This window comes from Mariniphaga sp. (genome assembly GCF_041687215.1).
Lineage (GTDB): Bacteria > Bacteroidota > Bacteroidia > Bacteroidales > Prolixibacteraceae > Mariniphaga.
Map to the genome: position 1 here is coordinate 1 of NZ_JAWLCI010000021.1, position 57,671 is coordinate 57,671.

Sequence of the window (57,671 nt, forward strand, 5' to 3'; positions counted from 1 at the left end):
GAAAAGCGTGCAAACAATACAAAAAGCACAAAAACCGCCAATGTAAACCTAAAAGTTGTTACTTTTCAAACCAAATTTTTTACTTGCGGATTTGAGGGAATATAGAATTCCTACACATAACAGCCGAATTCTTACTGCTTGGGACAGGGCATACAAAGGAATTTCTATTTGTAACAATATTTTATATCAATTGGAAAATACTGAGATTGAAATAAATAGTACTGCATTAAATGAAATGAAAGGGCAAGCAATTTTAATTCGGTCATTAATTTACTTTAATTTGGTTCGTGCTTTTGGAGCTATTCCATATATTGATAAAAAAATTGCACCTTTAGATGCCTATGAATATCTTCGTGTCGAGCCTGCAACAATATATGAGAATGTTATTGAAGATTTGAATTATGCAAAAACAATTCTCCCTGAAAAATGGACAGGGAATAATATTGGCCGAGTCACAAAATTTGGTGCTTCAGCTATTCTATCAAAAGTACATCTTACTATTGGGGATAAAGGTAGTGCTAAGGTTGAATTAGAAAATATAATTAATAGTAATTTGTTTTCGTTAGATGCAAATCAAGATGGAAATAGTGATATAAACGATTTAGAATTTTTATTTGACGCTGATACAAAAAATTGCAAATCGTCAGTTTTAGAAGTCCAATATATGGCAGGTCCAAATGCCATAAATTCAGGACATCAAGCTTCATATTCACCATTCTACTATAGTTTTTCATTGCCAGGAGATACGAGGCTTGATTATCGAGGGAATGGTCATAATTCACCTTCTGATGATTTAATTGAAGAATTTGAAAATGGTGATCCAAGAAAAGATATGTTTTTAAGAACTGGTTATATTGATCAAGAATCGGGTGAATTTGTTTATTTTCCATTTACTATGAAATTTTATGATCTCAATTGGGATAATCCTGGACAAAATGTTGAAATTATTCGTTATGCAGACATCTTATTAATGTATTCAGAAGTAACTGATGATCCACTTTATTTAAACATGGTTAGAGCTCGAGCCGGGATGTCTCTCTATGGAACGGATGACTATCCTTCAGATAAATATCCCACTCTTGCCCTGGCAATTGAGCATGAAAGAAGGATTGAATTATGTCATGAGTTTCACAGACTTTTTGATCTAGTAAGAACAAATCGGGCACTAGAGAAAATTCCTTCTTTAAATACTAATAAATTATTATTTCCAATTCCACAGTATGCTATTGATGTAAATAATGAATTGACTCAAAATCCAGGCTACTAAATTTAAAGGGTGCTTATATATTTTATTGTATAGACACCCTTTAAAAAACCTTTTTACAATAAATTTTTATTTAAATTATAAATAAGTAATCATGAAAACCAAATTCTTTTTATTATTATTGATAAGTTTTGTTCTGCTTTGTTTCGGGGAAAATTTAGATGCACAAATTAGAATAGGAGAAAAATTACCTGTTTGGTCAGAGGGGAATTTAGATATACATCATATTAATACTGGTAAAGGGGATGCAACTTTTATTATTTTCCCTGATGGTACTACTATGTTAATCGATGCCGGTGAATCACATCGTCCCCCAAGTCCTAGAGAGGCTGTAGCTAAACCAAACAATAGTAGGACACCAGGTGAATGGATATCTAGATATATTTCAAACATCCTATACGAAACTAAAATGGAGTTAAAATTAGATTACATTCTTTTAACGCACTTTCATGGTGATCATATGGGAGGTGTGCATTCAGACAATAAACAATCTCAAAAGGGTAATTATGAATTATCTGGGATTACTGAAGTAGGCGAAAATATCCGTTTTAAAAAAATTATAGATCGTGATTATCCTTTTTATAATTGGCCTTCTCCAATGAATAATGCCACAATGCAGAATTATAAGAATTTTATTGAATGGCATATAATTAATAAAGAAATGCAGGCAGAAAAATTTAATGTTGGAAGGAATGATCAAATTATACTTGTAAATAATCCTAATAATTATCGAAACTTTGAAATTCGTAATATTGCAGCAAACGGATATGTATGGACTGGTGTAGGTGAGAATGTAAGAAATCACTTCCCGCCAATTGAATCAATAGATAAAGACGATTTTCCAGATGAAAATATGTTGTGTACAGCAATAAGGTTATCTTATGGACGATTTGACTATTTTACTGGAGGAGATTTACTGGGAATTCCAGCCCCAGGAGATCCTGTTTGGCATGATATTGAAACACCCATCGGATATGTTGTTGGTCCAGTGGAAGTTAATGTTACAAATCATCACGCACATTTCAATGCTCAAAATGAAAATTTTATTCGTTCTTTACGACCAAGAGTTCATATTATCCAGAGTTGGGTTGTAAATCATCCAGCACCGAGTACTTTAGGACGATTAGTTTCATCTAAATTATATCCTGGGCCTCGGGATATTTTTACAACCAATATGATGGAAGAAACAAAAATATTTATAGGAACAAGCATTGAAAAAATTATAGGTCAACAAGGGCATATTGTAATTCGTGTTGAACCCAAAGGAGAATTATTCAATATTTTTATGTTGGATGATTCTAATGAAGATTTTAAAATTAAATCTGTCCATGGACCTTATGTATGTGATTAATTTTCAGGAGGATTTACAAAATTAAAAATGCAGTTCATTACGAAAAAATTTTTATTAAAGTAATTCAAGATGATAAAAATTTAAAAACCTGGTCTGAAATACATTTTGCAGCCGTTAAATTGAAACAAGCTTTGCGGAATGATTTTAAAAAAATAGGAAGATCCGCGCGTTGTGGGTCCCGATAAAGAAGTTTTTGATTCCTACATTCGATACAGCCCGATGCGGGATTTTCCAAAACCTGATTAAATACTTCAATAAAAATAAATTTGAGTTGCCTCATTAATTAAGCTAAAACTATAGATATGATTAAAATTAAATCAATTACTAAAGAATCGACAATCATGCTCATTGCATTGTCAGTAACATGTTCCAACAGTTTTGGGCAAAAACAACAGGATGAATTACCAAATATTCTGTGGATTACAAGTGAGGACAATAGTGAATATTTTATTGAGTGTTATGGAAATTCTTTTGCCACAACGCCCAACATCGATAAGCTGGCCAGTGAGGGATTTATGTATACACATGCTTATGCGACTCATCCAGTATGTTCTCCAACACGAAATAGTATAATCACAGGTGTTTATGCCAATTCAAACGGGAACCATCCGATGAGAAGTGATTATGCTACATCAGACTTGGTTCATACTTATCCTGAATATTTGCGCCAGGCAGGATATTACTGTACGAATAATAGCAAAACCGATTATAATTCGGGCTCGATTGATGATAAAGGGATTTGGAATGAATGCAGCAATACGGCGCATTATAAAAATCGTCCGGATGGAAAACCATTCTTTGCTTTATTCAACCTAATGGAAAGTCATGAAAGTCAGGTTAACAGGAGGCAGGGAACTTCGGTCGGGAATCTAAAACATAACCCGGCCAAAGTGCCATTGCCACCATACCATCCGGATACAAAACAAATCCGTTACGACTGGGCAGTATATTATGACGCTGTTCAGCATATGGATAGTCTTTTAGGCGTCTTACTTTTAGAACTTGAAGAATGTGGACTTGCCGATAATACCATAGTTTTTTATTACAGTGATCATGGTGGTGTGCTGCCACGCAGCAAGCGCTTCTTGTATGAAACAGGAACACATGTTCCTTTCATTGTAAGAATCCCTGAAAAATACGATTATTTGTATCCTTCTGAAAAACCAGGAGATAAGATAGATCGTTTAATTTCTTTCATTGATCTTCCTCCTACATTGTTTAGTTTGGTAGATATTCCTGTCCCTGATTATATGCAAGGAAAACCCTTCCTGGGAAAACAAAAGGCAAAAGAAAACAGGTACGTATATTCAGCCCGGGGAAGAATGGATGAGCGTTATGATAATTCGATTGCAGTAGCAGACCACAAATATAGGTATATTCATAATTATATGCCATTTCGACCGGCAATGCAGTTTCTACGAACATTATATAGCATGCCGGCAACACAATCTTGGTATAATGAATATAAAGCAGGAAGAACAAATATCATTCAAAGTATATTTTTCGAGGAAAGACCCGTAGAAGAGCTTTATGATATTGAGAATGACCCCTGGAATGTCAATAATCTGGCAGGAGTTCCTGCCTATCAGGAAGTATTGAAACAGATGCGTCAGGCAGAAAAGGACTGGAAGAGAGAAATACACGATGTGTTGTTAATTCCAGAAGATGAATATACTTATTATTCAGGAAAAAATACGAAATATAAATCGATGTATGATTACATGCGTTCTGATGATTGCCCGTTTGATGAATTGTTGCAGGCAGCTGAACTTGCTACTTTGGGAGAGATTGGAGACATAAAAACCTATATTCAGTATTTGCAAAATGAGCATAGTGGAATACGTTATTGGGGAGTGACAGGGTTATTACTGTTGAAGGAGCATGCCAGACCAGCCATTCCTGCATTGAAAAAAGCAGCAAAAGACAGGTCTGGATCCGTAGCTGCGCTTGCTGCTGAAGCGTTGTATTGGCTTGGAGAAAAAGATGAAGCAATTGAAGCATACATCAATATTATAAATGACAAAGTCACTTATGATTATTCTGACAGGAATTGGGCATTAAATAGTATTGACATCATTAATGAATCAGATCATACAATCGCAAATCCTAATTTAAAAAAAGTAATTAAGAAATTGGTAGAATTCAGGAATGAAAATCCAATTTCAGGCTCCGTTGCTGGATACGAAATGCGCACTGCTCCATATATATTACAAAGTTGGGAATAGAGTAAACTGTACCTCTATATTATAAAAATCAACAATAAAAACAATTATAACATACGTTACGTTTATGAACAATTTTAACAGACTAATCATTGTATTGTTGCTTTTAAAGAGTTCTGCTTTAATAGCACAGGGAACCTATAGTTTACAGCCCGAAATCGATGCCAGGGCAACTAATATCCTTCATGTTGATGAATTGAAATTTAAAGATTTGAATAAAAACGGAAAATTAGATATTTACGAAGATTGGCGTCAACCGGTGGTCAACCGAATTGATAATTTAATAGCTCAATTGACTTTGGAGGAAAAAGTTGGTTTTCTGTTGATCAACACGCTTAACGCAGAAGCTTTTGGAAAAGTTTCTGAAAATGGCGTTCGTTACATCGAAAATGAAAAGATGTCCCGGTTTATTTTCAGAAATCCTGTCGTTGAGAGTCCTGAACGTTACGGTGAAGGTGGTTTTGGCGGAAGTCAGATATCTCCATATGAAGCTGCTCAATTTACAAATTCTGTTCAGGAAATTGCAGAAAATACTCGCCTTGGCATTCCAGTAGTTTTTAAATCGAATGCGAGAAATCATGTGGCATACGATCCCAGAGCAGGTATAAATGTAGAGTCCGGAGCTTTTTCCGCCTGGCCGAAAGAAGCTGGTCTCGCAGCAACACAGGATATAGAACTTATAGCTGAATTCGCAGATATTATGAGAAAGGAATGGACATCAATTGGCCTTAGATCAATGTACGGATATATGGCCGATTTAGCTACTGAACCAAGATGGTATCGTATTCATGAAACGTTTACTGAAGATAGTGAATGGGCTACCGAAATTATAGCTGCACTCGTTAAAAATTTGCAGGGAGAATCATTAAACTCAAAAAGTGTTGCCCTGACAATGAAACATTTCCCCGGGGGTGGCCCTCAAGAAGGCGGAGGCGATCCACACTTCGATTATGGGAAAAACCAGGTTTATCCGGCAGGCATGTTCGATAACCATGTCGCTCCGTTTAAAGCCGCGATTGAGGCTGGCGTATCATCAATAATGCCCTATTATGGAATTCCTATTGGGCAGCAGTACCTGCCAAATGATGTTGGGATGGCGTTTTCTAAAGGAATTGTTACCGATTTACTAAGAAATGAACTTGGATTTAAAGGATATGTAAATTCAGACACTGGGATTATTGGTGAAAGAGCTTGGGGATTGGAAGATAAAACCAAGGAAGAACAAATAGTTATTGCTGTTGAGGCAGGAACAGATGTGCTTTCTGGTTTTAGTGATAATAAAATGATAATAGACCTGGTAAAAACGGGAAAAATATCAGAAAGCAGGATCGAACAATCGGTCAGGAGGCTATTGACAGAACAATTTGAGTTAGGCTTGTTCGAAAATCCTTATGTAGATCCAGATCGTGCTGCTTATATTGTAGGAAATTCATCATTTCAAAGAAAAGCGAACGTCGCTCAACGAAAATCAATTGTGCTGTTGCAAAACAATATGAAGCTTCCCCTGACAATGCCGGAAGGTAACGATTCGCTTGTTTTATTTACAATGGGGGTGGATACTGAAATTTTTAATAACAGGTCTTGGGCAGGTATTAAGGTAATTACTGGCGACTACGATCGCATAAACGGTCAACGGCCAGCAATTGGAGATGACATTAATTATGCAATTATACGGATAAATGTATTAAATACTGGAGGCAGATTTGGTGGGGCTTTACCTGAAGAACTTGATTTTTTGGCTTTTTCCGATATGGTTGGTTCACAATCGTGGCACATTTCTCCATCGCTGGCGGATATAAAGAATATTATGAACATAGTTGGATCCGAAAACACAATTTTGTCCATTGACTTTCGTAATCCCTATGTTTTAGATCAGCAGAGTGGTTTTCTTGAGTCTGGTGCCATTCTGGCTACATTTGGTGTCAGAAGCGAAGCCGTAATGGATATTATTATGGGGAATTTCAAGCCAGTAGGAAAACTTCCGTTTGCTTTGCCAAAAAGCCGCGAAGCTGTTATAAATCAAGATTCTGATGCACCGGGTTATTCTAAAGAAGATACGTTGTTTCCTTTTGGCTTTGGATTGACGTATGACTAGTATGTTATTATCAAAAAGCTCCAAACTGGAAGACAGGAAGGAATCCAAAATAGGTTATAGTGATTTTCTGTATCACTTCTACCAATTTCGTCATGCCAGATGACCTGTTGGCTCCTAACTTCGTTTCATGCGAAAAAACAGAAATAGAGAAAAAGAGGAAACTTGCCCGGCATGGAGTTTTGACTGTAAGCAGTCGGTGAACCCCGTATTGTTTCATTAAAGTTATAAACTCTGCGTATCCCTTCTACCAACCCCGTCTTGTTAGATGACTACAGGGCATCTAACTTCGCGCCATGCGAAAGAATCAGAAATATAGTAAAGAGGGAATGTACTTGGCCATAGAATTGTGTCAGGAAAGCGGATTATCTCAGGGTAAGTTTTATTCCCGTGAAACCACGCGTGGTTTTTGCTCAATACAAATCAGCCGGTAATTTTCTTAAAACCGGCATCTTTCAACACCAACTAAATCTGGTTTTCATTTTATTTCGGATTGAAAAGTATTCAAGGCACATGGCGAAACCAATGTATACATTTGAATATTGCAATGTAGGCACATCACAAAGCCGATGAAGGCATATTACACTTTCAATGTGTACTTATTATGAAATGAATTTATTTACATTTAAAAGTGGCTGATTAATAAGTATTTGGATACATTGGATCCGTTGGTGAAAATTTATTTTTACGGGTTCCGGTTGTTAAACATTGTAATTTTACCGGGATTGTTGTAACTTCAACCGTCGAAAAAAATAAAGGTCCCGGAATGTGCGGGTACACAAACCAGGACCTCATGCAGAGCTTGAGAAATTAATTTGCGATAGTGACGTCAATCATCCGCAGTTTTTTCTTAAGCTCTTTTGTTGGGCGGTAAACGATTTTCACTCCTTTTACCATCGAAGGGGATAGTTCATCCTCAGTTTCTACCCCGTCACTTTTTACATTTACGCAAAAAGTTCCGAGGTCGCCCAAAGCAATAGAACTACCTTCGATAAGCTTTTCGGGAATGATATCCATTAAAGCGACCAACACTCCGTGCACATCGGCACGTCTTAAAGAGCAGCGATTAGCCACCGAAATGGCCAAATCATTGAGATCAGTCTGCACATCATGCACTGCTGATGCATAGAACCGTGGTGCCGCTTCGGGCTCCATCGGATTTTTTTTGTTAATTGCCTTAACTTTCATCGGCAAAAAATTTAAAGTTATGGCGCTCACTATGATACGCCTAACCAAAAATATAAGTAAAATTTAAAATTTCTTTCATTTTGTTCATAACGTTTTTGAAAAGTTGTTAACAAGTAAATGTTATTGATTTAATTTACAGAATTTTAACCTGTTATTTTCTTGCGATTATTTACAGAAAAATAATTGTTGATAAACTATTCTAATTTTTTTTTGTATGTAGCTTGGTTAAAATCTCGACTACAATATTTATGCAATACACTCATTTTTGTTTATAACTTTTTTCTGTACACACTGGAAACTTTCTCAGGGAGCGCGGTGAATTAATTAAGGTGAATAGGGTATTGACCGAATGGGGTAACCCGTTTTACTGAGGTTTGGGGAAGTTAGGATAAGGTTTTTATTTGTTAGAAACGGGAGCGGAAAATCAGGTTTTATCTGGTTTGACTACCCCGTCCGCCAGCTGGCGGACACCCCCATCTGATAAATCATGCCGGCGGGCCTCCTTTTTACAACTAACCATTCCATAGCTGCATCCGTTAAAGGAGGGGAAATTTCGTGCCGGGATTTTTTAAATTCAAAATTCTTACAGGATTAAACAGCACGCCGGCCAACCTGTTTCCTCCCATTAAAAACCTTATTTCCCGTCTTCCACCTTCGTAGCACTTCGACCACCCTTGAACCCCAACCTTATTAATCTTCTCCACTGGCCTTTGGATTGAATAAGGTGAATAAGGTTTTGAGGTGGGTGGGACAGGTTTTTTGATAGGTTTTTATAATTTGTTCAGATGCGGATTTTTTAAATTTTAATTTGTTAAAGTAGTTGCTTTGTATCAATCATAAGATCAAAACCTTTCTTTTTTAGCCCCTCCATTAATTTTTTATCACCTGTCCAAAGTTTAAATCCTGTTTGAATCGAAAGCGCAATAAACAAGAGGTCTTTTTTGTCAATATCTTTAACCAAATCGTATGCTTGCTTTTGGTATTTGAACTCGATTAAATCATTGTCGATAAAATCAATTCGTTTAATAAACCTAAAAATTAATTCGTCAATTTGATTGTCATTCAGTTTTGTTATCCCTTTTATTTTTCCCAACTTACTTAAAACTTCATCAAGTAAAAAATCGGGACAAATCAAAGTACTGTCTTTTAAGTCTCTTAAAATTAGTTTGGATATTGTGCCGTCTGGTGTAATTAGTCCGGAAATAAAAATATTTGAATCAAGAACTAAATTCATTATTCAAATTTGTGCTTGTTTATATCCCACCAGCTTTGATTAATTTCTTCTGCAAGTTTATTTGCATCCTCCTGCGTTGCCTTGCTTAAAGCACTAATTTCTCTAAATTTTACATAATCAATAAAACTTTGGATTTCAGTGATATCCAGTGCATTCTTTGAGAAGGTCAGTTTTATTTCATTATTTACACTTTCTACTCTCATTTTTCTGTTTATTTGATACAAACTTAAAAAAAACAATTGAATGGAATTTCACCAGATGTCTGGTTTTTCCATTCCTGTTTTTTACATTATACCATCATACTAATAAATTTGTTGGCGTTATTTGACTTTTTTATATTCAAAATTATGAAAATAAGGGGATTACAGGGTTGTATTTTTGTCTTAATCCCAATGATGATAAATTTGTTTCTGATCTTCAAAAACCTTATTTCCCCTCTTCAACCTTCGCAACACTTTGACCCCCTCTTGAACCCCAATCCTTAATCCTTCATGCAGGAGATGAAAGATTTATTGAGCGAATTAAGGTTCCCGTACAAAAACAAATCGGTTTTTGATTAAATTTGTGGGAAACCTGAAATAATAACAAGAAAACTATTGCGATAAAAAGGAATCCGTTAACCATTCAGTTATGAAGAATAAAATTGTTTTGCTGCTGTTTTTTATGGGTGTTTGTTCCCCTTTTTTAGTGAAAAGTCAGGGTTACGAGGTAATAAAAAGCAGTGCGGTTTACAAGAATATTGATGACGCCAGGCTTTCAATGGACATATATCAGCCACAGTCTCCCGAAGGAATAAAATTGCCTGCCATTGTTTTCTTTTTTGGTGGAGGCTGGGTGGGTGGCACGCCCGACCATTTTAAACTGCAGGCGGAATATTTTGCCTCGCGCGGAATGGTGGCCGTTTGCCCCGATTACCGTACCCAAAACAGGCATGGTACCACGCCATTTGAAAGTGTAAAAGATGCCCGTTCTGCCATGCGTTTCCTGAAAAAGAACGGCCACAAATTCGGCATCGATACCTCCCGGATTGTGGCTTCCGGCGGATCGGCCGGGGGGCACCTGGCTGCCTGCACTGCCCTCATCGATGATGTAAATGAATCCACCGACGATTTATTCTTTTCACCTGTTCCCTATGCCCTGGTTTTGTTCAATCCGGTAGTCGATACGGGGAAATTGGGTTATGGTTATGAAAAAGTGAAAGGCCGCGAATTTGAAATCTCACCGGTTCATCATATTACCAAAGGTGTGCCTCCAACGCTAATCATGCACGGAAAAGATGATAAAACAGTGCCTTACGAAAATGTAGTTCGGTTCAGTCATGCCATGAAACAGCAGGAAAACAGGTGTATTTTAAAAGGATATAAAAAACAGGAGCATGGTTTTTTCAATTATTCCAGAAATCCGGAATATTTTAAAAAGACCTTGCGCGAAACCGAATCATTTTTAGATGAAATGAATTTGCTGAAGGGAAAAAGCTGGGTGAACCAGTTTATACAGGCTATTCCGGAGTAAACCCTTTTAGGCTGATTTTTAAAAGAATATGAATCCATTTAAATAATTTAAACCGATGAAACGATTTAACATCTCACAAAAATTAATCCTCCTGATCAATTTTGTTCTGGCTTTTACCCTCATCTCGTGCAACTCGTCTGAGAAGGCCAACTCACCTGAGCCTGTCAAAGACGAATATTATGTTGCCGCCTACGTCTGGCCGTCGTGCCACCACGATGAGCGGTTTGGCGACATGCTGTGGCCTGAAGGAACCGGCGAGTGGGAAGTGATTAAAAAAGGTGATCGTCGCTTCGAAGGGCATTACCAGCCGCGGCTGCCGTTATGGGGCTATGAGTTGGACAACGATCCGCAGGTGATGGAACGTTGGATTGATGTGGCCACCGACCACGGCGTGAATATTTTTGTGTTCGACTGGTACTGGTTCGATGGCGGTCCGTTTCTGGAAAGTGCCATAAACGATGGGTTTCTGAAAGCTGAAAACTGTGATAAAATGCAATTTTACCTCATGTGGGCCAATCACGATGTACGCCGGAATTACTGGAATGTGCATAAATTTACCGACGACACGTCCATTATGTGGGACGGCGCCGTGGATTGGGACAACTTTAAAATTATCGTGGACAGGGTAATCACCCAATATTTCAACCAACCCAATTATTTCAAAATCGATGGTAAACCGGTATTTTCCATATTCAGCATTGAAAATTTGCTGGAAGGATTTGGCGGAAGTGTGGAAGAAGCACGGAAAGCACTGGATTATTTCAGGGAAGAGGTGAAAAATGCCGGTTTCCCGGGATTGCATATTCAGTGGAACCAGGGAGGAGGCTCGATTATGTCGCAGACCGCTGCTGCGCGGTTTAAAGAACGGGTTGACGGAATGGGATTCAACAGTGTGGCGCTGTACAATATGGGAGGAATGAACGAAGACTACCTGGTTTACGGCGATAACTCCGTGAAAATTCGTACACAAATGGACTCCATTCTGGATGTGCCGCTGTTTCCGTGTGTTTCCATCGGCTGGGACGACACACCGCGGTTTCCCGCAAAAGGGATTCACGATGTGGTGCACTACCACAATACGCCCGAAAGTTTCGCCGCTTTGCTGTCGAAAGCCAAAAAATATGCCGACAGTCATCCCGAACAACCTAAGCTGATTACCATTAATGCCTGGAATGAGTGGGTGGAAGGCAGTTATCTCCTGCCCGATATGCTTAATGGATTTGGCTACCTCGAATCGGTCAAAAAAGTGATAAAAGAGGATTATGATCCGTATTTCAAAAAATAACAGTTTTAAAAGGTTACCCATGAAGTTTAAACAAATTAATGTTTGGGTTTTTGTCCTCTCATTTGGATTTTTATCACTGCCTGAAACCGCCGGAGGTCAGAATGCAGATGTATCCACGAAAAAGACTCAATCCTATGATGTGTCCGCATTTGTATGGCCGTCCTATCACCCGGATGACCGGGCAAAAATATTCTGGCCCGATGGAATTGGGGAATGGCAAACGGTAAAATCCAACAAACCAAAGTTTGAAGGGCACGAACAACCCCGTTATCCTTTGTGGGGTTACATCAATGAGGCAGATCCTTATGTGGCGGAAATGGAAATTAATGCAGCCGCCGACCACGGAGTGAATGTATTCATTTTCGACTGGTACTGGTACGACGGAATGCCTTTCCTTGAAGGGCATTTGAACGACGGATACCTGAAAGCCCGGAATAACGACCGCGTAAAATTTTACCTGATGTGGGCCAATCACGATGTTCCCATGTTGTGGGACAAACGAAACGCCGGAAAACCAAATGATGCCCTGATTTGGAAAGCAGGCGTTGACAGAGAGGAGTTTGAGGTAATATGCCGGAGAGTGATTGAAAAATATTTTCCCCATCCTTCTTATTATACAGTGGATGGGAAACCCAGTTTTATGATTTATGAACTAGGTACCTTAATCAATGGGCTTGGTGGAATTGAAGAAACGAAAGAAGCGTTACAATGGTTCCGCAAAGTGGTGAAGAATGCGGGTTTCAAAGGTCTCGATCTTCAGGTCACGCTGCGAAAAGGAGGAGTTAACATAACAGGTGTTGACGGTGAAGTTTTAGGCAATCATACTGAACTTATTAAAGAACTGGAATTCGATGGAGTAAGTCATTATCAGTTTGTGCATTTCACAAATATCGACAGGGACTACAACGCAATTATGAAGGATGTGGAAAAAGAATGGGAATCTTTGGATGAAACATTTGATATCCCCTATTATCCGCATGTTTCGGTGGGCTGGGACAATAATCCGCGGTTTGAGATGTTCCGGCCGGGTGTGGTAAAAAACAATACACCTGAAAATTTTGAAAAAGCGCTGGTGAAAGCACGGAATTATGTGGATAAACATCCCGGACAGGTTCCTTTGATTACCGTAAACAGTTGGAATGAATGGACGGAAACGAGTTACCTTCAGCCCTGCACCATGTACGGCTACGGCTACCTCGAGGCAGTGAAAAGGGCGATAAAAGAACATTCCGGTTCCAATACAGAATGAAAAAAACTTCAGCGTTTTCAACGATGCCGAAAAATTGAATGCCACTTTAAAATAATATAAAAATGAAACTTTTACCTGTTTTCCTAGCGGTCATTTTTCTGGCAAGCGGATGCAAACAAACCAGTGATTCTTCTGAACCTCAGGCCCGGCCCAACATCGTTTTTATTTTGGCCGATGATTTGGGCTGGTCCGATCTGCCAGCCTACGGTAATACGTTTAACGAAGCACCACATATTGATAAGCTGGCTGCCGAAGGTGTCAGGTTTACCAATGCTTATGCGGCCTGTCCGGTTTGTTCGCCTACACGAGCAAGCATTCAGTCGGGGCAGTACCCGGCCCGGGTGGGAGTCACCGATTTTATCACCGGCCACTGGCGCCCATACGAAGAGGTGATTGTGCCTAAAAACCGCACCCAATATCTGCCGGAGGAAATTGTGACCATTGGAGAGGCACTGAAAAATGCCGGATACGCAACCGGCTATTTCGGGAAATGGCACCTGGGCGGCAACCGCGAACACCACCCGCTTAATCAGGGTTACGACGAGGCCAACGTGGGGCAAGGGTATTACCATGTAAGTTTTAATCCGCCCCGGGAAACGAATTCACCGAAACGGCTTTCGGAATTGCTCACCGATTTTGGCGAAAGTTTTATTGAAAACAATAAAGATAACCCGTTTTTTCTTTTTGTCGCCCATTACGATGTGCATGTGCAACTGGACGCTGACCAGGAGTTAATTGACAAGTACCTGAACAAGGAACGAAAAGACAGTTACCCGGGGAATGCAGTTTATGCCGCAATGATTGAGCATCTGGACCTTAGTGTGGGACGCCTTGTAGCCAAACTGGAAGAAACCGGACTGGAGGAGAATACCATCGTTATTTTTTATTCGGATAACGGCGGGTTAATCGGGCGTTTCGACAAAATTCCGCTGCTTGCCCAAGACAAGTTGAGTGTTTATGAAAACAATCCGCTGCAATACATTGCTTCTTCCAACGCGCCGCTTCGGGCTGAAAAGGGAACGGTTTACGAGGGCGGAATCCGCGAGCCGCTGATTGTAAAGTGGCCGGCTAAAATTAAAAAGGGAAGGATTAGCGAGGCTTTGGTGACGAGTGTTGATTTTTATCCCACGTTGCTTGAAATTGCCGAAGCTGAAACACCGCAGGAGCAGATTCTGGACGGCAAATCACTGCTCCCTGAATTGCTTGAAAACAAATTTGACCCGGAACGCGCCATTTTCTGGCACTACCCGGTATATCATCACGATGTGCCGGCAGGGGCAGTGCGCATGGGCGACTGGAAACTCATTGAAAATCAGGTTTCGGGAAAGGTAAGTTTGTTCAACCTACGCGCAGATATCAGCGAAGCTATGGATTTATCTGAACTTTACCCAGATAAAACTGCTGAACTGAAAGCGCTCCTGCAAAACTGGCAAAAAGAGGTTAACGCAGAATTTCCGGTTCCAAATCCCGAATTTGACGCAACCCGAAGATACGAATGGGGAGTGCACCCCGACAGAAGGCAGTAAATAAGTTGAATCTTAATTTTTAAACCAATGCATTTTCAAATCAGTAATTTCAATACATCGGCCCGAACCGGCATCCTGTTACTTGTTTTCTTTTTGTTTGGTAGCTGCGGACAGATTTCCGAAAAAACAGCGCCAACTGAACCTGACCTGTACACCGGCTTTCAAAATCCTCCTGCCGAAGCGCGTCCTTTTGTGCGTTGGTGGTGGAACGGCAACCGGCTTCAAAAAGAGGAAATTGTCAGGCAACTCGATGTGTTGCACAAAACCGGAATTGGCGGCGTGGAAATCAATCCGATTGCCATGCCCGAGGAAGCAGATGACATGGGAATTGAACCGCTCACCTGGAGAAGTAAAGAGTGGAACGAAATGCTCCGGTTTGCTTCGCTCGAAGTACAAAAACGTGGAATGCTGGCCGATTTGATTGTAGGCTCGGGCTGGCCGTTTGGGGGCGAGTTTCTGGAAAAAGATGAAACCATTCAGCGGATTATCATTCACAAAATACCTGTTTCGGGTGGAGAAAAACTGAACGAGGATTTGGAAAGTTTGTACCGGAAGTCAGTGGCGGCACTCTCACGAAGTTATGAAGCAGCCAAAAGTTACGAACTGATTTTTATCCGGCTGGTTCCTTCGGGAATTCAGGCAACATCAGAAATTACCGACCTGACTGCTGATTTTAAAAAAGAAAACCGGCTTGAACTCCAGGTTCCGGCAGGAAATTATGAATTGATTTACGGTATTCTCCAACGCAGCAACCGCGAAGTGATGCACGGGGCGCCTGGCGCTGCCGGTCCGGTAATGAACCACTACGAACGTGAAATTACCCGCGCCTACCTCAACCGGCTGAATAAAATCAGCGATGATACCGGAACGCCGCTTTCGAAACTCCTCCGCGCCCTGTTCTGCGACAGCATTGAACTCGACGGCGCCAACTGGACAGACGGTTTTGAAGAACTATTTTTCGAAACATACAATTACAATCTTGAGCCGTGGTTTCCTTTCATTTTTTATGATCCCTACACCGGCTACCCCGAAGAAAATTATAATCCGGAATTTGCCGATCAGTTAAAACGTGTTCGTTACGATTACAACAAATTACTCGTGAAAACCTTCCTAGAAAATTTCACACAGGAATTTCAGGATTTTTGTACCGAACGCGGTTTACACTGCCGTTACCAGGCATACGGAACACCCTTTTTGATGGGGATGATGGAAGGAAATATGATTGCCGACATTCCCGAAAGCAACAACTGGATTTATTCTGCTGAAATGGACACCGATGAATGGGAATGGAACCAGGGGCACGGGTACATGATTTGGAACATGTACACCGCATCGGGCGGACACCTCACGGGGAAAAAGATTATCAGCAATGAGGCCATGACCAACACCCGCGGCGTTTTTAAAGCCTCGCTGGAAGAGGTTAAACAACACGACGACATGAACTTTATAACCGGTATGAATCACGCGGTTTTGCACGGATATAATTATTCGCCGGAAAAGGCGGAATTTCCGGGCTGGATTCGTTACGGAAGTTATTTCAGCGAGCGAAATCCCTGGTGGCCGTATTTTTCCAACTGGGTGGATTACAACGCCCGGCTTTCTTATATTTTTCAAAATTCAGCACCGGTAAAAAGTATTGCCATTTTGGCGCCGGAAGGTGATATCTGGGCTGACCACGGTCTGACGCGGAATCAGTTTCACACGGAGCCCTGGTATTGTTACCGGTTGTGGGAACCCATAAGTCAGGCAGGCAGTTCTTGCGATTACATCGGACAAAATATTATTCGCGAAGGAAAAAAAGAAGATGGAAGTTTAAACTACGGTCCCATGTCGTACCAAACCATTTTGCTGAGCAATGTGCAATCGCTCGAAAGTGAAACCGCACTGGCCTTGCTGGATTTTGTGAAAAATGGCGGCAAACTGGTGGCCATTGGCGAAGTGCCCACACGCTCGCTTTCATTTCAAAATTCTTCTGAAAACGACGCGGTTGTTCAAAGTGTTTTTGCGCAGCTAAAAGCAAATTTCCCAAACCGGTTTTTTGAGGTTCATGTCCCTGAATCGGAAGAGAATCTGCTTCCCTGGACTTTGGAACTGTTCGAAAAAATCAACATTCAAAAAAACGTGGAAATTGACTTTCCCGACAAAGCTGTTTTTCAAATTCACAAAAAAGCAGGTGAAAAGGATATCTGGTTTTTTACGAACTCGAGCCGGGTGAAATCTTCGGCATTTAAAGCTGTTTTTCCAACCGGAGAAAAAACATCCTGGATTTGGAATCCGGAGGATGGAACCCGTTCAGTTTTTACCTTCGGAAAAAATAAAAATGAGTTGGATATAGAACTGGAACCGCTCCAGTCGTTGTTGTTGGTTTTTGAACTCGGTACAGAAGAACCCGGAAAACTTTTTGAAAAGCCCGCCGAAAAAATATTCACTGTTGAAGGCCCGTGGGAAGTTACGTTTGAGCATGTTAACGGACAATCTTTTACCCGAAATTTTGATAAGCTGAACCAGTTTGGTACTTCACCGGATGAGCAACTGAACACGTTTGCCGGAACAGTGACCTACAAAACCACGTTCAGTTTAGACGAAAATGCAAAATGGTTTCAATTGGACAAGGTGAATAAAGGCGTTACAGAAGTTTATCTGAATGGCGAAAAAGTGGGGTTAAACTGGTACGGGAAACCTGTTTTCAATATTGAAAATGCAGTTAAATCAGGTGAAAACCTGTTGGAAATAAAAGTTATTACTGTGCTGAGCAATTATGTCATGAGTTTGGAAAATAACCCGACTGCCGAACGCTGGACACGAGGGTATACAAAAATTCCGACCGGACTGGAAGGTGAAGTGACTCTTTTTTCTGAATAGGTTTTTGAAGATTAACTTTTAAAAAATCTGGGTAAAGTTATTTGCGGAAAGCTGTTTCCGGTAATCAAAAGTTGAAGTAGGTAGCCAAATTGTTTAGGCTTTTCTGTATTTTTCTTTACTTTTACACACAGACCAGAGTAAAATAAAATACCTGAAAAAATGAATGCTGTTTTAAAGTGCTTTTTTGCTTCGTTAATCCTTTTCCCGCTCATTTTTATTTCCTGCGAAACCAAAAAAGAATCCAAAGGACCGTATTTCGGGAACGGTTTTCACAACGGGTGTGCCTACCAAAATTCCATCGTTATCTGGACCAGGCTGACAAAAAATCCGGAAGGAAATTCCGAAGGTGTGAAGTTTTTGGAACCTTCGGCTGAAGAACACCGGCAACTGGACCGGGAGGCCGATCCGGAAAAAATCAGGAAGGCCCAGATTCCTGAAGGAATTCTGCTGGAAGAAATGGACGGCGCCTGTCCCGGTGTTTCGGGAGAAGTGCGGTTGACATACTATCCGCTAACCAACCAGGATAACAAAGTGACCATCGATTGGGTTGCCGTTGACCCGGAAAAAAATTTCACCCACCAGTGGAAACTGGAAAGTTTAAACCCCGGAACAAAATATGTTGTGGAACTGGAAGCCCGGCTCAACGAAGATTCGGATATTTCGGATCGAAGCGAAGGAGCATTCCGCACTCCGCCGGCTGCTGAAACTCAAGAGGAAATCGGGTTTTGTGTGGTGACCTGCCACGACTACTGGAGGCGTGACACCACCGGAGGGCACAAAATTTACGATGTCATGCTGAAACTTTTTCCCGATTTTTATGTGCACACCGGCGACATTGAATATTACGACAAACCTGAACCTTATGCCCTTACCGAAGAGTTGATGCGATTCAAATGGGACAGGCTTTATGCTTTGCCGCTTCAAAGAGAATTTTGGGGACAGGTAACCAGCTATTTTATGAAAGACGACCACGATGTGCTTACTGATGATGCCTATCCGGGAATGACTTACGGAACGGTTTCATGGGAGCGTGGCCTGGAAATTTTCGAGGAGCAAAATCCGGCTTGCGAAAAACCTTACCAAACCGTTCGCTGGGGAAAAGACCTCCAAATCTGGCTCACCGAAGGCCGGAATTATCGCAGCAAAAACAGCGACCCGGACGGGCCTGAAAAAACCATTTTCGGAAAGGAACAGAAAGAGTGGCTATTCCGAACACTGGAAGAATCGGACGCCACGTTTAAGGTGGTTATCAATGCAAATCCGATACTCGGGCCTGATCGCGAAAGAAAAAATGACAACTATTCCAATTCAGGATTTAAACATGAAGGTGATGAAATTCGCGAGTTTCTGAATCAGTTCGATAATGTTTATCTCTGCAACGGCGACCGGCACTGGCAATATGTGACCCATTTTGAAGGAACCAATCATTGGGAGTTCAGTTGCGGTGCCGGGGCAGATATTCATGCCGGAGGGTGGAGCCAGGAAGATGTAAGGCAGGAACACCGCTTTTTGCGTGTGAAGGGCGGATTCCTGTACGGAAAAGTTTCCCGCGAAAATGAAAAAGCAACACTCACATTTCAGCACTGTGATGTGGATGGAAATGTGGTAAACGAAGAAGTTTTTTCGCGTTAAACAAAACATAATTAAAATCAAAAAGTATGAAGTTTTTTATTTTTTCAACCATAGCATTTGGAGCAATATCCCTCACCGGCTGCACTTCACAACAGCAACCGGAGCAACCCCCACGTCCGAACATTCTGTTTGCCATTAGCGACGACCAGTCGTTTGCCCATACCAGCTTTGCGGGAAGTAAATTTGTAAACACACCTGCTTTCGACCGGGTGGCAAACGAAGGTGTTTATTTCACCAGTTGCATGGCCGGATCGCCCGGATGTGCGCCATCGCGCAGCAGCATAGTTACCGGCCGCTACCACTGGCAAAACGAACAGTCGGGGCAACATGCCTCTTCCTGGCTGAAAAAGCACGTTCCGTTTATCGACCTGCTCGATGCCAACGGATATATAACCGGAAGAACGGGAAAAGGCGTTTCTCCGTTTCGTTATGCGCGGGATGAAAATGATTCGCTTTGGCGGGCCACCGATGCAGCCGGCATTGCACACAGCAACATCCGGTACGAAGAGGACGCTCCCGGCGACGAGCGGACAGCCGGAGGGATTGGTCCGGTGAACTATTTTGAGAATTTTAAATATTTTATGGAAAACGTGCGTGGCGATAAACCATTTTTCTTTTGGTATGGCGCCAGCGAGCCCCATCGCGCTTTTGAGCAGGATTCATGGAAAAGAAACAATAAAAAGCTTGAGGATGCCGAGGTTCCTGCGTTTTTTCCGGATGATGAGGTGGTGCGAGGTGACCTGCTCGACTATGCTGTGGAAATTGAGTGGTTCGACCTTCATTTGCAACGAATGCTGGAGTACCTGGAAAAAACCGGCGAACTGGAAAATACCATTGTGATGGTGACCTCAGATAACGGCATGGCTTTTCCGAGGGCAAAGGCCAATGCTTATGAATACGGCATTCATGTTCCGTTTGCAGTGCGTTATCCAAAAGAATTTCCGGGAGGAAGGATTGTGGACGACCTGTTGAGTTTTGCCGATTTGGCGCCAACCATTCTGGAAATAACCGGAACAAGCAGTGACGGAATGTTACCCATTTCAGGGAAGAGTGTTCTGCATATTTTGAAATCAAAAAATGAAGGTTTGGTGGACGAATCAAAAGAATATGTTTTTGCAGGCCGCGAGCGGCACTCATCGTCGCGTTATCTGAACTGGGGCTACCCGCAACGTGCCATCCGAAGTCACGATTATCTGCTCGTTTGGAACATGAAACCCAACCGTTGGCCGGCAGGCGATCCGCAGCGCATCAAGCCGGAAACTGAGAATGAACTGTTTCCCATGCACGGCATCGACGAAAGCGGGGTTCACCATTCTGACCAGGCTTTTACCGATATTGACGCAGCTCCAACAAAATCGTTTATTATTGAAAACTGGCAGGATGAAACTATCCGTACATACTTCGACTGGGCGCACGGCAAACGTCCGGAGTTTGAACTGTTCAACATTAAAAACGATCCGTATAATCTCACAAACCTGGCCGGAAATCCTGATTATGCTTCTGTGGAACAGGAATTAAAACAGGCTTTACTTGCAGAACTGCAAAAATCTGAAGACCCGCGCATTGTGGGTCCAGATAAAGAAGTGTTTGATTCCTATGTTCGTTACAGTCCAATGCGGGAGTTTCCGAAACCGGAAGAATAATTGATCAATTCAAATACAATGATTGAAAATCACAGGAATTGATCCTTGAAAACCAAGGCAACAGGTTGCACGAATTGTTGCTCCGGAATTTAGCGTTCTAAAATAAAAGGGGTTTCCCGGATTGGTAAAAAATAGCCTGAACAGTTGTTTGTTTACTTTTTCTGGTGTTAATTAATCTGATTTTTTCGTTCAACTTTTTTCATAAATTCTGAGATGAGTTCCGATGCATCGGCTCCATAAGAGTCTGCGAGAGTGCCTTTTAATCCTGAGCTGGTTTCAAGCGCATATAAAATAGTGCTGTCTCCCGGGTCAGTCATTCCTTCAAACCGGTGAAACTCGGCCAGTTTAACTTCAGAAGCACCGAACGTTTTTTCACTGTTTGCTTCCAGTAGCCCGTTATCGTTTACCCGAAAATTGGTGGTATATCCCTCTTTTTTCAATGCTTCAATGGCTTCCGAAAGTGTACTGTATTGATTGTTCATAGCTGTATTTGTTTTAAGTGAAACAAAAGACTGTCATTTATTAATAAGGGAAAATCCTGCCATAAGGTTCAGTAAAATAAATAGAACCTTAAAAATACTTTTGTTTTAAGCTTTTAATGAAAACCGAAAAAGAAGCAGAAGATTTCATTCTTTCTTTAGCAAAAATCTAAAATGCTTTCTACCATTCTGCTGATTTCGAAAATGTAACGGATAATGATGTTGAAAAATATCCTTGGATTATTCAGTACCAAAATTTAGAACCTACTTCCAACCAGAAATAGAAAAGAGAATTAAAATTTCTTACGATAAAACTCTTGAAATAGTGCCGGAAGTTTACACAACTCCGGAAGAAATTTTGAGACAATTCACTTCTGTGTTTATAGATATTCAACTTCCGAGTTATGACGGCTATAAATATATTTTCGAATTGTTTAAAGATAAATGGAAGCCTGATAATGATATAATAATTCCAATATTGTAACCTTATAAAATAAACAGGAAATATCAAATAAACGATAAACATGAACAGGAATAGGAACAAAGAAAGATTTTCAGAGTGGAGTCGGTGCGGCAATCAAGAGCGGATTCCCGCATCGCCGTTTAGTCCTCGCGGACAGGAACACTCTCCGAAATCCGCTCTGCAACATTTACCAACCGCCAGAGAGATTAACTGTAATAATTTCTTTTTTAGGTTTTGAATTACTAAGCTGACAGGAGTGTTTTGATGATGGGCAGGGCAAAACGCCATACGGTAATATAAACGCTAATTGATTTTAAGAAAAATTTGTAATTTTGAGTGAAAGTTAAAATTAGAAATTTATGCAAACAATACAGATAAAAATAAGCAATACCGATTTTAAAAAGTACAATTTTGGAAATAAGGAAATCAAATTTACTGATTTGGTGGATTTGATAAGTCAGGAATATGCAAGAAAAGCACTCTTGGAATGCAATGCCATTGCAGAACAAAAAGGATTATCAAAAATGACAATGGACGAGATAAATGCTGAAATTCAGGCTGTAAGAGATGCAAAAACTAATTCTTGATACAAATATTATTGTTTCAGCTCTGGTTTCAAATTCTATTCCGACAAAAATTTTATATGATTTAGTGCTAACTCAAAAAGTTAAAACTTGTTTAACTGAAGAAATATTCACGGAGTATATTGAAGTTTTAAACAGGGAAAAGTTCACCAAATACACAAACTTTAAAACAAAAGCAGACATTGTATTGAATAAGCTTCATGAAATATCGACATATTACGAAACGAACCGAAAAATTGATATTATATCTGATGCAAGTGACAACAAATTTTTAGAATTGGCTGCAGTAAGTTCCGCAGATTATTTAATCACAGGAAATACGCTTGATTTTCAGTTAACAGAATTTGAATATACCAGAATCCTGACACCAAGAGAATATTGGAATTTATTTGAACCGAAAAAATAATCAAACAAAAAAACAACCCTTAGCACACAATATAAAACAGTTGTTTTTCAGCGATTTGCGGACATTTGATTCCCATTTCAGTAATCTTGTCTGCGGACAAGTATGCAGCTCGAAAACTCAATCGTTTTATAGAGCCACCCGTCCAGAAGATTAATTCTAATAGTTTCTTTTTTCATGTTTTGAAAAATAAAGCTCGTTGACGCGTTTCGATAGATTAATTTTTTCCCGGAGGGGAGAATAAGTTGTTATCAATGTCCCGGTTTGCTGCAATTTCCGAAAACGAGATTTTCCGGGTTTGCCCGGGCATTTCAATGGTTTGTGCAAACGAAAATTTTACTCCGTTTACGTTTCGGTAATCAGAAAAAGTTGTGGTGGCAGTTGCAAGGCCTTCAGGCAAATCCAGTGGCTCCTCCATTCGAACAAGAAGATGGTCATGCGCATTGAAATACCAGCTTTCTTTAGCGCCGTATATGGTTTTTACGTCGATTCTATGCAAGGGTATTCCGGCAACATTTGTTTTACCGGCGTATTGATATGCGGCCAGGGTTTGCTCCCAATTCGCAAATCGCAAAAATGCAGAGTTGTTTAAAAAGCTTTGTTTTTCCTGGCCAACAATTTCCCGGAGTTGTGCCTGCCTTTTTTCCCAGCATTGTTTTCCGTCGTAGCCCCTGTAAATGTCGCCGGTTTGAGGCGAATTCACCTTAATGAAGCATTGGTTTGCGCGCGTTTCAAAAATTTCCCTTTTGAGGATGAGGCCCGACTCCACAAATTCAAGTTGCGATTTGCTTATCAGGCTTTCGATGTTTGCGATGGCTTTTTCGCCTCCGGTTGCTTCCACAAATTCGTGCAGTATTTTTTCAGCTTTCCGGTCTTTTTCACCTTCCTTTTTAGGGGCAAAACCTGAAGCTACAATAATCAGCAACATTGCAAGGATGATTTTGATTGTGTTTTCTGTTTTCATGATTTCTTTGTTTAAAATAATACTTTTTGAGTTTGACTTTTTATCTGCTTTTTATGTTGCAAAACTAATCCCATTGCAGGTTTCTTCGAAATTAAAAAAGACCAAAGTGCTTAAAAACCGGATGAAAGTGCCAGGTGAACAAACGGATGTGCCGGAAGAATTAGCTACAATTTCACAATCACGAAATATTAACTTCATGCGAAAAAAAAACGAATTTTTTCACCGGTGCTTTTCCCAAGGGGATCCCAATGGGGAGCCCGTTGGTTAACTTTCTATGTGTTTAAAGAAGCTTTAGCATTTAATCCTTTTAATGGCTGAAGTCTTTTTGTTTTCAGGCGTCTGTTCACCGGGCTCAAGCTCCGGTGTAATAATGAATGAGCTTCCCTCTTCCATCTTCCATCTTCCCACTTCCTGCTTCCCACTTCTCCCTAACTATTCAGCCACTTTTTAAAATCAGACGAGCGGTCGATGCTGACAATGGTTTCGAATTCTTCGTCGGCTTTGGGTTTCAGTTCCAGTTTTACCCGCCCGCGCGAGTAAGCTACCATATTGGCAATGGATGAAATGTTAACCAGGTACTTTCTGTTGATTCTGAAAAATTTGGCAGGATTGAGCATCTCTTCGAGCTTATCCAGTGTAAAATCGACATTGTACGTGTTTCCCTGGCTGGTGCGAAGGTAAACCCCTTTGTCCATCACAAAAAAGTAAGCAATGTCGGTCACTTCCACCATTTTTATTTTTGTGCCCACCGAAATGGAAAAACGTTCTCTGTATTTTTTGTCGGGGTTCGTCAGCAAATTGTAAAGCGACTGCAAATCAACGGAGTTGTGATGCAATCCGCTAAACTGCTCATACTTTTTTAGAGCTGCCGCCAATTCCTCATGTACAATCGGTTTCAGCAGGTAGTCGATGCTTTTCAACTTAAATGCTTTAATGGCATACTCATCGAAAGCTGTAGTGAAAATGACGGGGCTTGAAATGTTTACCTGATCGAAAATGGCGAAGCTCAGATCATCTTCCAGGTGAATATCCAGAAATATCAGATCGGGTTCCGGGTTCGATTTAAACCATTTCACCGATTCGGCAACCGACTCCAGTTCGGAAAGAATTTTAATATCGGGGTTAAATTCCTGAATCATTTTTTTTAACCGCAATGCGGCAAATGCTTCGTCTTCTATAATTACAACGTTCATCTTTTTTAGTTTTTTATTCTGTTTCAATTTTTTCCGATTTCAGCAAAGGAAGTTTTGCAATAAAATGTTCCGTGGTTTTTATGAACTTGGGTTTTTGGTCCGACACAAGCGCATAGCGGCGATTGATGTTTTCGAGTCCAACTCCCGTAGAAACAAGTTTGGTTTCCCTCACATTAAGATTGTTAATAATATTCAACCGCTGCTGTTCATCCACAAATATTTCAATTTTCAGAGGCAGAGCTTTCGAAAAAGTATTGTGTTTAATGGCATTCTCAATAATCAACTGAATGGCAATGGGTAGAATCTGATAATCGGAGTAAGACTTGTCAATGTTTATGTTGATAATCAGTTTTTTCATAAACCGGATTTCCAACAGGAACAGATAGGCATTTAAAAACTCCAGTTCGGTGCTCAGGCTTACCAGGTCTTTCTCCTTGTTTTCGAGCACATAACGATACACTTTCGAAAGTCTTTCTGTAAAAGATTCGGCCAAATCGGGGTCAATTTTAATGAGCGAGGTCAGCACATTCAAACTGTTGAAAAGGAAGTGCGGGTTAACCTGCTGTTTCAACACTTCAAACTGCGACTGCAAATTCTCCTTTTGAACTTTCAACAACTGCGTATTTGCTTCGGTTAGCTGTTTTGTGCGCTCGGCAACGCTTTGTTCCAACGTGTTGTTAATCCGTTCCAGTTCTTCCTTTGCTTTTAATAATTTAAGCTCTTGTTTTTTTCTCTCTGAAATGTCGATGATTATTCCGCGTCTTCCAACAACTTTTTCGTCTCGGATTATGGGTGAACCATAAATTAGCACCGGGCAATGTGTGCCGTCGGGTCTTTTTACAGTGTATTCGTTTGGCGTAGATGGATTTGTTTCGTCAGGTTTTTTTATAACATTCTGAACCCTGGGCACATCCTCCTTCACCATAAATTGAAGCGCCGAAATTTTTTCTTCGGAATTTTCAGGCATAACTATTCCGAAAAACTCTTTGCCCGAGTCGTTTACAAACAGAATATTTCCTTCGATATCGAGTTCAAAAATGGGCTGCGGCAGAAGATCCATCAGCTCTTTATAATTGCGTTCGCTTTCGGCAGCGGCAAATTCAGCCTTTTTCCTTTTTGTAATATCAATAATAATTCCGTCCAAAAAGGTAAGATCTTCCCTGGCGTTATAAATTCCCTTTCCGTTTTCGCTTACCCAAACTACCTGTCCGCTTTTATGAATAATCCTGTATTCAAATTCATATTGAGATTTTTTAGAAACGGCTTCCTGAATATTTTGCCTGCAAAAGTCCTGATCGTCGGGATGAATAATTGCGGCGAATGATTGTTCAGCATTTTCAATAAATTCGGATGCGTGATACCCTGAAATATCGAAAATCTTTTCACTGATATATTTCATGGTGTATTGCTCGTCGAAATGACAACGGTAGGCTGCGCCGGCCAGGTTTGTAAGGATACTGTTCAACTGCCCGCGGCTTTCGTTTAGTTGTTTGGTAATTATCTCCCGTTTTTCTATTTCTTCTCCAAGATGATGGTTCAGGTTTTTCTCCTGTTCGATTAGTTTTTGGGCATATTTATTTTTCTCTTCCTCAATTTGAATCTGAGCTTCGTACTTAGCCCGGCTTGCCGCCTCCTGTATAAGTTCCTGCTGAAGTTTTTCAGCCTTAACCTTTTCAGTCATACTTTCATCCAGGTAAATCCAGGCCTCCAGAATTGACATAAAAAAGGCATTTACAACCGTGTAAATAAGCATGTTATTGAACAAAACGTTTTGTAATCCTTGCGGATAGTTATTTACCCAATGGGCAAATGTTGTTAATAGTGAAGAAACCGTAACGGCAATTACAAACATTAACGCAAATTGTATGACTGCCCTTTTCAGTGCACCCCTACTCCACTGTAAATTCCTATTCAGGTATCGAATCACCAAAAGGTCGGGGTATGAAAGCGCATATCCCGCAATCATACTGTAAATAATCCCTCTGATTACCCTGAGTATAAACTCGGTGAAATTGTGCAGCTCGTGATATCCGCTAAAATGGTTGTAGGTAATAACAGTTAGCTGCAAAACCAAAGCCATGCCCAGCACCAGCTTTAAAAGTTTGCTGAAGGGAATGAGTTTATGTATTTGTTTAAATGTCATATTTTATTTTTTGCTGAAAACCGGACTAAAAGTAGTTAGGGTAATTCATAAAAAAAAGAAGTTTGTGTTGAAGGTGAAAAAATATGAGTTGAACGTGTTAAAATTTGGGCTAATCAAGCTTTTCGATTTAATGCCCGGTTACTTGTTCGGTCGTATTAGAATCAGCTAAACTTATATCAGTCTTTAGCATGCCTTTCACCAAAATCTCCATGAACCGCTCGGGTTCTTCAAACAACGGGCCGTGTGCCGAATTTTCGAACGTGTAAAATCCTTTCAGGGGGGCATCAAGACGATTATAATAATCTTTGGTCAAATCAATATTCACCGTTAAATCGTGTTTGCCGCACATGAAATAAACAGGCACTTTAATTTCGGGATAAGTTTCGGAAAAATCAGTTTTGAGGGCCTGGATTTTCAGGTTGGTTTTAGGCAGAAAAATGAGCTTCGATTTCCAGATGATATATTTCTCTTTGAGTGTGTAAGCCCTGCATGTCCAAACGGGCAGAAAGATGTCTATGAAAACCGATTTCATACTTCGCATGGTGCCAATGCCAAGCTTGTGCATCAGCTTGTCGCGGGTGCCCGAGTTGTAAAAAGAGATTAAGTCTGATTCCGTTTCCAAATGGTTAAACCGGAGCAAGTCCTTCACTGCCCTTTGATCGTTCATTTCAGTGTAATGTTTTAACATAAATTGGTATGCAATTTTTTCCGATTCCCGTTGCCGGGTTATTTGTGCCATGGCAATGTATGCGTGAAAAAGTTGTGGCGCCTCTGCTACTGCAGGCAACGCAATGCCCGTTCCGCCCGACCAGGCCATGATGTAAATTTTATCCTTCCCGAACCGCTCCCGCAGGTAGTTGGTTACTTCAATGGCATCGGAAGTAAGCTGTTCCAATGTCATACTTTCTATGGTTACTTCGGACGTGTAAGAAAGTCCGCCGCCACGTTGTTCCCAGTAGCAGACGGTAAAGTAATCCTCGAGGCCGGGTTTGAATTTTTCAAAAAGGAAGTAATTCGGGAAGCCTGGTCCGCCATGAACGAAAAGCAAAACAGGATTGTCCGTATTTTTACTTCTGATAAACATTCCTTGCTTCACTCCGCCAATGGGAACAAATATTTTTTCGGAGATGCTGCTTTCCAGGATATTCCCGTCTTCATCTTTGAATACATCAGGTTTTCCGGGGCTAATCAGCACCAGATAAAGAATCACAGAAATTATCAGACTCAAAATTATCAGAATAAAAGTGACCATATTGATTGATATAACCTTCAGATTTTTATTCATTGTGGTTATGCCCTGGAGGAGAAAAATGAGGTTTTTCCAATCCCCCCCGCACAGCAAAAACGATTAAAATCAGTGCAAACACGCAGTCAAAACTACTGCTTTCTATTTTCCTGCATCCTGGCCTGGCACAAAAAGTTCCGTCAACCGAAAATGTGTCGATGGAATGAAACCGGATGGCATAAAACGCCCTGTTTTCATTTAGCAACCTGAATTCAATTTCATTATCCGACAGTGTAATTTCCCCTGTGAAATCAATGAATTTACTGGTTCTGTTAACCTGAAGAATGGTTATACTTTTTGAATTTTTCTCCATGAACCGAAAGCATCTTTTTTGATCGGCCATTTTCATTTCGCAGACCGCCAAAAGAAGGAAAAGGGTTCCGATGAGCATGAAATAATTTCGTTTCATTTTTTTTAGATTAAAGATTATAGTGTAAAAGTAGGTTGAGTCAAAATCCTGCACAATTCTAATTGGCTGACGGTGTTGTTTTTGATGCTGAATTGGTGTTTTTACCTCTTAAAAGGGGGATGGGGAATTTCAACAACCTTTATTTTAATCCATTGTAACTTAAAAGTGAATGAAACGTCAAACCATAAAATCCAACTTAATGAATTATGAAGTTTGTTTCTGTTTTACTTTTCCTGATGATTTTAGTTTTTTCGGTTCATTCACAAGAGCAATACATTACAACTTCCGACAGCGTAAAATTATATGTTAATATGAAAGGGTCCGGCCCCGCTTGTATCTATCTTCACGGAGGCCCAGGTTCAGGAAGTTACTGGCTGGAAGCGTTTTCAGGCGATTTTCTGGAACAACATTTTCAAATGATTTATCTGGATCAACGGGGAGTTGGCCGTTCTTCAAGTCCGGCAGACAATAATTATTCATTGCAACGGATGATAATGGATTTTGAAGAGGTTCGCGAATCGCTGGGTATTCAGAGCTGGTTAACACTGGGACATTCTTTTGGTGGTATTCTTCAGATGGCGTACGCAAACGGTCATCCCGGGGTCATTTCAGGAATGATTTTCATTAACTGCACCCTTTCAATGAACGATAGTTTTAAAAACAGCTGGCTGCCAAAGGCATTTGAACTGACGGGTGACGATACACCTGCTTTTAGCAGGGATACAACCGTTTCGGTTTATGAAAGGATGCTGGCAATAATGCCGGTTCTTGGCGAAAAGGGCGAAATGTGGAAGATATTTTTTGATGCACAGGGAAACAGCCGGCGGATGAATGGAACGTACAGCGGTTTTGACACCTGGAACAGCGACCAAAGTGAAAAAATTTTGGAAATACCTGAATATTGGGATGATTTTCGCAAATTTACTCCGGAATTCAAACAACCGGTACTTTTTTATTATGGCAAAAACGATTGGGCCATTGGCGCTGAACACTACAAGGGCGTGGCATTTCCAAATATGCAGTTGTGGGGTTCCGATGTCAGGCACTTTCCTTTTTTGGAAAATAAAAATGATTTAATGAATGCAATAAACAGCTTTATGAATACCCATCAATTTTAACGTGCAACATGCGAACTCATGTCAGAATATAAAATCCATAAATTCCCAAAATCAAGAATCGCTACCATTGATGTTTGCGAAATGGGAAAGAAAAAGCATCATGTTGCAGCCTTTCTGGAGATTGATGTGACTTCAGCCAAAGAAAAAATCAAAAAATACAAAAAAGATGTCGGAAAAATTTCATTTATAGCCTGGCTGATAAAAGTTATCGGACAAACCGTTGCAGATAAAAAAGCTATTGCTGCCAACCTGGCTGGAAAACAGAAAACCATTGTTTTCGACGATGTAAATATTTCTTTCCTCATTGAAAAAGAAATAAACGGAGAGAAAGTTCCTTTGCCGGTTGTAATAGAAAAAGCGAATACACTTGAAATTGAAAAGATTACCAAACTTTTAAGCGAAACGAAACAGGAAACTTTATCAGATAATCAGATTGTTATTCAAAAAAGAGCAACCCGGGCAGAACGATTTTACTACCATTTGCCGGGTTTTATCCGGCGGACAATCTGGAAATTCATGTTAAAACGGCCCAAAATGCTGTTTGCAAAAATGGGCAATGTTGCCGTAACATCGTTGGGCATGTACGGGAAAATAAACGGCTGGTTTGTTCCTATTTCCATTCACCCAATTTGTTTTGGAATTGGCTCGGTAATAAAAAAGCCGGTTGTAAAAAACGACAAAATTGAGATTAGGGAAATAATGAACATGACGGTGCTGATAGACCATGATGTTATTGACGGTGGTTCAATGGCTCGTTTTATCAGTGCATTGAATAAAAATATAGAAGCAGGTATTTTTTTATGAAGAGAAATAATCGCTACACTATTTAATACCGGATTATCAAATATGGAAAAACAAATCCTTTGGCTGTTTTTATTCACCTTATTAATGAATCCGTTTATTTCCAAAGCCGATGAAACTGAAACAATTTCCGACACAACTAAAACTGAAAAAAGGACAGCTCTTAAGGCCTCGGTTTTTACCGGCATTTATACCGTTACATCATTTTATACATTAGGGCAAACCTGGTATAAAGGCCAGGAAAAAGTTCCGTTTCATTTTTACAACGATAATGCGGGGTATTTGCAGGTTGACAAGTTTGGCCACATGTTCGGAGGTTACGTGTACAGCTATATCGGTTATTTCGGGTTATTAAAACTGGGCACCACCCGGAAAGAGGCGCTCATTTTTGGTTCAACATTGGGATTTGTACTGCAGTTTCCCATTGAAATTATGGACGGAATACACGAAGGATATGGTTTTTCGTGGGGCGATATTGCTGCCAATACAATGGGTTCTGTTCTTGTTTTTGGCCAGGAACTTTTGTTTAACGAGCAGTTGGTAAAGTATAAATTCAGCTATTGGGAATCGAAATATTCAAAAAACTCGAACGGGTACTTTGGCCAGACAACCATGAACCGCTTACTAAAAGACTATAACGGCCATACCTATTGGTTTTCATTGCCATTGAACAGGATTGCCGGAAAGAACCGGTTACCGGACTGGCTGAATATTGCTGTTGGGTACGGCGCCAACGGAATGTATGGCGAATTTGAGAATATTTTAGCTTACAATGGGGTTGCGATTCCAGAAACGGAACGTTACCGGCAGTACTTGTTTTCGCTCGATGTGGACTGGACTAAAATAAAAACCAACTCCGGGTTTCTGAAAGTTTTATTCAAAGGAATGACCTTTGTGAAACTGCCCTTCCCCGCTCTGGAATACAACTCAAAAGGTGAATTTAAGGGGTACTGGATGTACTATTAAACTGTAAACGAATCGTTTACGAATTTTTTATTTTTTCAGGAAGAAACAACTCACGCATTTTCAATCCGCCCCGGAAAGCAAAAACAATATACAGCATGGTGAACAGACTGTCAATGATTCCGGTAAACCAAAATGTTGCGGGGAAATCCGGTACAAATAGCATATTTGCATAGAGTTGAAATATGTAAAACAACCTTCCGATAATCAGGCAGCCCACATTGAGCGCATACCGCCTAATGTTGAAAGAAGATAAAAACTGGAGGAAAGCGAAGCACAAAAAAAACGACCCCAGAAAAACGGCGTAGAACGGATGTGTTGGAGGATTCTCAATTGGCCGGCCTGTTCCAATAACAAAAATGTAAAGCAGCCCTGCGATGGTGTCCCAAACTCCACTCAGGGCGAAGGTTGCTGCAAGCGGTTTCAGTGATTTTGATTTCATGATTTTGAAAAGGAAACCGGGAAGAGAATCAGTTTCCTTCCCGGCATTAAGTTTTAATTCTAAAACCGTTTGAGAAATCCAACTCGTAAGGAAACATAGTTGTGATTTAATTCTCTTGTAACTCCGTCGAATTCCGAATCTCTGGAGAGCGAATTGAATTTTACGCCTGGTGTAAAACTCCAGTTTTTGCCCATGGGTACATCAATACCTCCTGCCAGTTGCCAGCCCAAACCATGACCTGTGTCGTTGAAAACATCTCCGTCGCTGTTTTCGGTTTCAATGTGGTTGTATAATCCACCGGCCCTCAGGTAGTATTGTACCGGAGAATTACCGAACGAATGCTTGAACTGCAATCCCAAAACATAACCGGTTTCCTCAAAACAGACATCATTTCCGGCAAATGATTCTTCGGCTCCCAAACGGTTCCATCCCCAACCACCGTAAACTCCAAGATGTGGCATAAACTGGTAATGGAAAATTCCTTCGAAACCAAAACCGGGGTTCAGGGTTGATTCACTTAATTTGTTGGTGGCCATGGATACCCCACTGCTGAGTTCAAACCCAAATCGTTTTTCGTTTTCCTGCGCCAGTGTGGTTGCAGAAATTAGAATAACCAAAACGATACTTAAAAATACTTTTGTTTTCATGACTTTAATTTTAAAAATGATTGTTTAATTGTTTTCACTAACCAAAAGTACATGGGCTAAACCGGGCTTAAAACTTAATCTTGATGAGCAGGTATTTTTTAATGCTGAATGTGTTTCTGTAGTACATAAACGTGTTTTTTCATTCTTCTAATTAAAAGTTCAAACGTTTATTTCGGCCGGCACGGTTGTAGATATTTGAAAGTTTGGTTAGTTTTATACACCGTAATTAAAAAATGAACGAACAGCAAAAAATATCCATACGTTTTTTTGGCGACCGCGAGGTACGGGCCTTATGAGACGAGATTTGATGAAACGCAAGTAGTTATACATAGGGAACCTTTCTCCCATGAGGATACCTTCGGTGTTTTTGGAGAGACCCTATGTTTGTAAAGCATAAGTATCGGAGCTACTGTTTTAACTTAGTAGTTTCATAATTTTAAAATAAAAACTTATGCCAAAACAAATTAATAAAATGGATTTCAAGGGTCAAAATATTTATTGTGGAATTGATGTTCACAATAAAAGTTGGAAAACCACTATTTTAGTTGAAGACATTTTTCACAAAACTTTTAGTCATGATCCTGAACCTAAACAATTATCCAATTATCTTCATGAGTACTTTCCAGGAGGTATTTACCATGCTGCATATGAAGCTGGTTTTTGTGGGTTTTGGATACAGAAAAAACTTCAGCAATTAGGGATTAATACAATTGTTACCCATGCTGCAGACATACCGACTACCGACAAGGAAAAACGACAAAAAGAAGACAAACGGGATAGCCAGAAAATTGCCCGGGCTTTGAAAAACGGGGATATTGAAGCTATTTATGTTCCTTCTGATATTGCATTAGAGAATCGGCTTTTAGTTCGGGCAAGATTTACAATAGCGAAAGACCTTCGCCGGAACAAGCATCGTATTAAAGCATTTCTGTTTTTTTACGGGATACGTTTTCCTGAGGAATTCTCTGATGCTAAACGGCACTGGAGTAAAAAGTTTATTTGCTGGCTTGAATCAATTGAACTCAAAGACCAAAGTGGAAAAGAAGCCCTGGGTGTATTAATAAGGCAAATCAAATCATTGCGTTCTGAATTACTGGTTATTACCAGGCAAATAAGAGCATTGTCAAAAACGGAAAGGTTTAAAGAAGATTGTGATTTATTAAGAAGTATTCCCGGTATCGGAGAAAATACCACAATGAGGTTTTTGACAGAAATAGTTGACATCAAACGCTTCAGTAGTTTAGATAAATTGGCTTCCTATATTGGCTTTATACCTTCTACTAACTCATCCGGGGAAAAGCAGCGCCATGGGGATATCACCCCTCGTGGGCACAAAGCTTTACGGACGCTATTGGTTGAAGATGCATGGATTGCCATTGGTAAAGACCCCTCACTAATGGCAAGCTATTATAAATTATGCAAAAGGATGGACGGCAACAAAGCAATTGTCCGGATTGCAAAAAAACTTCTTGCCAGAATGGCTTTTGTATTAAGAGAACGAAAGAAATATGAGATATACATCGGATAAATTTAAATCTGCTATAAAAACAAAAATACCAGGCATAGTCCGTTAGAACCGTTCTGCAACCAAAGGTTTGCAACTGAGAGAGTGCGGCTGCCAACTATAATAGATTAAACAAGGTATTGCAACTAGTTTGCTAATAGAAGATTGTTTTTATAGTCAGTAAACGATGTTGAAATATTGACAACTTTTTAATCAATTATTTTTTAAGGTAAAAGTTCTCAACATTCCAACATTGCATTAATATCAGCATGTCTGATTTTATAGAATAATTAGGGAAAATATGAAAAAACTTAATTAAAAGCTTGCTTTACAACATAGAAGAACGGTTCCTTGTGGTGCAGATAAACCTTATTTTTAGGAGTTTAACCTTAGTTGTTTGTGGATTCCCGGAAAACCCAACCTTATTTAACCTTATTACGGGAAATAAGGTGAATAAGGTTTGTGGCGGGGTGTGGTGGGCTGCTACTGAGGTTGAGGACGAGGAAAATAAGGTTTATTTTGGAACGGACGGTTCCTTTGGCGCTGAGCTGGTGATTTTGAATCACCTGCTCAATTGTTGTTTTATCACCCAGTCCTCCAGCAGGCGGATCGCCTGCTTAGTTGCGGCTTAAATTTTTACCACCCCGTCTTCGTCCATATTTTATCTGCTAAAGATTAACTTTTTATACGGACTTCAGCCACCCCTCCTTTAATCAACATCCAATTCCAAAACAAAATCCGTTAAAGGAGGGGAAAGTTAGGAGAGCGGTGCAGCAACTGCGGCAGTTTGCGCAGGTTTTTGGCGGCGGGGATGGCATCCCTGCCGAAGTTGGGTGCTGTGGTTCGGCACCTGGAGGCGGCTGTTGGGGATAGGGATGCTATCCTTTGGTGAATGTTGTTTGCTTTTAACCACCCCGGCTTCGTCCAAGGCTGTCATTGCGAGCGGACGAAGGGAGCGAAGCAATCTGTTCATATTTACACCAAACCTTCATAAAGGTCTTTCCATTCCGGGTTCATGGTTTCAATTAATTGGATTTTCTTTTTGCGACTTCCGGCTTTGATCTGTTTCTCCCTTGCAATTGCTTCTCCAATATCTGTATAATTCTCATACCACACAAGCTTTTCAATGTTATACCTTGCTGTGAAACTTTTAGGGTTTTGTTTGAATTTGTGCTCTTCCATACGACGAACAAGATTATTGGTTACTCCTGTATAAAGAACTGTGTTGTACTTGTTGGTGGCAATGTATGTCTGGTAAGTGCGAAATTGCATTTTTTTTAATTTTTTGGTTCTGTGGTTTTAAGTTTGGTTGGTGCGGGAGCGGGCAGATTGTTTTGTCCTGACTCCTTCGTTCCTCGGAGTCACTCCTCCCGTTTTCATCGGGATTAGTTCCACTTGCAGGATTCAGTTCGCTCACTCCTGAATCCTGAGTGTCACTGAATCGCAATGACAGGTTCCGAGGAGCGTTTGAATGTGCGGTTAAAAACCGCGCGACCCTATAACTCCACCAACGGTACTTTATCCCATTCAATGTTTTTTACTGCTGTTCCGATATCCACAAACTCAAAGTCGGAGAGCCATTTTTCGAGTTTGGCTGTTGCACCTTTTAATCCTACATACGATTTGAACTTACGGAAAACTGATAATTCTTTGATTACGGGTTGTTCCGCATCAAAATCCCTTGGGTGGAGGTAGCTCATCACGTAATCCGATTGCTTTGTCCATTTTTTAATTAATGCATAAGGAAATAACCTGAAATAACCGCCACCACTAAAGATGATGGATTTGCCTGCAAGTATTGAATAATTAATGGGCAATTCCTTTAATTCAATTCCATTGTATTTTAAAATTGAAGGAATGGGCTGTTTGTATGATGGGAAACCGCCGTGTGCACGAGGTGCAGGGAAGATGGAGGAATCGACTTCAATGCCGTGTTTAACGAGTATTTCGAAGGCCCATTTTTCGTTTTCGGTAATGGAAAAACCCGGGGCACGAAAGTATTTTACTTTTTGCCCGGTTATGTCCTCCAGGGTTTTTATGGAATACTCCAAATCTTTTTCAAACTCAGCCGGAGTTTGCTCGTACACCAGTTGGTGCATGCGGGCGTGGGTGCCCACCTCGTAACCACGCGACACAATTTCCTTTACAACCTCCGGGTAGGTTTCGGCTATCCAGCCCAGGCAAAAAAAGGTGGCTTTGGTGTTGGTACGTTCCAGAATATTAAAAATGCGGTCCATGTTTTGGTGGATGCGCACTTCGTAATTTTTCCATTCGTTAATGGTTTTGGTCGATTCATTATCGAGTATGTGGAACCATTCTTCGATGTCGAAAGTGAGGATTTTCATAAGAAGCGTTTAATCAATAATATTCCAATAACCATTTTTTTCACCGCCCACCCGCTTAAGCTTTCTATCTTCCTTTAATTTGTCTATGTCTCGCTGAATTGTCCTGCTTGAAACGCCAATGTCTAAGGATAGTTCTTTTGCCGATAATTTGCTATTCTCTTTTAACAGGCTTAAGATTTTTTTGCGTCGTTTATCTACGACACTATCTACGACATTATCTACGACATTATCTACGACATTTTTATTTTTTGCGAAAACAGTTGCTGCAAAACCTCCCGGAATACTTTCAAAAAGTGGCTGTTTCAGGCCATATTCAACAAACATGTTGCGAACACGTTTAATACCGGTTCCGTATTTCTCAATCCAGCCCATTTCCTTCACTATTTTTGCTATTTGCCGGTTCCGTGGAGTTGAAACATAGTTGTTTGTCAAAAGTTGTTCAATTGTAATTGAATCGGGCAAGCCTCCGGGATTGAAAAACAGGATATGGTCGTTAAATACTTTAACAATGCTATCACTTGAAGATGTATAGTCGCGGTGAATAATCATGTTAAGCACTAATTCCCTGATTCCTTCGAGCGGATATTGCCAGCGTTGAATATTTTCAATTTGCTTGTCTGTAATAATCAATTCTTTATTGATATGTTTCCTTACAAACGACATCACTTCATCAACCTGGGTGAGAATATCCCCCGAACTGGTGATGTCATCTTTTATAACAATTTCGGAAGCAAAAAGGCCGAGTTGAATGGTCGTAAACAAATTATCCTCTTTACAAAACATCAAATAACAGCCGTTTGAAATATTATCCTCTTTAAGCAAAAGTTCATTTTTGATGAGAAATTCTTCTGCGGAATCAAAATGTATATTTGAATTGCGTTGCATAATGCTATTCATCACTTTCTCAACCTTTTCAATTGAAATATCAGCCAATGTTTTTCCCGGGCGTGGATAATAATCCCAACTGGAATTTATGGTTTGCAGGTGCATGTTCGATACCTCGTTAACCGATAACAAATGATTTGAGTTACCCACACGCTTATAATATCTGCCCCTTGTTGATACCGGTTTAACAGGATATTCAGATACATAAAAGGATACTACATTTTTCCCATTAACGGTATGGATTTCAGCATCGGGAATAATTTGCGGCATCGTTTTATTTTTGATTGCATTTATCCAGTTTTGAAGCGTTTCTTTACCGATACTAACGCCGGAAATATCGCCTTTGTCCGAAATCCCGATATACACAGACCCACCCTTTGCATTTGAAAAGGCAACAAGCGTTTCTATAACATCTTCTCTGAACGATGTTTTAAACTCCGATTGAAGTCCTTCACCTGCCTGAACTATATTTTGAAATTTTGACATAGGTATTGTTTTTTGCCAAAGTCAAAGTTAGTTGTAAAATCTTAATACTCCCAGAAAAAAGGTGGCTTTGGTATGGGTGCGTTCCAGTATATTGAAAATGCGCTCCATGTTTAGGTGGATGCGCACTTCGTAGTTCTTCCATTCATTGATGGTTTTTGTCGATTCATTATCGAGTATATGGAACCATTCTTCGATGTCGAAAGTTAGGATGTTCATAATGAATTGTTCTGGATTGAATTCTGGAGCAGGCTTCAAAAAAAGCAAAGGCAGACAACATTTGTTAAAACAACTAAATGAGTGATAAAAGCTGGTTCAATTGCTCTCTTTCCTGAAAATGTGTGACGGCAATGTTATGAAAACCGTTGTTTCGTTGTTTGCGGTTTTTATTTACAGCATCAAGTATTTGTTTCACAACAGCGTTGGTGTTTGTATATTTAGCCCTGATGTTGTTTTTTTCAATAAAATGCAGCAATTCATCCGCAAAAGCCCTCGAAATGAAGTCGATTCCTGCAAAATTGAAAGCAACTATTTTACAGTCAGAAATATTCAGATTTTTCCTTATTTCTTCCATTGCCACACGTGTGGTTATTGTTGAAGGCAAATAATCTGCTATGTTGAAAATGATTTCCATTCTATTTGCAAAAGTAGTTTAAATATTCTCTTTAACAAACAAAGTTACTCCAGAAAAGTTGTATAGTTAAAGTCTGCATTTGTTTTTGCCGGAACCTGTAAGGCAAGCAATGTTCCTTGCCATCCGGATGTTTTTAAAGGTGCTATTTGTTCCAGCTCACTGGTATAAATGTACAAGGCATTTCCCGAAAAGAGCACATATTTACCCTTTAATCCCTCTACCAGCATTCGTCTTGAGGTATCAATCCCGTAACCACGTGTTTCTGTTATTTGTTTGGTACTTTTGCCGTTTATGGCAAATTGAAGCGCTTTGGTGTGGCTTGTAATTTCAGTATTTCCGGTTTTTTTATATGAGCCCAGAATACCTGACCCGGCATCAGCTATACATATATCGATGTACCCCTTTTGCGGAAAGGATTGTACCATAATCCAGCCATTTTTAGCTTCCGCGTGTTCAACTATATTGTCCATGGCTTCGCTAATCAGATACTTTACAGCCGTAATTATCTGGCCCTTAAGGTTGGCTTGTTGTATCAATATATTTTCGAATGTAGTAAGCAGTTGTTCGCGAATGCCGGTATGTTTTGCAGATGCTGGTATTTTGCATACCGGCAAATAGGTTTTAGATGAAAATTTTAACAGCTTATTTTCCCAGTTCTCTGTTATATTGACATCAAACCCTGATGGGAAGTGAATAGTGTTCAGGTAAGGCTCGATTTTATTCGATAGTTGAAAATATAGTTTTTTACCCTTTTCCTTTTCGTTGGCACATAATGCACATAAAGGAAGGATAAAAAAAGGATGCACAAACAGTACTTTCTTTAAATCGATAAGCAATTCTTTTTTAGCTGTAAATTTAGCCCATTGTTCCAACACATCGAGCAACGAACGAAGTGATTCACCCATTGAATCGCCTTGTGGATTTGGAATATTTATTTTCCCGGGGCTCATGTTACAATACGTTTACTTTTACTGTCCTTTTCAACCATTTTATGTATAAGGTAGGTTTCGGCAATCCAGCCCAGGCAAAAGAAGGTGGCTTTGGTGTTGGTACGTTCCAATATATTAAAAATGCGTTTCCTATTTTGGTGGATGCGTACTTCGTATTTTTTCCACTCGTTAATGGTTTTGGTGGATTCATTATCGAGAATATGGAACCATTCTTCGATGTCGAAAGTGAGGATGTTCATGCTATTGGTTTTTGAGGGATTTCTTTAATAACCCGGGCAGGACGACCGGTTGCAATTTTCCATGCCGGAATATCTTTTGAAACTATTGATCCTGCCCCAATTATTGAACCTTCACCAATTGATACACCAGGCATAATAATAGTTCCCATACCAATCATTACATTTTTCCCAATTATAATTTTTCCTTTTTTATATGGTAGTTTTGTTGAATTATCACCTATATAATAGTTTGATAAATCTCTTTGATGGCATAAAAGCAAACAACGGTTCGTTATGTGGGTACCTTCGCCAATTTCAATCAGGTGCGCATTGTTAAAATCCATCCAAACTTCGTAACCAATAAATGCATTTTTACCCACTTTTGCCCCAATCCAGCGCCAAAGCATCGGCCGTATTTTGCGATAGTTCAGTGGCGAAAGTATTACAGAATACATGCAGTATTTTAGCAGTATTGCTTTTATAATGCCTTTGATGGCAATGCTTGCAGCAGCAAATAATGAAATCTGGCCATATTCTTCTTCCGAAAAATTGAGACCAACTTTGCGGAGCAGACGAAAAGTTAATGATTTTTCAGCCATTTTTTTTTAGATAAGATACTTTTAATTAATTGAATAAAAATCCATGAAAGTGGCACAATTGCCCGGCTAATATTTTTGGGTTGCTGTAGTAAACGAAATAACCATTCCAGCCCCGTTTTCTGCATCCATTTGGGAGCGCGTTTTACGGTGCCGGCAATGTATTCGAATGCCAGGCCAACCCCCACACAAATGGTTGAATTGAGTTTGGGTTGCAGCAAGGCGTTTAACCGTTCCTGTTTGGGTGCACCCAGACCACACCAGAAAAAGGTTGGTTGCAGTTGGTTGAGTTCTTTTACCAGCTCGTCAATATCAAATTCATCCAGGGCTTGAAATGGGGGTGAAACAGCACCTTTTATTTGAATGCCGGGGTATAGTTTTTGCAAATTGCTTGTAAGTTGAGTAATGGTGTAAGAAGTGCTTCCATAAAAATAATGCGAAAAACCCTTTTCTGCCGAAACAGCAAACAAGGCATCCATCAAATCTTTGCCCGAAACTTTACCCACATCTTTAAATCCTTTGTTGCGGGCTATCCAAACTAAAGGTGCACCATCGGGTACGGTAAGCAAGGAGTTGTTTTGTATGCGGCAATATTCCCCGTTGTGGTTGGCCAAATGCACCGTACGTGCATTGGTCACGCAAATATAGCCGGGCTTGTTATTGGTAACTGCTTGCTCAATTACCGTTAAAGCATGGGGTATGTTGGTGACCGAAATGGCTATGTTTTGTATTTTAAATCTTTTTCCTTTTTCTGTGTTCATTTGTTATTTCTTTTAATATCCCCTCCAATCGTTCTTCAAACTTGTTTAGAGTGAATTCCTCTTCATATTTTTTCCTGCCTGCCACGCCCATTTGTTGGCGTAATGAGGGGTTTTGGATTAATATCTCCAGCTTTTCGGCAAGTGCTTCCGCATTTTTCTGTGGTACTAAAAAACCGGTTTTGCCATCTTCAACAATACCTCTAATTCCACCCTCGAAGGTTGAAATAGTTGGCAATCTGTGTTGCATGGCTTCCAATAAAACTAAAGGGAAACAATCTTCAAACGTTGGATGAACAAAAATATCTGCTTTTGAAAAGATTTCTGCTTTTTCATTTCCGAATTTTTTACCTACATAAACTACATGCTCCCCAAGGCCAAGTTTTTTTACTTTTGTCTGAAACTGAAGTGTTGTTAAATCCCCTTCGCCGCCAACATAGATGCAATGAAACGCGAGCCCTTTTTGCTTTAAAATTTTACAGGCTTCAAGCAATACAAATACACCTTTCGACTCAATTAAATTCGATAGGAATAAGATTTCAATCTTTTCATTTTGTCTTTTGTCTATAGTCTTTTGTCTAGCATCTAAATCAGATATTCCATTGGAACAATAATGCACTTGTTCATGTGTAAAATACTTTTCTACATCGGGGTATAAGTATTTGGAAAGCAAGATGGTGTGTGCATTTTTAAAAACCCTTCGGTATAGAAAATTATCGATTGCTTTATGTTGTCGGGTACTTACTCCTTTGTTGTGAAAGTGGTACACCACGCGAATGCCAAATAATTTTACTATTAAAGCAATAAAGCTGTCTTTGTAAAATGCCAGCCCTTTGGCTGTAATAGCCAAATAACAAAAGTTGGGTTTGTTGATAATCAGTTGCTTTAAAACCTGAAAAACAATACGCAAGTAACGACCAATTTTTGCGAAAGGATTTTTACCAATTTCATCAACCGTCCGCGAAGTTCCCAAATTAATGTAGCTGCAATCAAAAGCCTCATTGATTGAGAGGCTGTCTTTAATTGCCTTACCTACAATTGCAGATCCGTGTACGGGAGGAGGGGTGTGTAATATAAAAAGGATTTTGGTATTCACAAGTTGTATATTAATTTTTCGATTTTTTCGTTAAAAGTAAATGGCATGTTGTTTTTTCGAATAATAAGTTCAGTATTTTGCAGCACACCGATTGGCTTGAGAGCTTTATTCAGCTTTTCAGTTAATTCTTTTTCATTATACGGATCAAACGAATCTCCATTTTGTTGATTGACCAAAGTGACTGCACCTGCCTTATTTGAACACAAAATTTTGCAACCAGCAAGTAATGCTTCGTTAATTACGGCACCAAAAGGTTCATACGTACTTGGTAGAACAAAAAGATGAGCTAATGCAAACCAGGCATGCAGCTCATTCCTTTCTAGCCGACCAGTGAATAGAACTTTAGCTTCTATGTTTTTACTTTTCGCATTTTGTTTTAATTGTTCTTCTAATGGGCCACTACCAACAATCACCAAAACGGTTTCCTTTGCATCGATTTTTGAAAAAGCATTTAATAAAAACGATATGTTTTTTACTTTCACCAACCGACCCACAAATAGGACAATTTTTTTTTCTGTTAAAGCATAATCTTTTATGTATTTTGCTGCAATCGGAAGGCTGTCTTTTAGTTTGTTCCTGAATGTTTCATCTTTATGAATAATAGGTAATTCGAGTGGGTTTATTCTTTTTGAAACATGTTGTACGTTCCATTTCCCAACTTCACTGCTTGCATAAATAACACCATCGATGTTTTTTGAAATAATATTTCGGAATAAAGCTCTTAGACCTTTTCGTTCCAATGCGTTTGTAATACTATCGTCACAAATTGTGTAAAGCTTAAATTTTCTACCCGATAGTAGGTAGTATAAAAATGAAACCAATGTAATTTGTCCAAATTCGCTACAAATTACAATGTTTGGATTTTCTTTTTGCAGCAAAGAGATAATACCAAATCGAAATGTTCTACCTGCAATACTAAACCCTCGTTCAAGGTATAAAGGATCAAAATTACTTTGTTTTCGCAGATACCCCTGATCAAATTTCTGGTCCTGTACGTTTATGTATGTGAAATACAATTTAGTATTGAAATAGGTCACAAGTGCATTGAAAAAATCGATGCGGTAAGGTGCCAGTGCCGGATGGAAAACAGCTAGTTTTTTTTTATTCATTTCGAATTGTATAATAAAGAATTGTACAACTTTTCATAATTCTGAGCAAATTCTTCAGCAGAGAAATCTTTTTCCGCCTTTATCCTGGCATTGGATGCTAAATTATCTGCAAATTCTTTATTTTCAGCTAATTTTATTATTGCTTCTGCCCATTGTTTTTCATCTTGAGGGTCAACAATTAATCCTGTTTTTTCATGTTCAATTAACTCAGGCAAAGCACCGGCATTGGCAACTATTATTGGCTTTTGTGCTAACATAGCTTCGGGGATTACAATACCAAAACCTTCTGCATATGCTGGATGTGCAAAAACGTCACATGTATTTAGAAGCCTGCCTATATTATTCTGATAACCAAGCAGGAAAACATGTTTTTGAAGGTTATATTTTTCTATTAACTTTTCCAATGTAGTTCTATATGGTCCTTCTCCTGCAATATATAAAAAGTAGCATTCTCTTTTATAATTATTAATTATTTCGTTGATAGCTTTTATTAATACCTGAATATTTTTCCAGTCAACAAGACCAGCAATGTCAAAAACAGAATGATTTTTAAGTTGCGCACATTCAGTTTCATTATCGATTCTTTCAGAACTCCCGTTGAATATTATGTGACCATCTTTCCTTTTTAAAATAGGAAATTGAGTTTGTTTTTCATTCTGTACAAATTTTGTGATGTAAACAAAAGAATCAATTTTTTTATATAAATAATTTGCTATGATACTTTTTATTTTACTTGGCTTAAATGGCCCAACAAAAGCTACGATAACTTTTACTTTAGGTCTAAATAGTTTTATAAAAAAACCAAGAACTTCTCCCCAAAAAAACTGAGTCTGAACAATGTCTATTTCTTTTTTGTCAATAATTTTCAACAAAATACTTAAATGTCGAAACAAATTTTTGCCGTAAAATCCATCATATACTCTTCCACCTGTGTCTTCAAATTTTGATCTAAATTCGTTATAACCTTTTTCATATACATATAGCACAGAATTACTCCCAAAGTATTTCATTAAATCAAGTGTTTTTTTTGGTGTGCCTCCATAAAGGTTAAAAGAGGAAAGTATATATAATATTTTGTTTTTCATTTGTTGAGAATTGCTTGTTTTAAAACATTTAGGAAAGAAACAAAGCCGTTATACTCTTTCAATAAAATATCGTTTGGTAAAATCACTGGTTTTTTAGTAATGTCTGAAAGCTCAACTCTGTCAAAAAGTTTAACTCTTTTAGTTGGATTAAATAACATGGCTGGTTTTCCATAAGATAATGCTGGAACACATGCATGTACTCTTCTTGCTAGTACAATTTCTGCTCTACTAAATAGATTTAAATATGCGTAAGCATTCACAGATACAAATTGATTATTTCTATGAATAAATGGCTTCATAATTGAAGGATTAAAATTATGCAATGTTCTAATTAATTTAATACCATTATAGTTGTCAGGGTATTTTAACAGCATGCTTTTTAAAATATTCACTTTTGAGCTTTTAGAACAACAGTTTATATTTTTTGCACTAAAAATAGACTCACAATAATTGTTAAAATTTAGTTCATTTAAGTTTGGTTCTTGCCCTTCTTCAAAGTTAAGTATCATATATTTACCTAGCTTCGGAGTATCATAACCAGAATAATGAAAAGAACTAAAGAAAGCGGAGCATATGCCGTCGTGCGAAAATTTTGCTAAATCATGATAGACATCATATGTGAATCGATCTCTTGTTGAAATAGCAAATGGTGGATACTCGTTTAAAAATTTTCTAACATCAGCAATTTCTTCATTTGTATAATGTGAACTGCCTGCACTTAAATAAATAAACTGAGTTCCATTGTTTTGCATTTCTTTAAACAAAGGCTCAAAATTTTTTCTTAAAGTAATATATTGAAAAATGGGACCTGCTAAAACAAAATAATCACATTTTGTATAGATACCATAATTTAAATAATATTTTTTGTTTGCTGCCAAAGTCAAATCTGAATAAAAGTGCCTTCCTTCCACGGGAATAATTTCAGCTTCATCCTTAAATACTTTTTGTAAATCATGAATTATTGACAACTCAAAAAAATGATTGCCAATGTTAATACTGTGATGTAAAACGGCGATTGTAATTTTTTTCATTATTTATAATTAAATGTTTATTTACTGCTTAATGATAATAGGAAAATTCCCAATGCAAGTGCAATTAATCCTATTGAAAATGAGAAAACAGACCATGTAATGTTGACAAAAAAATACTGAATAAAGAATATTTTCAAACTTTTAATAGTAAGTAGATTATTTTCATTCTTAAAAAATGGGATGGTAAGGATTATTAGAAAATACATCATTCCCACGATTCCGAATTTACCTAATAAATCAATATATCCGCTATCAACAAACGATAACGATTCTGTATAAATATGGTCACCAAGTTCTGTTGCACTACTATGTAAAAACCCATATCCTTGCAAAGGCTTTTTTGAAATTAGTTCAAGTCGTTCTACATTGTAAACAGCTCTAGCTTTAAACGAAGAGGTTTCTTTCAATTCAATTAAGTATTTCTCGATAGGAAGTAGTGAAAGTATAATTGTTAATAACAATACTCCAACTAATAACCGTTTAAAGTTTTTTGTAAACTTTATTAATGGTATTCTGAATAATACAATTGTTGTTCCTATTGAAGTTGTCAGCATAATGGCTGTATGGCCTTCAAAATACATTCCAACTGTCCACACCAATATTAAAAAAAAAACGAAAAGTTTACTTTTTAATGATTTGGCTTGCAACGCTTTAATAAAAAGAAACAAAGAAAGTATAGCCGGATAATTGTATTGGATTTGGCCAGGTCCTTTTATGTAATGTGGTGGGATATAATTAAAAAAAACGAATAAACTTAAAATAATTAAAAAGTAGTAACCAAAAAACGAGAGATTCTTATGAATAAGTTCTATTGAAAGGGCGTTTCTGTTTACAAAAAGGAAATGTATAAAAAAAATGGATGAAAATTCTTTGGAAGCAATAGTGCTTTGCATTAAGGAAGAAGAACCATTAATTACAGGGTATACTACACCATACATATAAAGCAAAAGTGTACCCCATAGCATTATTTTAAAATGTTTGGGCAGGTTTTTTATCCGGCCATTGTAAAGAATAAATGTGGCTAACATTAATATGCTATGGTAAAACAAACCAATTTCGTTACCACCCAGCAATATATCGCGTGGTAAAAATCCTAAATATGAAGATATAAAGAGAATGTAGGTAAACACAAAATATTTTGGCTTAAAAAACGCCAGAAAAGTTTGTAATCCTAAAAAAAGGAGACCTAAAATCATTGTTTATCACTTTTTAAGCTGCGAAATAACCAAAATAATCCGATTGAAACAAGGCTAAATGAATAAGCCAGAGCAATATTTACCAAATTCCAATTACCGGTTAAAAATACCACAATTATTACCAGAGCATTAATGAAGATTCCTGTTAGTTTAATCCGGGCAACCAGGTTTACTTTTCCAATGCCCAGCATGTATTTTTGAATGCTTTCACTGGCCGCAATGATTAAGTATCCGATTAAAACAAAGTTTAATACCTGAAAAATTTCAGTTGTATATTCTTTAAAAAAGTATTGAATAAGAAATTTATTAAAAATAAAAAACACTATATAACCTGTTAATGTTACTGCAATTAAAAACTTTGTAACTTTTTTTATTACTCCCCACAAATATACTTTACTCTTTTCTTTGTGTTTTGCCACAATACTAAAAAAGGGATTTGAGATATAGGCCAGCAGATTATTGGCTAAAACAGCCAATTTTGTTGAAAGCTCAAAAATACCTATGGCTCTTCCTTCTCCTAAAAAAAGAATAATTACATACTTAATTAAAGGCAAGTGTGCAGAGTTTAAGGCCCCAACCTTAAAAAACTGAAATGTAATGCCAAAAACGTTTTTAAAACTTGTTTTATCTGGCTTAATAAGTTGTGTGTATATGGGTGGGAGAAATAATAAATGGTAAATAATTGTAACAACTGAACCTGCAACAGGTATTAATAAAAAATATAGGATTGGTGCTTTTATTAAGGCAAGAATTAACCAGCCCAGATGTATGATTACCGACTGAATTAAAAATCCCCAGTTTACCAACTGTAATTTAAAATCTGCTTCAAGTGATGCACGCAATAAATTATTGAATATTCCAAAAGATAATAATAGTATTGCAATAGTATTAATTAATCGCAAAGTAGGAGAATCAACTTCAAGTTTTCCTCCCATCAGGTTTATTTCAAAAACGAATACAAGCAGTGCAAACAACAACATGGTGGCAAACAAACCGAGATTCAAAATGTAAATGGCTGAAATTTCCTTTTTGTTTTCTTTTTGACTCCCCTGAAATGAAATTAATGCTTTGGATAGACCCAGGTCGAGTATTCCGGTGAAACTTGAAAAGACCAAAACTATAGAAATTATCCCGTAGTTGTCAATTCCAATATTTTTAATAATAAGTGGAATTGCTACCACCGACAAAACCAATGTAAATGCAGTTTTAATTAAACCTGTATAAACATTCTTGAAAATGTACTTTTTTATTTGGGATATTTCCATTTAAGTAAATACTGTTTAATGGTTTTGGTTTTCAGCGGGCAAAGATAAGGAAATTGCCTAATGATTAAATGGTTGGGAGGAAAAATTGATGAAAAGGTAAGAGAGGAGCCTCCCCCAGCCCCTCCCAGGGAGGGGAGTTGGCTGAGTGCTATAAAGGTTCATTTGATTTCGAAATAGGATTTGTATCTATTAATAAAACTTAAATTGACGAAGTTATTTTGCCTTTCCCCGCAAGTTTTTAATTCGAAGTCCGTTTTTTGTAAGCACTGAAAAGTTTCCTTTCATTTTATTTAAGTTTGAGAAAATAGTTTTAACTGCGAGTAATAAACGTTCATTACGCGGTAAATCACTTAACCTTATTAGTAGAATTCCTGCGTGTTGAAATTTTAGCCGAAAAGCCAGTTCTCCAAAATCTTTGTCTTCCGTAATGAGCAAAGCATCATTTTTGACTGCCAATTCCAATACTTCGGTATCTTTTATTCCCCCTGATTCTTCGGCAATTGAAAATACGTTAATTCCCTTTTTTCTCAATCCCAGGGTTATTCCGGAGTCAACACTTTCGTCAGCCACCAAATTCATTTTAAGAAGCTTTTGGAATTATGACTTCATTTTTGATTGAATCGGCGGCAAATAATAAACAAGCAATTATATCGTCATTCGTCAGTTTTGGATATGCCGCTAATAAATCATCAACGGTATCGCCTGCTGCCAGTTTTTCCAGAATTAAATCTACAGATATCCTTGTGTTGATTATTGTGGGTTTTCCGAATAACTTACCGGGATCTGATTCAATATGTAAATTCCAATTTACCATTTTAAAATTTATTTCTTTGTTTGAAAATACAATTTATAAAGTTCAAAGTTACGAAAATCAAAAACAGGATTTGTACGAGATAAGGAAAATGTGAAATCCAGGTGAAATATTCTGCGAATTTCACCCCGGTGGACTAAAGTATGTCCATGGGACAGGCTGCCCAACATCTTTTGATTCCCCATAGGGACAAGCGTTTTACTGTCAAAAGCAGGGTGTCACTGAACAGTTTTCAGTGGCAATGGGCAGGTTGTCATTGGTCAACAGGTTTTTTACTTTTCATTTTACACTATTTGACCTCTTTGTTTTACACTTTAGGTGTATTTCGTTTTACACTTTGACTGACGGAAGTCGTGCCGAAGGTTCCGCAGGATTCCTAAGGACCTTTGGAGCTTACGGGAGAAGTCGGAAGACGGAAGTTGGAAGACGGAAGTTGCCTGCATGCCTGCCGGCAGGGAAGTCTGACCTCTGATCTCCATCTCTGTCCTCTGTCAAATTGTTTTGGCCCATTCATAAAACGGGATTGCGTTACATGTTTTATTGCCAATTTCAAATGTTTCGTTCTGATTAAAAGTAACAATCGTTCCCTGTGTTGCACCAAAATAGTCCATTGCTTCTTTTAAACCGTTAAGTTCCCGGTTCAGGTTGTCGTGGTTGAGTTGCCAGCAAACCTGATAAATGCCCTCCGGTTTTTTTTGTTGAAAAGTCACAAAATCGCATTCATTTTTTTCTGCAAAATAACAGATTTCTTTGGTTTTTCGTCTTAAATGCAGAAACACCATGTTCTCGAGGAATCTGCCATTATCGGGTGAAAAAGAAACGGAATTATGCTGAATGAATCCGTTGTCGATGCAATAGATTTTTTTTGGGTTTACCAATTGCACTTTCCCTGAAAAACTGAACCGGGGTACGTAAAAAAACAAATAAGCATCGTTAAAAAAGTTTAGATACTCCATAATACTTGATGAGGAACCAATCTGAAATAATTTACGAAGGCTGTTTCCTGTGAATAATTTTCCGGGGTTGGATACCAGCCATACAGCCAGTTGCTGCAAGGTGGTAATATTTTTAATGTTGTACCTCAGCGTAATGTCTCTTATAATGATATCGTTGAATAATTGCATAAGGACTTCGGGCTGATTTGTTTTCAGATATTCAGGCAATCCGCCACCTGTGATATAGGATTCGGATGATGTTTCACTTTCGGGTTGTTTGGTGAATTGCAGAAATTCACGGTAAGAAAAGGGAAACAGCTCTTTGGATATATGTCTGCCGGTTAATTTGGTGCCCAGTTCTTTACTTAGCATGGTTGCGTTGGACCCGGAAATAAAAATCCGGTATCCTTCGTCGAGCCTGAAGCGGATAAAACTTTCCCATTTATCGATGGTTTGAATTTCGTCGAAAAAAAAGGCAGAAATTGAGTTCTTTTCTGCAATTTCCTGTAAGCGATTAAAATCGGTTAATTCGAAACCGGCCAGCCTGGGGTCTTCAAAGTTAATATATATTGATTCTTGCTCGAGAGTGTTGTTTATTTGCTGGAGCAAAGTGCTTTTTCCACAACGCCTGACGCCGGTTACAATAAATGCATGCGATGTAAGGTTTGCAAAACCATGGACCGGGCGTGGAAGAGTGCTGCCCGCTTTACTTAAACGTTCACGCTGCGATGTAATAACTTGTTCTATCGTTTGTTTTGTAAGAATATTGCAGAGTTTTTGCCGGCAAAGTTAACTGTTTTTTGCTGACAACGAAAGCCTTTGTTTCTATGTTTTTGAGGTTGGCTGGCTTTTTGGTTTGAGACCAGGTTGGTTTGTTATTCTTTTAATATTAAAGTCTCCTATCCGTAAGACCCTTATTCAAAATTCCTTTTACATCGTAAATTACGGTGCCACTTTTTTTATGGGCACTTAAATTAATTTTTAAAAATTCGTTATGGGCCATAAAGAAGACACAAGTATCGGAACTGGAGAAACGGAAGAAGTTCAAAGTTCACCCTGTGAAATAATGCGAAGCATTAAATCGTAGATTTATTTCACAGGGTAAAGTTGCAGGTTTCGGGTTCCGGGTTTCGGGTTCAAAAGTTGCTGGTCATTGGTCACTGGTCATTGGTCACTGGGTGAATGAGTGAATGGGTGAATGGGGAAATGGGAAATTGTGAAATTGTTGAGGAGGTTGTCAGGTTTCTTGAGGCTTGGGCTTGATGCTGGTCAATAGTCACTGGTCATTGGTCACTGGGTGAATGAGTGAGTGAGTGAGTGAGTGAGTGAATGAATGAATGAATGAATGAATGAATGAATGGGTGAATGAGTGACTGGGTGAATGAAGAGGTTGTCGGGGCTTGGGGCTTGGGGCTTGGAACTGGGTGCTGGCCATTGGTCACAGGTCATTGGTCACTGGGCAGTTGGCAATTCCAAACGATTGCCAACTGCATTTTTAAATATTTCCTGATTAATTACTTCAGTCCTTTTTTCTCCAGGTAAGGGTCAATAGAAGGTTCTTTTCCGCGGAAGTTTTTATAAACCGTCATACCATCATCAGCTCCACATTTTTCAAGTAAGGTTCTGAATTTGGCAGCCACTTCCGGGTTGAAAATATCACCGGTTTCCTTAAATGCATAAAAAGCATCGGTATCGAGCACGCCGGCCCAATAATACACATAGTAACCGGCCGAATAACCGCCGCTGAAAATGTGTGAAAAATAAGTGCTCCGGTAACGTGGCAGAATTTCATCAATTAATCCAATGTTATCCATCGAAGCTTTTTCGAATGCACGCACATCATCAATAACCGGATTTTCGGTAGTGTGATAATCCATGTCGAGCAGAGCAGCAGCAACAAATTCACCGGTTTCAAATCCCTGGTTGAACGTACCGCTCATTTCCAGTTTTTCAATCAGTTCATCAGGAATGGGTTCGCCGGTTTGGTAATGCCGTGCATAAACTTTCAGCACTTCAGGTTCGGCAGCCCAGTGCTCCATCACCTGCGACGGCAATTCCACAAAGTCCCGTGGCACGTTTCCAGCGGTACGATCGTACGGACCATCGGCAAACAATCCGTGCAATGCGTGGCCAAACTCATGGAAAAACGTAGAAACTTCCTCAAAACTCAACAAAGCCGGTGTGTCGCCCGAAGGACGGGTAAAATTCATTACAATGGAACCAATCCGTGGAATGCGTTCGCCATTGCGGTAAGTAGCGCTTCTGAAAGCTGTTGACCATGCTCCTACCCTTTTACCGTCGCGCGGGTGAAAATCCATGTACATTACACCCAATTTCGAACCATCGGCTTCCAGCACTTCATAAACTTCGGCCTCTTCGTGATAAGTGGGCCAGTCGCGTGGTTCAAGTTTTAAACCGTACAGTCTTTCCACCACATAGAACAAACCTTTTTTGGCATTGTCGAGGCTGAAATAAGGCTTCATTTCTGCCTCATCGAGGTCGAATTTTTGTTTGCGCAGTTTTTCAGCGTAATACCACCAGTCCCATGAGGCCAGTTTAAAATTGCCTCCTTCGCTGTTGATAATGGCCTGCATTTCGTCACGGTCTTTTTTTGCCATTTCCATAGCCGGAGTCCAAAGTTGCATTAGGAATTCATAAACCGCTTCGGGTGTTTTTGCCATGTTCACATCAATCACATATTCAGCGTGATTGTTGAATCCCAGCAATTCAGCCCGCTCATCGCGCAGTTTTACAATATTTTTGATGATTTCCTTATTATCGTGTTCATTACCGTTATCTCCACGCATAAAGTAACCGCGGTACAGTTTTTCGCGTAAATCGCGGTTTTCGGCATATTGTAAAAACGGCAACATACTGGGTTTTGCCAGGGTAAAAACCCACTTGCCTTCTTCGCCAGAAGCTTTGGCATCATCGGCAGCACGGGCAATCACATCCTCCGGCAATCCTGCCAAATCTGCTTCATTGTCAATAACCAACTTGAAATTGCGGTTGGTTTCAGCCAGCAAATTCTCGCCAAACTGAAGGGTCAGTTTCGACAATTCTTCATTCAATTCACGAAGTTTTGTCTGATCTGCATCTGACAGATTTGCGCCACCGCGTACAAAATCTTCGTAATATTTTTCAGTTGCGCGCATTTGTTCTTTATCGAGATCCAGTTCGTTCCGCCTTTCATAAACACTTTTTATTCTTTCAAACAGTTCCGGATTCAACGAAATATTGTCGCGGTGTTGGGTCATCAGCGGCGAAATTTCACGGGCAAGCGCCTGCATCTCGTCATTGGTATTTGCCGAACTCAGCGGGTAAAATGTTCCGGTAACTTTACCGAGCAATTCACCCGATTTATCGAGTGCCAGAATAGTATTTTCAAATGTAGGTTCTGCTGTGTTGGCAACAATGGCTTCAACTTCAGTTTCCCTCTGTGCAATACCTTCCTTTAATGCAGGCAGAAAGTGTTCAATTTCAATTTCATCAAACGGGGGAACTCCGTAGGGAGTGGTCCACTCAGTGAAAAAAGGATTTTCCATATCTGTTTGTGATTCTTTCTTTTGGTTCTGACATGAAAAAAATAACATGCCAAGAGCAAAGATTAAAATAAAAGATTTCTTCATTTTGTTCATTTTTTTTAAGATTTTAAAGGCACAAAAGTATTATTTTTCAATTCTAATTTAATGATTCTTATTAGGTCTTAGATATTTTTTTATTTTTGAGATTCATCACTAAAACCGGTAGAATATGACTTCAACTAAAAAAGAGAAAACTCAGAACCTTTTATCTGGTTCAAATTTCAGCAGAAGAAACTTTTTAGGAAAAACAGCCCTTGGTGGCCTTGGCATTGCATTTCTGGCCAAATCGAACGATGTGGCTGCCAGTGTAGATTATGTAACCCAAAATGTGCAGCGAAGTTCGAGCCCTACTGATTTAAAAATTACCGACCTGCGTGTGGCCAACACAACCGACGGGCCTATTCTGAAAATTTACACCAACCAGGATATATATGGTTTAGGCGAAGTGCGCGATATTGCTGACCCACGTTATGCGCTGTTTCTGAAAAGCCGCATTCTGGGACTGAATCCGTGCAACGTGGAGCAGATTTTTAAGATTATAAAACAGTTTGGAGGGCACGGTCGCCAGGGCGGCGGCGTTTCCGGGGTGGAAATGGCATTGTGGGATTTGGCCGGAAAAGCTTACGATGTTCCGGTTTACCAGTTGCTGGGCGGAAAGTACCGTGAGAAAATCCGGATTTATGCCGACACGCCTTCTTCCAAAGACCCCGAAGTTTATGCCAAACGGATGCGTTACCGCATGGAACAGGGATATACTTTTTTAAAAATGGATTTCGGTATCGGTTTAATTAAAGATATCCCAGGCGCATTAATTGGCGAAAAATTCTGGGAAGGTCAAAGCGAATGGGACCAAAGCAGGCCGGGCAACCTGAGCAACACCAAACATCCGTTTACCCGCATTCAGATAACTGATCTCGGCCTTGAAAAAATGGTGGAATATGTTCATAAGGTAAGAGAAATTGTTGGTTACGAAATTCCGCTTTGTGCCGACCACTTTGGCCATTTCGATACAAATACAGCCATCCGTCTTGGAAATGCCCTGGAAAAATACCAGCTCGCCTGGCTTGAAGACATGGTTCCGTGGTTTTACACCGAAAAATGGAAGGAAATAACACAGGCCATTAATACACCAACTTTAACAGGTGAAGATATTTTTGGGAAAGAAGCTTTCATTACCTTGTGCGACGAACGGGCTGTGGATATGGTTCATCCGGATTTGGCTTCTGCCGGAGGAATTCTGGAAACCAAAAAAATTGGCGACTATGCCGAAGAAGCTGGAATTGCCATGGCCATGCACTTTGCCGGAACTCCGGTGTCGTTTATGGCCAATGTGCATTGTGCCGCAGCCACCCAAAACTTTGTGGCGCTGGAACACCACGATGTGGACACACCTTACTGGGAAGAATACATTACCGGACACAAACCGCTGGTTGAAAAAGGATTTGCCACAGTTCCAGAGGTGCCAGGACTGGGCATCGATTTAAACGAAGATGTGGTGAAAGAACACCTGAAAAAAGGAGAAGAGTATTTTGCACCAACCGAGGAGTGGAACGAACGGAAATCGTGGGACCGCACCTGGAGCTGATTTTTTCACATTTCACCCAGTGACTAATGACTGATGACAAATGACAAAAACTTTATCGTGAATAATAAAAAAATCTACTACCTGTTTCTTGGCTCCTCAGCCCTGTTTTTCCTCTTGGTTGCAGCTTTTTATTTTTCAGGAAAAACCGAATGGACGGGGCCTTTTCTTACATTAGGCTTTATAAGCCTTGCCTTTGCCGTGCGTGGTTTTGAAACATTCAGAGGCTTTTCCTATTCGCTTTGGATTTTTACTGCGGTTACCGTTTCTATGTATTATCCCCGGTATTTTCTTGCAGTAGGCGATTTTGAATTGAAACTGTTGATTGTTCCGCTATTGCAAATTATCATGTTTGGTATGGGCTCGCAAATGAGCCTTAAAGATTTTGCCGGGGTTGTAAAAATGCCCAAAGGGGTAATCGCCGGGATTATTTGTCAGTTTACCATTATGCCCATTGTGGGTATTTCGGTGGCTACAATGTTCAACTTCCCTCCCGAAATTGCAGCAGGAATTATTCTGGTTGGTTCTTCCCCCAGCGGACTGGCTTCCAACGTCATGTCATTCCTTGCACGCGCCAACCTTGCGCTTTCGGTAACCCTGACTGCCTTTGCCACCATACTTTCGCCGCTTCTCACGCCGTTCCTGATGAAAACTCTGGCCGGACAAATGGTGGATGTAAATTTCTGGAAAATGATGCTTGATATTTTCAATATGGTCATCCTGCCCATCATTGCCGGTCTCATTTTTAATATTTTTTCACTTTCCAAAGTTCCCAAAAGAGGTATCATCATTCAATTAACCAGTTATTTTCTGATTATTGGGTTAAAAAACTTTATTTCCTGGCAAACCGCAGGTATTTCTGAAATTGATTTTATGCATGGAATCGGAACCGATGTATTCTGGTTTATGCTGCTGCCGGTTGCCGGAGCTTTTATTTTTAAATACCTGGCCCGTGGCGATGAGGAATGGTTGAACAAAGCACTGGCATTTATTTCCATGCTGGGAATCGGAATTATCATCACCATCATTACTGCTGCCGGTCGTGACAGTCTGCTCGAGGTGGGGCTGTTGCTGATTCTTGCCTGTTTTTTGCACAACATGTTTGGCTACGGACTGGGCTATTCGGTTGCCCGTTTTGTTTTAAGAATGAATGAACAGGACTGCCGCACCATTGCGCTGGAAGTGGGTATGCAAAACGGCGGACTGGCCTCCGGCCTGGCGCTGCAAATGGGTAAAGTGGCCACAGTGGGTCTTGCCCCGGCCATTTTCGGACCGATGATGAACATTACGGGATCATCGCTGGCTACATGGTGGAGAAATAAACCAACTGGTGAGGAAGCTGAAGAGAAAGAAAATTGAGATGAATTTGCTTTACCCTTTTGGCCTCGCCATTCCTGCCTACCGGCAGGCAGGTTCCCTAAATAGGGAAAACCGTTCTAAAAAACAGAGTGCTGATTTTTTTGTTTTGCAGAAAATTGCATCAGAACGATCTCCCCGCTTGAGGGGAGATGTCCGCCAGCTGGCGGACAGAGGGGTAAAAAACAAGTAAAATGAAATACGAACAGATAAAAGAAATCACGCGTAAGCTCAGAAACAATCCGACATTGGAGGAAGAAAGGCTTTGGCGTTTCCTGCGAAAAAGACAGTTGGAAGGTCGTAAATTCCTGAGGCAACATGCCATTATTTATGAATCAATTGGTAATGAACATTTCTTTTATGTGCCTGATTTTTACTGTTACAAAGAAAATTTAGCAGTAGAACTGGATGGAAAAATTCACCATTATAGAAAAGAAGAAGATAATCGAAAAGATGAAATATTAAATCAACTGGGAATAAAAGTTTTAAGAATAAAAAATGACGAATTAATGGATATTGATAAAGTTCTCGAAAAGAGTAAAAATCAATTTAAGGCGCAGTAGTTTACCCTTTTGGCTTCGCCATTTTCCCTAAACAGGGAAAAACGTTCTAAAAAACAGAGTCTGATTTTTTTGTTTTGCAGAAAATCACATCAAAACGTTCTCCCCGCTTGAGGGGAGATGTCCGCCAGCTGGCGGACAGAGGGGTAAGAAACAAGTTAGAATGATATTTGAAAAATTTACAGAATATGACAAATCTGACCCTTTTGGCTAACGCCATTTTCCCTAAATAAGGAAAAACGTTCTAAGGAATAATGTGCAGATATTTTAATTTCCAAAAAATCACATCAGAACGTTCTCCCCGCTTGAGGGGAGATGTCCGCCAGCTGGCGGACAGAGGGGTATGTAACAACGAACAAATAAATTTTAAATCAAATAAATATGAAAAAAATTATTCTTGTAATTGTAATTCTGGTTGGAATAACCAGTTTCGTTCAGTCACAGATTGAACCCACCATTGAACAAATGAAGTTTTACACACCCGAATGGCAGGGGGAACGCGATGCAGGTGGACGGCCGATTGTGCCGGCAGAATTGCTCGAACGGTTACTAAACCTTTCCATCGAAGAAGCCTGGGGAGTGCTCCGGAGTGAAGGGTACCACAACCAATTTGAAGGCGGCTGGGTAATGATTCACCCCGAAAAACCTTTTGTAGGAAGGGTGCTGACCGTACAGTACATGCCCAACCGACCTGACATTAACAACCAGATCAAACAAGTGGGCGAAAAAGAAGG

Annotated in this window: 52 protein-coding genes (1 of these 52 running past the window's edge); 22 read left to right on the plus strand and 30 right to left on the minus strand. The window is 39.5% G+C overall.

Features of this window, described 5'->3' with window-relative positions; all coding sequences use genetic code 11:
* Positions 1-55: 55 nt before the first annotated feature.
* The 4 genes from ACESMA_RS09295 to ACESMA_RS09310 all read left to right on the plus strand — a co-directional run bounded on the left by ACESMA_RS09295 (position 56) and on the right by ACESMA_RS09310 (position 6,932).
* Complete coding sequence (locus ACESMA_RS09295; RefSeq protein WP_372948524.1) at positions 56-1,267, plus strand: RagB/SusD family nutrient uptake outer membrane protein; 1,212 nt, start codon at positions 56-58, stop codon at positions 1,265-1,267.
* A gap of 91 nt (positions 1,268-1,358) precedes the next feature.
* Positions 1,359-2,615 carry a ComEC/Rec2 family competence protein gene (locus tag ACESMA_RS09300; RefSeq protein WP_372948525.1) on the plus strand — a complete coding sequence of 419 codons (1,257 nt, stop codon included), beginning with the start codon at positions 1,359-1,361 and terminating at the stop codon, positions 2,613-2,615.
* Between the two features lie 302 nt (positions 2,616-2,917).
* Positions 2,918-4,840: a sulfatase-like hydrolase/transferase gene (locus tag ACESMA_RS09305; protein ID WP_372948526.1), complete on the plus strand. Its 1,923-nt coding sequence runs from the start codon at positions 2,918-2,920 to the stop codon at positions 4,838-4,840.
* Between the two features lie 64 nt (positions 4,841-4,904).
* Entirely contained in the window at positions 4,905-6,932 is a 2,028-nt protein-coding gene (locus tag ACESMA_RS09310; RefSeq protein WP_372948527.1) for a glycoside hydrolase family 3 protein, read from the plus strand.
* Between the two features lie 807 nt (positions 6,933-7,739).
* Here ACESMA_RS09310 and ACESMA_RS09315 read toward each other — a convergent pair.
* The 3 genes from ACESMA_RS09315 to ACESMA_RS09325 form a co-directional block, all read right to left on the minus strand.
* On the minus strand, positions 7,740-8,117 hold the full coding sequence (locus ACESMA_RS09315) for an HU family DNA-binding protein (RefSeq protein ID WP_372948528.1): 378 nt from the start codon (positions 8,115-8,117) through the stop codon (positions 7,740-7,742).
* 811 nt (positions 8,118-8,928) lie between these two features.
* Positions 8,929-9,351, minus strand: coding sequence for a PIN domain-containing protein (locus ACESMA_RS09320; RefSeq protein WP_372948529.1), 423 nt, complete (start codon positions 9,349-9,351; stop codon positions 8,929-8,931).
* The gene (locus ACESMA_RS09325; RefSeq protein WP_372948530.1) at positions 9,351-9,554 is read right to left on the minus strand and encodes a hypothetical protein; all 204 of its coding nucleotides are present in this window, start codon (positions 9,552-9,554) and stop codon (positions 9,351-9,353) included. The genes ACESMA_RS09320 and ACESMA_RS09325 overlap by 1 nt, the downstream gene beginning before the upstream one ends.
* A gap of 427 nt (positions 9,555-9,981) precedes the next feature.
* Between ACESMA_RS09325 and ACESMA_RS09330 the strand changes: the two genes are divergently transcribed.
* The 7 genes from ACESMA_RS09330 (at position 9,982) to ACESMA_RS09360 (ending at position 21,060) form a co-directional block, all read left to right on the plus strand.
* Positions 9,982-10,863, plus strand: coding sequence for an alpha/beta hydrolase (locus ACESMA_RS09330; protein WP_372948531.1), 882 nt, complete (start codon positions 9,982-9,984; stop codon positions 10,861-10,863).
* Between the two features lie 55 nt (positions 10,864-10,918).
* Positions 10,919-12,148 (plus strand): glycoside hydrolase family 99-like domain-containing protein, encoded by a 1,230-nt coding sequence (locus tag ACESMA_RS09335; protein ID WP_372948532.1) that lies wholly within the window; start codon positions 10,919-10,921, stop codon positions 12,146-12,148.
* A 19-nt stretch (positions 12,149-12,167) separates the two neighbouring features.
* Positions 12,168-13,397 (plus strand): glycoside hydrolase family 99-like domain-containing protein, encoded by a 1,230-nt coding sequence (locus ACESMA_RS09340; protein WP_372948533.1) that lies wholly within the window; start codon positions 12,168-12,170, stop codon positions 13,395-13,397.
* A gap of 62 nt (positions 13,398-13,459) precedes the next feature.
* Positions 13,460-14,923, plus strand: a complete 1,464-nt coding sequence (locus ACESMA_RS09345) for a sulfatase (RefSeq protein WP_372948534.1) — start codon at positions 13,460-13,462, stop codon at positions 14,921-14,923.
* Positions 14,924-14,950: 27 nt separating this feature from the next.
* The gene (locus ACESMA_RS09350; RefSeq protein ID WP_372948535.1) at positions 14,951-17,785 is read left to right on the plus strand and encodes a glycosyl hydrolase; all 2,835 of its coding nucleotides are present in this window, start codon (positions 14,951-14,953) and stop codon (positions 17,783-17,785) included.
* 159 nt (positions 17,786-17,944) lie between these two features.
* Entirely contained in the window at positions 17,945-19,417 is a 1,473-nt protein-coding gene (locus ACESMA_RS09355) for an alkaline phosphatase D family protein (protein ID WP_372948536.1), read from the plus strand.
* 26 nt (positions 19,418-19,443) lie between these two features.
* Entirely contained in the window at positions 19,444-21,060 is a 1,617-nt protein-coding gene (locus ACESMA_RS09360; protein ID WP_372948537.1) for a sulfatase, read from the plus strand.
* Between the two features lie 167 nt (positions 21,061-21,227).
* On the opposite strand, the gene ACESMA_RS09365 is transcribed toward ACESMA_RS09360, so the two are convergent.
* Entirely contained in the window at positions 21,228-21,542 is a 315-nt protein-coding gene (locus tag ACESMA_RS09365) for a phosphoribosylpyrophosphate synthetase (RefSeq protein ID WP_372948538.1), read from the minus strand.
* Between the two features lie 819 nt (positions 21,543-22,361).
* Between ACESMA_RS09365 and ACESMA_RS09370 the strand changes: the two genes are divergently transcribed.
* Together ACESMA_RS09370 and ACESMA_RS09375 are read left to right on the plus strand one after the other, a co-directional pair.
* Positions 22,362-22,589, plus strand: a complete 228-nt coding sequence (locus ACESMA_RS09370; protein ID WP_372948539.1) for a hypothetical protein — start codon at positions 22,362-22,364, stop codon at positions 22,587-22,589.
* Positions 22,570-22,992, plus strand: a complete 423-nt coding sequence (locus ACESMA_RS09375; protein WP_372948540.1) for a putative toxin-antitoxin system toxin component, PIN family — start codon at positions 22,570-22,572, stop codon at positions 22,990-22,992. The genes ACESMA_RS09370 and ACESMA_RS09375 overlap by 20 nt, the downstream gene beginning before the upstream one ends.
* A gap of 214 nt (positions 22,993-23,206) precedes the next feature.
* On the opposite strand, the gene ACESMA_RS09380 is transcribed toward ACESMA_RS09375, so the two are convergent.
* The 5 genes from ACESMA_RS09380 to ACESMA_RS09400 form a co-directional block, all read right to left on the minus strand.
* Complete coding sequence (locus ACESMA_RS09380) at positions 23,207-23,953, minus strand: hypothetical protein (protein WP_372948541.1); 747 nt, start codon at positions 23,951-23,953, stop codon at positions 23,207-23,209.
* A 428-nt stretch (positions 23,954-24,381) separates the two neighbouring features.
* Positions 24,382-25,146 carry a LytR/AlgR family response regulator transcription factor gene (locus tag ACESMA_RS09385; RefSeq protein ID WP_372948542.1) on the minus strand — a complete coding sequence of 255 codons (765 nt, stop codon included), beginning with the start codon at positions 25,144-25,146 and terminating at the stop codon, positions 24,382-24,384.
* Positions 25,147-25,159: 13 nt separating this feature from the next.
* Positions 25,160-27,289 (minus strand): PAS domain S-box protein, encoded by a 2,130-nt coding sequence (locus tag ACESMA_RS09390; protein ID WP_372948543.1) that lies wholly within the window; start codon positions 27,287-27,289, stop codon positions 25,160-25,162.
* A gap of 127 nt (positions 27,290-27,416) precedes the next feature.
* Positions 27,417-28,574 (minus strand): alpha/beta fold hydrolase, encoded by a 1,158-nt coding sequence (locus ACESMA_RS09395; RefSeq protein ID WP_372948544.1) that lies wholly within the window; start codon positions 28,572-28,574, stop codon positions 27,417-27,419.
* Positions 28,567-28,983 (minus strand): hypothetical protein, encoded by a 417-nt coding sequence (locus ACESMA_RS09400; RefSeq protein ID WP_372948545.1) that lies wholly within the window; start codon positions 28,981-28,983, stop codon positions 28,567-28,569. The genes ACESMA_RS09395 and ACESMA_RS09400 overlap by 8 nt, the downstream gene beginning before the upstream one ends.
* A 206-nt stretch (positions 28,984-29,189) precedes the next feature.
* On the opposite strand from ACESMA_RS09400, the gene ACESMA_RS09405 reads away from it, so the two are divergent.
* From ACESMA_RS09405 to ACESMA_RS09415, 3 genes are read left to right on the plus strand one after another with little or no spacing between them, the layout of a single operon-like run.
* Positions 29,190-30,101: an alpha/beta fold hydrolase gene (locus ACESMA_RS09405; RefSeq protein WP_372948546.1), complete on the plus strand. Its 912-nt coding sequence runs from the start codon at positions 29,190-29,192 to the stop codon at positions 30,099-30,101.
* Between the two features lie 18 nt (positions 30,102-30,119).
* Positions 30,120-30,905 (plus strand): 2-oxo acid dehydrogenase subunit E2, encoded by a 786-nt coding sequence (locus ACESMA_RS09410; RefSeq protein WP_372948547.1) that lies wholly within the window; start codon positions 30,120-30,122, stop codon positions 30,903-30,905.
* Between the two features lie 42 nt (positions 30,906-30,947).
* On the plus strand, positions 30,948-31,868 hold the full coding sequence (locus ACESMA_RS09415; protein ID WP_372948548.1) for a DUF2279 domain-containing protein: 921 nt from the start codon (positions 30,948-30,950) through the stop codon (positions 31,866-31,868).
* A 16-nt stretch (positions 31,869-31,884) separates the two neighbouring features.
* Here ACESMA_RS09415 and ACESMA_RS09420 read toward each other — a convergent pair whose 3' ends face one another.
* Both ACESMA_RS09420 and ACESMA_RS09425 read right to left on the minus strand, forming a co-directional pair.
* Complete coding sequence (locus ACESMA_RS09420) at positions 31,885-32,307, minus strand: hypothetical protein (RefSeq protein WP_372948549.1); 423 nt, start codon at positions 32,305-32,307, stop codon at positions 31,885-31,887.
* A gap of 59 nt (positions 32,308-32,366) precedes the next feature.
* A complete protein-coding gene (locus ACESMA_RS09425; RefSeq protein WP_372948550.1) occupies positions 32,367-32,954 on the minus strand; it encodes an outer membrane beta-barrel protein in 588 nt (195 codons plus the stop codon).
* Between the two features lie 451 nt (positions 32,955-33,405).
* On the opposite strand from ACESMA_RS09425, the gene ACESMA_RS09430 reads away from it, so the two are divergent.
* On the plus strand, positions 33,406-34,482 hold the full coding sequence (locus ACESMA_RS09430; protein WP_372948551.1) for an IS110 family transposase: 1,077 nt from the start codon (positions 33,406-33,408) through the stop codon (positions 34,480-34,482).
* Positions 34,483-34,781: 299 nt separating this feature from the next.
* Positions 34,782-35,090 (plus strand): hypothetical protein, encoded by a 309-nt coding sequence (locus ACESMA_RS09435; RefSeq protein ID WP_372948552.1) that lies wholly within the window; start codon positions 34,782-34,784, stop codon positions 35,088-35,090.
* Positions 35,091-35,433: 343 nt separating this feature from the next.
* Here ACESMA_RS09435 and ACESMA_RS09440 read toward each other — a convergent pair whose 3' ends face one another.
* From ACESMA_RS09440 to ACESMA_RS09530, 19 genes are all read right to left on the minus strand, one after another.
* Positions 35,434-35,730 (minus strand): GIY-YIG nuclease family protein, encoded by a 297-nt coding sequence (locus ACESMA_RS09440; protein WP_372948553.1) that lies wholly within the window; start codon positions 35,728-35,730, stop codon positions 35,434-35,436.
* A 224-nt stretch (positions 35,731-35,954) separates the two neighbouring features.
* Positions 35,955-36,803, minus strand: coding sequence for a polysaccharide deacetylase family protein (locus ACESMA_RS09445; protein ID WP_372948554.1), 849 nt, complete (start codon positions 36,801-36,803; stop codon positions 35,955-35,957).
* Positions 36,804-36,812: 9 nt separating this feature from the next.
* A complete protein-coding gene (locus tag ACESMA_RS09450; protein ID WP_372948555.1) occupies positions 36,813-38,174 on the minus strand; it encodes an RNA-binding domain-containing protein in 1,362 nt (453 codons plus the stop codon).
* A gap of 27 nt (positions 38,175-38,201) precedes the next feature.
* Complete coding sequence (locus ACESMA_RS09455; RefSeq protein WP_372948556.1) at positions 38,202-38,390, minus strand: hypothetical protein; 189 nt, start codon at positions 38,388-38,390, stop codon at positions 38,202-38,204.
* A gap of 73 nt (positions 38,391-38,463) precedes the next feature.
* The gene (locus ACESMA_RS09460; protein WP_372948557.1) at positions 38,464-38,805 is read right to left on the minus strand and encodes a hypothetical protein; all 342 of its coding nucleotides are present in this window, start codon (positions 38,803-38,805) and stop codon (positions 38,464-38,466) included.
* 44 nt (positions 38,806-38,849) lie between these two features.
* Positions 38,850-39,755: an ATP-binding protein gene (locus ACESMA_RS09465; protein WP_372948558.1), complete on the minus strand. Its 906-nt coding sequence runs from the start codon at positions 39,753-39,755 to the stop codon at positions 38,850-38,852.
* On the minus strand, positions 39,752-39,994 hold the full coding sequence (locus ACESMA_RS09470; protein WP_372948559.1) for a hypothetical protein: 243 nt from the start codon (positions 39,992-39,994) through the stop codon (positions 39,752-39,754). The genes ACESMA_RS09465 and ACESMA_RS09470 overlap by 4 nt, the downstream gene beginning before the upstream one ends.
* Positions 39,991-40,572: an acyltransferase gene (locus ACESMA_RS09475; RefSeq protein WP_372948560.1), complete on the minus strand. Its 582-nt coding sequence runs from the start codon at positions 40,570-40,572 to the stop codon at positions 39,991-39,993. The genes ACESMA_RS09470 and ACESMA_RS09475 overlap by 4 nt, the downstream gene beginning before the upstream one ends.
* The gene (locus ACESMA_RS09480) at positions 40,554-41,330 is read right to left on the minus strand and encodes a WecB/TagA/CpsF family glycosyltransferase (RefSeq protein WP_372948561.1); all 777 of its coding nucleotides are present in this window, start codon (positions 41,328-41,330) and stop codon (positions 40,554-40,556) included. The genes ACESMA_RS09475 and ACESMA_RS09480 overlap by 19 nt, the downstream gene beginning before the upstream one ends.
* Complete coding sequence (locus ACESMA_RS09485) at positions 41,302-42,423, minus strand: glycosyltransferase family 4 protein (protein ID WP_372948562.1); 1,122 nt, start codon at positions 42,421-42,423, stop codon at positions 41,302-41,304. Before ACESMA_RS09485 ends, ACESMA_RS09480 begins: the two co-directional genes overlap by 29 nt.
* Positions 42,420-43,532: a glycosyltransferase gene (locus ACESMA_RS09490; RefSeq protein ID WP_372948563.1), complete on the minus strand. Its 1,113-nt coding sequence runs from the start codon at positions 43,530-43,532 to the stop codon at positions 42,420-42,422. Before ACESMA_RS09490 ends, ACESMA_RS09485 begins: the two co-directional genes overlap by 4 nt.
* Complete coding sequence (locus ACESMA_RS09495) at positions 43,529-44,617, minus strand: glycosyltransferase family 4 protein (RefSeq protein ID WP_372948564.1); 1,089 nt, start codon at positions 44,615-44,617, stop codon at positions 43,529-43,531. Before ACESMA_RS09495 ends, ACESMA_RS09490 begins: the two co-directional genes overlap by 4 nt.
* Positions 44,614-45,648: a polysaccharide pyruvyl transferase family protein gene (locus ACESMA_RS09500; RefSeq protein WP_372948565.1), complete on the minus strand. Its 1,035-nt coding sequence runs from the start codon at positions 45,646-45,648 to the stop codon at positions 44,614-44,616. Before ACESMA_RS09500 ends, ACESMA_RS09495 begins: the two co-directional genes overlap by 4 nt.
* Before the next feature lie 17 nt (positions 45,649-45,665).
* Complete coding sequence (locus ACESMA_RS09505; RefSeq protein ID WP_372948566.1) at positions 45,666-46,844, minus strand: hypothetical protein; 1,179 nt, start codon at positions 46,842-46,844, stop codon at positions 45,666-45,668.
* Entirely contained in the window at positions 46,841-47,779 is a 939-nt protein-coding gene (locus tag ACESMA_RS09510) for a hypothetical protein (protein WP_372948567.1), read from the minus strand. Before ACESMA_RS09510 ends, ACESMA_RS09505 begins: the two co-directional genes overlap by 4 nt.
* A gap of 543 nt (positions 47,780-48,322) precedes the next feature.
* Entirely contained in the window at positions 48,323-48,688 is a 366-nt protein-coding gene (locus ACESMA_RS09515; RefSeq protein WP_372948568.1) for a DUF5615 family PIN-like protein, read from the minus strand.
* A 1-nt stretch (position 48,689) separates the two neighbouring features.
* Positions 48,690-48,923, minus strand: coding sequence for a DUF433 domain-containing protein (locus ACESMA_RS09520; protein WP_372948569.1), 234 nt, complete (start codon positions 48,921-48,923; stop codon positions 48,690-48,692).
* A 488-nt stretch (positions 48,924-49,411) separates the two neighbouring features.
* Positions 49,412-50,620, minus strand: a complete 1,209-nt coding sequence (locus tag ACESMA_RS09525; protein ID WP_372948585.1) for an ATP-binding protein — start codon at positions 50,618-50,620, stop codon at positions 49,412-49,414.
* Positions 50,621-51,369: 749 nt separating this feature from the next.
* Positions 51,370-53,484, minus strand: a complete 2,115-nt coding sequence (locus ACESMA_RS09530) for a M3 family metallopeptidase (protein WP_372948570.1) — start codon at positions 53,482-53,484, stop codon at positions 51,370-51,372.
* 124 nt (positions 53,485-53,608) lie between these two features.
* On the opposite strand from ACESMA_RS09530, the gene ACESMA_RS09535 reads away from it, so the two are divergent.
* From ACESMA_RS09535 to ACESMA_RS09550, 4 genes are all read left to right on the plus strand, one after another.
* Complete coding sequence (locus ACESMA_RS09535) at positions 53,609-55,024, plus strand: mandelate racemase/muconate lactonizing enzyme family protein (protein WP_372948571.1); 1,416 nt, start codon at positions 53,609-53,611, stop codon at positions 55,022-55,024.
* 57 nt (positions 55,025-55,081) lie between these two features.
* Positions 55,082-56,380, plus strand: a complete 1,299-nt coding sequence (locus tag ACESMA_RS09540) for a bile acid:sodium symporter family protein (RefSeq protein WP_372948572.1) — start codon at positions 55,082-55,084, stop codon at positions 56,378-56,380.
* 191 nt (positions 56,381-56,571) lie between these two features.
* On the plus strand, positions 56,572-56,940 hold the full coding sequence (locus ACESMA_RS09545; protein WP_372948573.1) for an endonuclease domain-containing protein: 369 nt from the start codon (positions 56,572-56,574) through the stop codon (positions 56,938-56,940).
* 378 nt (positions 56,941-57,318) lie between these two features.
* A protein-coding gene (locus ACESMA_RS09550) for an RraA family protein (protein ID WP_372948574.1) crosses the window boundary here: on the plus strand, positions 57,319-57,671 show its 5' portion. Its footprint extends 571 nt past the window's final position; 353 of the gene's 924 nt are visible here — the first part of the coding sequence; it begins with the start codon at positions 57,319-57,321; the stop codon falls past the right edge of the window.

Coding starts and splice junctions, on each gene's coding strand:
- ACESMA_RS09465 (WP_372948558.1), bottom strand. CDS start 39,755: ATGAGCCCCGGGAAAATAAATATTCCAAATCCACAAGGCGATTCAATG.
- ACESMA_RS09505 (WP_372948566.1), bottom strand. CDS start 46,844: ATGATTTTAGGTCTCCTTTTTTTAGGATTACAAACTTTTCTGGCGTTT.
- ACESMA_RS09425 (WP_372948550.1), bottom strand. CDS start 32,954: ATGAAAACAAAAGTATTTTTAAGTATCGTTTTGGTTATTCTAATTTCT.
- ACESMA_RS09495 (WP_372948564.1), bottom strand. CDS start 44,617: ATGAAAAACAAAATATTATATATACTTTCCTCTTTTAACCTTTATGGA.
- ACESMA_RS09305 (WP_372948526.1), top strand. CDS start 2,918: ATGATTAAAATTAAATCAATTACTAAAGAATCGACAATCATGCTCATT.
- ACESMA_RS09365 (WP_372948538.1), bottom strand. CDS start 21,542: ATGAACAATCAATACAGTACACTTTCGGAAGCCATTGAAGCATTGAAA.
- ACESMA_RS09530 (WP_372948570.1), bottom strand. CDS start 53,484: ATGAAGAAATCTTTTATTTTAATCTTTGCTCTTGGCATGTTATTTTTT.
- ACESMA_RS09375 (WP_372948540.1), top strand. CDS start 22,570: ATGCAAAAACTAATTCTTGATACAAATATTATTGTTTCAGCTCTGGTT.
- ACESMA_RS09340 (WP_372948533.1), top strand. CDS start 12,168: ATGAAGTTTAAACAAATTAATGTTTGGGTTTTTGTCCTCTCATTTGGA.
- ACESMA_RS09455 (WP_372948556.1), bottom strand. CDS start 38,390: ATGAACATCCTAACTTTCGACATCGAAGAATGGTTCCATATACTCGAT.
- ACESMA_RS09400 (WP_372948545.1), bottom strand. CDS start 28,983: ATGAAACGAAATTATTTCATGCTCATCGGAACCCTTTTCCTTCTTTTG.
- ACESMA_RS09310 (WP_372948527.1), top strand. CDS start 4,905: ATGAACAATTTTAACAGACTAATCATTGTATTGTTGCTTTTAAAGAGT.
- ACESMA_RS09315 (WP_372948528.1), bottom strand. CDS start 8,117: ATGAAAGTTAAGGCAATTAACAAAAAAAATCCGATGGAGCCCGAAGCG.
- ACESMA_RS09345 (WP_372948534.1), top strand. CDS start 13,460: ATGAAACTTTTACCTGTTTTCCTAGCGGTCATTTTTCTGGCAAGCGGA.
- ACESMA_RS09395 (WP_372948544.1), bottom strand. CDS start 28,574: ATGAATAAAAATCTGAAGGTTATATCAATCAATATGGTCACTTTTATT.
- ACESMA_RS09300 (WP_372948525.1), top strand. CDS start 1,359: ATGAAAACCAAATTCTTTTTATTATTATTGATAAGTTTTGTTCTGCTT.
- ACESMA_RS09385 (WP_372948542.1), bottom strand. CDS start 25,146: ATGAACGTTGTAATTATAGAAGACGAAGCATTTGCCGCATTGCGGTTA.
- ACESMA_RS09430 (WP_372948551.1), top strand. CDS start 33,406: ATGCCAAAACAAATTAATAAAATGGATTTCAAGGGTCAAAATATTTAT.
- ACESMA_RS09335 (WP_372948532.1), top strand. CDS start 10,919: ATGAAACGATTTAACATCTCACAAAAATTAATCCTCCTGATCAATTTT.
- ACESMA_RS09445 (WP_372948554.1), bottom strand. CDS start 36,803: ATGAAAATCCTCACTTTCGACATCGAAGAATGGTTCCACATACTCGAT.
- ACESMA_RS09330 (WP_372948531.1), top strand. CDS start 9,982: ATGAAGAATAAAATTGTTTTGCTGCTGTTTTTTATGGGTGTTTGTTCC.
- ACESMA_RS09510 (WP_372948567.1), bottom strand. CDS start 47,779: ATGGGAGGAAAACTTGAAGTTGATTCTCCTACTTTGCGATTAATTAAT.
- ACESMA_RS09415 (WP_372948548.1), top strand. CDS start 30,948: ATGGAAAAACAAATCCTTTGGCTGTTTTTATTCACCTTATTAATGAAT.
- ACESMA_RS09470 (WP_372948559.1), bottom strand. CDS start 39,994: ATGAACATCCTCACTTTCGACATCGAAGAATGGTTCCATATTCTCGAT.
- ACESMA_RS09320 (WP_372948529.1), bottom strand. CDS start 9,351: ATGAATTTAGTTCTTGATTCAAATATTTTTATTTCCGGACTAATTACA.
- ACESMA_RS09410 (WP_372948547.1), top strand. CDS start 30,120: ATGTCAGAATATAAAATCCATAAATTCCCAAAATCAAGAATCGCTACC.
- ACESMA_RS09420 (WP_372948549.1), bottom strand. CDS start 32,307: ATGAAATCAAAATCACTGAAACCGCTTGCAGCAACCTTCGCCCTGAGT.
- ACESMA_RS09440 (WP_372948553.1), bottom strand. CDS start 35,730: ATGCAATTTCGCACTTACCAGACATACATTGCCACCAACAAGTACAAC.
- ACESMA_RS09500 (WP_372948565.1), bottom strand. CDS start 45,648: ATGAAAAAAATTACAATCGCCGTTTTACATCACAGTATTAACATTGGC.
- ACESMA_RS09545 (WP_372948573.1), top strand. CDS start 56,572: ATGAAATACGAACAGATAAAAGAAATCACGCGTAAGCTCAGAAACAAT.
- ACESMA_RS09360 (WP_372948537.1), top strand. CDS start 19,444: ATGAAGTTTTTTATTTTTTCAACCATAGCATTTGGAGCAATATCCCTC.
- ACESMA_RS09475 (WP_372948560.1), bottom strand. CDS start 40,572: ATGGCTGAAAAATCATTAACTTTTCGTCTGCTCCGCAAAGTTGGTCTC.
- ACESMA_RS09380 (WP_372948541.1), bottom strand. CDS start 23,953: ATGAAAACAGAAAACACAATCAAAATCATCCTTGCAATGTTGCTGATT.
- ACESMA_RS09390 (WP_372948543.1), bottom strand. CDS start 27,289: ATGACATTTAAACAAATACATAAACTCATTCCCTTCAGCAAACTTTTA.
- ACESMA_RS09355 (WP_372948536.1), top strand. CDS start 17,945: ATGAATGCTGTTTTAAAGTGCTTTTTTGCTTCGTTAATCCTTTTCCCG.
- ACESMA_RS09325 (WP_372948530.1), bottom strand. CDS start 9,554: ATGAGAGTAGAAAGTGTAAATAATGAAATAAAACTGACCTTCTCAAAG.
- ACESMA_RS09480 (WP_372948561.1), bottom strand. CDS start 41,330: ATGAACACAGAAAAAGGAAAAAGATTTAAAATACAAAACATAGCCATT.
- ACESMA_RS09405 (WP_372948546.1), top strand. CDS start 29,190: ATGAAGTTTGTTTCTGTTTTACTTTTCCTGATGATTTTAGTTTTTTCG.
- ACESMA_RS09350 (WP_372948535.1), top strand. CDS start 14,951: ATGCATTTTCAAATCAGTAATTTCAATACATCGGCCCGAACCGGCATC.
- ACESMA_RS09370 (WP_372948539.1), top strand. CDS start 22,362: ATGCAAACAATACAGATAAAAATAAGCAATACCGATTTTAAAAAGTAC.
- ACESMA_RS09450 (WP_372948555.1), bottom strand. CDS start 38,174: ATGTCAAAATTTCAAAATATAGTTCAGGCAGGTGAAGGACTTCAATCG.
- ACESMA_RS09490 (WP_372948563.1), bottom strand. CDS start 43,532: ATGAATAAAAAAAAACTAGCTGTTTTCCATCCGGCACTGGCACCTTAC.
- ACESMA_RS09515 (WP_372948568.1), bottom strand. CDS start 48,688: ATGAATTTGGTGGCTGACGAAAGTGTTGACTCCGGAATAACCCTGGGA.
- ACESMA_RS09460 (WP_372948557.1), bottom strand. CDS start 38,805: ATGGAAATCATTTTCAACATAGCAGATTATTTGCCTTCAACAATAACC.
- ACESMA_RS09535 (WP_372948571.1), top strand. CDS start 53,609: ATGACTTCAACTAAAAAAGAGAAAACTCAGAACCTTTTATCTGGTTCA.
- ACESMA_RS09520 (WP_372948569.1), bottom strand. CDS start 48,923: ATGGTAAATTGGAATTTACATATTGAATCAGATCCCGGTAAGTTATTC.